The organism is Pelodictyon clathratiforme, assembly GCF_982375515.1.
Genome location: NZ_OZ455102.1, coordinates 738103 through 795238 on the forward strand (window position 1 = coordinate 738103; position 57136 = coordinate 795238).

Annotated in this window: 54 protein-coding genes (2 of these 54 running past the window's edge); 36 read left to right on the plus strand and 18 right to left on the minus strand. The window is 48.5% G+C overall.

Annotated elements, in window-relative coordinates; translation table 11 throughout:
• On the plus strand, positions 1-917 hold the 3' portion of the coding sequence (locus AC56AD_RS03545; protein WP_012507510.1) for a DUF4407 domain-containing protein. Its footprint begins 196 nt before the window's first position; 917 of the gene's 1113 nt are visible here — the last part of the coding sequence; its start codon lies off the left edge, out of view; the stop codon is at positions 915-917.
• Here AC56AD_RS03545 and AC56AD_RS03550 read toward each other — a convergent pair.
• Together AC56AD_RS03550 and glgP are read right to left on the minus strand one after the other, a co-directional pair.
• Positions 914-1837, minus strand: a complete 924-nt coding sequence (locus tag AC56AD_RS03550; protein ID WP_012507511.1) for a dihydroorotate dehydrogenase — start codon at positions 1835-1837, stop codon at positions 914-916. The genes AC56AD_RS03545 and AC56AD_RS03550 overlap by 4 nt on opposite strands.
• Positions 1838-1927: 90 nt before the next feature.
• Positions 1928-4048 (minus strand): alpha-glucan family phosphorylase, encoded by a 2121-nt coding sequence (gene glgP / locus AC56AD_RS03555; RefSeq protein ID WP_273278586.1) that lies wholly within the window; start codon positions 4046-4048, stop codon positions 1928-1930.
• A gap of 136 nt (positions 4049-4184) precedes the next feature.
• Between glgP and AC56AD_RS03560 the strand changes: the two genes are divergently transcribed.
• Entirely contained in the window at positions 4185-5060 is an 876-nt protein-coding gene (locus tag AC56AD_RS03560) for a metallophosphoesterase family protein (protein ID WP_012507513.1), read from the plus strand.
• A 36-nt stretch (positions 5061-5096) separates the two neighbouring features.
• Here the strand turns inward: AC56AD_RS03560 and AC56AD_RS03565 are convergent, their stop codons facing one another.
• Both AC56AD_RS03565 and carB read right to left on the minus strand, forming a co-directional pair.
• Positions 5097-5582: a hypothetical protein gene (locus tag AC56AD_RS03565; protein ID WP_012507514.1), complete on the minus strand. Its 486-nt coding sequence runs from the start codon at positions 5580-5582 to the stop codon at positions 5097-5099.
• A gap of 63 nt (positions 5583-5645) precedes the next feature.
• Complete coding sequence (carB, locus tag AC56AD_RS03570; protein ID WP_012507515.1) at positions 5646-7502, minus strand: carbamoyl-phosphate synthase large subunit; 1857 nt, start codon at positions 7500-7502, stop codon at positions 5646-5648.
• A 231-nt stretch (positions 7503-7733) separates the two neighbouring features.
• On the opposite strand from carB, the gene AC56AD_RS03575 reads away from it, so the two are divergent.
• Together AC56AD_RS03575 and glyA are read left to right on the plus strand one after the other, a co-directional pair.
• A complete protein-coding gene (locus tag AC56AD_RS03575) occupies positions 7734-8993 on the plus strand; it encodes a bifunctional 3,4-dihydroxy-2-butanone-4-phosphate synthase/GTP cyclohydrolase II (RefSeq protein ID WP_012507516.1) in 1260 nt (419 codons plus the stop codon).
• 29 nt (positions 8994-9022) lie between these two features.
• Complete coding sequence (gene glyA / locus AC56AD_RS03580; protein WP_012507517.1) at positions 9023-10339, plus strand: serine hydroxymethyltransferase; 1317 nt, start codon at positions 9023-9025, stop codon at positions 10337-10339.
• Between the two features lie 57 nt (positions 10340-10396).
• On the opposite strand, the gene dnaG is transcribed toward glyA, so the two are convergent.
• On the minus strand, positions 10397-12292 hold the full coding sequence (dnaG, locus tag AC56AD_RS03585; RefSeq protein WP_012507518.1) for a DNA primase: 1896 nt from the start codon (positions 12290-12292) through the stop codon (positions 10397-10399).
• A gap of 300 nt (positions 12293-12592) precedes the next feature.
• Between dnaG and AC56AD_RS03590 the strand changes: the two genes are divergently transcribed.
• Genes AC56AD_RS03590 through AC56AD_RS03605 form a run of 4 tightly spaced genes read left to right on the plus strand, consistent with a single transcriptional unit; the run spans position 12593 to position 15248 of the window.
• The gene (locus AC56AD_RS03590; RefSeq protein WP_012507519.1) at positions 12593-13339 is read left to right on the plus strand and encodes a MotA/TolQ/ExbB proton channel family protein; all 747 of its coding nucleotides are present in this window, start codon (positions 12593-12595) and stop codon (positions 13337-13339) included.
• Positions 13340-13345: 6 nt separating this feature from the next.
• Positions 13346-13879, plus strand: coding sequence for an ExbD/TolR family protein (locus AC56AD_RS03595; protein ID WP_012507520.1), 534 nt, complete (start codon positions 13346-13348; stop codon positions 13877-13879).
• A 2-nt stretch (positions 13880-13881) separates the two neighbouring features.
• Positions 13882-14406, plus strand: a complete 525-nt coding sequence (locus AC56AD_RS03600; protein WP_012507521.1) for an ExbD/TolR family protein — start codon at positions 13882-13884, stop codon at positions 14404-14406.
• Between the two features lie 35 nt (positions 14407-14441).
• Positions 14442-15248, plus strand: a complete 807-nt coding sequence (locus AC56AD_RS03605) for an energy transducer TonB (protein WP_012507522.1) — start codon at positions 14442-14444, stop codon at positions 15246-15248.
• Here AC56AD_RS03605 and AC56AD_RS03610 read toward each other — a convergent pair.
• Entirely contained in the window at positions 15236-15508 is a 273-nt protein-coding gene (locus tag AC56AD_RS03610; RefSeq protein WP_190274022.1) for a hypothetical protein, read from the minus strand. The genes AC56AD_RS03605 and AC56AD_RS03610 overlap by 13 nt on opposite strands.
• Complete coding sequence (locus AC56AD_RS03615) at positions 15462-16679, minus strand: aspartate aminotransferase family protein (RefSeq protein ID WP_012507524.1); 1218 nt, start codon at positions 16677-16679, stop codon at positions 15462-15464. Before AC56AD_RS03615 ends, AC56AD_RS03610 begins: the two co-directional genes overlap by 47 nt.
• 452 nt (positions 16680-17131) lie before the next feature.
• On the opposite strand from AC56AD_RS03615, the gene AC56AD_RS03620 reads away from it, so the two are divergent.
• Positions 17132-20737: an SUMF1/EgtB/PvdO family nonheme iron enzyme gene (locus tag AC56AD_RS03620; protein ID WP_012507525.1), complete on the plus strand. Its 3606-nt coding sequence runs from the start codon at positions 17132-17134 to the stop codon at positions 20735-20737.
• Between the two features lie 102 nt (positions 20738-20839).
• Here AC56AD_RS03620 and AC56AD_RS03625 read toward each other — a convergent pair whose 3' ends face one another.
• From AC56AD_RS03625 to purE, 4 genes are all read right to left on the minus strand, one after another.
• The gene (locus AC56AD_RS03625; protein WP_012507526.1) at positions 20840-21064 is read right to left on the minus strand and encodes a hypothetical protein; all 225 of its coding nucleotides are present in this window, start codon (positions 21062-21064) and stop codon (positions 20840-20842) included.
• Positions 21064-22368, minus strand: coding sequence for an NAD(P)/FAD-dependent oxidoreductase (locus AC56AD_RS03630; protein WP_012507527.1), 1305 nt, complete (start codon positions 22366-22368; stop codon positions 21064-21066). Before AC56AD_RS03630 ends, AC56AD_RS03625 begins: the two co-directional genes overlap by 1 nt.
• A 175-nt stretch (positions 22369-22543) precedes the next feature.
• Complete coding sequence (locus AC56AD_RS03635) at positions 22544-23044, minus strand: cupin domain-containing protein (protein ID WP_012507528.1); 501 nt, start codon at positions 23042-23044, stop codon at positions 22544-22546.
• Positions 23031-23558, minus strand: a complete 528-nt coding sequence (gene purE, locus AC56AD_RS03640; protein ID WP_012507529.1) for a 5-(carboxyamino)imidazole ribonucleotide mutase — start codon at positions 23556-23558, stop codon at positions 23031-23033. Before purE ends, AC56AD_RS03635 begins: the two co-directional genes overlap by 14 nt.
• Positions 23559-23823: 265 nt before the next feature.
• On the opposite strand from purE, the gene hemN reads away from it, so the two are divergent.
• Together hemN and AC56AD_RS03650 are read left to right on the plus strand one after the other, a co-directional pair.
• The gene (hemN, locus tag AC56AD_RS03645) at positions 23824-25242 is read left to right on the plus strand and encodes an oxygen-independent coproporphyrinogen III oxidase (protein WP_012507530.1); all 1419 of its coding nucleotides are present in this window, start codon (positions 23824-23826) and stop codon (positions 25240-25242) included.
• Positions 25243-25556: 314 nt separating this feature from the next.
• Positions 25557-26810, plus strand: a complete 1254-nt coding sequence (locus AC56AD_RS03650; protein WP_012507531.1) for an AAA family ATPase — start codon at positions 25557-25559, stop codon at positions 26808-26810.
• 50 nt (positions 26811-26860) lie between these two features.
• On the opposite strand, the gene AC56AD_RS03655 is transcribed toward AC56AD_RS03650, so the two are convergent.
• Positions 26861-27040: a hypothetical protein gene (locus AC56AD_RS03655; protein ID WP_150085584.1), complete on the minus strand. Its 180-nt coding sequence runs from the start codon at positions 27038-27040 to the stop codon at positions 26861-26863.
• Here AC56AD_RS03655 and AC56AD_RS03660 point away from each other — a divergent pair.
• From AC56AD_RS03660 to AC56AD_RS03695, 8 genes are all read left to right on the plus strand, one after another.
• The gene (locus tag AC56AD_RS03660; RefSeq protein WP_012507532.1) at positions 27039-30038 is read left to right on the plus strand and encodes a type I restriction endonuclease subunit R; all 3000 of its coding nucleotides are present in this window, start codon (positions 27039-27041) and stop codon (positions 30036-30038) included. The two genes, AC56AD_RS03655 and AC56AD_RS03660, sit on opposite strands and share 2 nt — an antisense overlap.
• The gene (locus AC56AD_RS03665) at positions 30028-30285 is read left to right on the plus strand and encodes a DUF1016 N-terminal domain-containing protein (protein WP_012507533.1); all 258 of its coding nucleotides are present in this window, start codon (positions 30028-30030) and stop codon (positions 30283-30285) included. Before AC56AD_RS03660 ends, AC56AD_RS03665 begins: the two co-directional genes overlap by 11 nt.
• A complete protein-coding gene (locus AC56AD_RS03670) occupies positions 30282-31517 on the plus strand; it encodes a restriction endonuclease subunit S (protein ID WP_012507534.1) in 1236 nt (411 codons plus the stop codon). Before AC56AD_RS03665 ends, AC56AD_RS03670 begins: the two co-directional genes overlap by 4 nt.
• Positions 31517-32035 (plus strand): ATPase, encoded by a 519-nt coding sequence (locus AC56AD_RS03675; RefSeq protein ID WP_012507535.1) that lies wholly within the window; start codon positions 31517-31519, stop codon positions 32033-32035. Before AC56AD_RS03670 ends, AC56AD_RS03675 begins: the two co-directional genes overlap by 1 nt.
• Positions 32032-32232, plus strand: a complete 201-nt coding sequence (locus tag AC56AD_RS03680) for a hypothetical protein (RefSeq protein ID WP_012507536.1) — start codon at positions 32032-32034, stop codon at positions 32230-32232. The genes AC56AD_RS03675 and AC56AD_RS03680 overlap by 4 nt, the downstream gene beginning before the upstream one ends.
• Positions 32233-32327: 95 nt before the next feature.
• The gene (locus AC56AD_RS03685) at positions 32328-32558 is read left to right on the plus strand and encodes a hypothetical protein (protein ID WP_012507537.1); all 231 of its coding nucleotides are present in this window, start codon (positions 32328-32330) and stop codon (positions 32556-32558) included.
• 185 nt (positions 32559-32743) lie between these two features.
• A complete protein-coding gene (locus tag AC56AD_RS03690; RefSeq protein WP_012507538.1) occupies positions 32744-33610 on the plus strand; it encodes an Rpn family recombination-promoting nuclease/putative transposase in 867 nt (288 codons plus the stop codon).
• A gap of 67 nt (positions 33611-33677) precedes the next feature.
• The gene (locus tag AC56AD_RS03695; protein WP_012507539.1) at positions 33678-35312 is read left to right on the plus strand and encodes a type I restriction-modification system subunit M; all 1635 of its coding nucleotides are present in this window, start codon (positions 33678-33680) and stop codon (positions 35310-35312) included.
• A gap of 6 nt (positions 35313-35318) precedes the next feature.
• On the opposite strand, the gene AC56AD_RS03700 is transcribed toward AC56AD_RS03695, so the two are convergent.
• Complete coding sequence (locus tag AC56AD_RS03700) at positions 35319-35618, minus strand: hypothetical protein (protein WP_041526414.1); 300 nt, start codon at positions 35616-35618, stop codon at positions 35319-35321.
• Positions 35619-35777: 159 nt separating this feature from the next.
• On the opposite strand from AC56AD_RS03700, the gene AC56AD_RS03705 reads away from it, so the two are divergent.
• From AC56AD_RS03705 to AC56AD_RS03720, 4 genes are all read left to right on the plus strand, one after another.
• Positions 35778-35912: an SEL1-like repeat protein gene (locus AC56AD_RS03705; protein ID WP_012507540.1), complete on the plus strand. Its 135-nt coding sequence runs from the start codon at positions 35778-35780 to the stop codon at positions 35910-35912.
• Positions 35913-36044: 132 nt separating this feature from the next.
• On the plus strand, positions 36045-36872 hold the full coding sequence (locus AC56AD_RS03710) for a DUF3800 domain-containing protein (RefSeq protein ID WP_012507541.1): 828 nt from the start codon (positions 36045-36047) through the stop codon (positions 36870-36872).
• 283 nt (positions 36873-37155) lie between these two features.
• Positions 37156-37317 (plus strand): N-6 DNA methylase, encoded by a 162-nt coding sequence (locus AC56AD_RS03715; protein ID WP_263053220.1) that lies wholly within the window; start codon positions 37156-37158, stop codon positions 37315-37317.
• A 530-nt stretch (positions 37318-37847) separates the two neighbouring features.
• Positions 37848-38090, plus strand: a complete 243-nt coding sequence (locus AC56AD_RS03720) for a type II toxin-antitoxin system Phd/YefM family antitoxin (RefSeq protein ID WP_012507542.1) — start codon at positions 37848-37850, stop codon at positions 38088-38090.
• A 597-nt stretch (positions 38091-38687) separates the two neighbouring features.
• Here AC56AD_RS03720 and AC56AD_RS03725 read toward each other — a convergent pair.
• Positions 38688-38891, minus strand: a complete 204-nt coding sequence (locus tag AC56AD_RS03725; protein ID WP_012507543.1) for a hypothetical protein — start codon at positions 38889-38891, stop codon at positions 38688-38690.
• Positions 38888-39328: a PIN domain-containing protein gene (locus AC56AD_RS03730; RefSeq protein WP_012507544.1), complete on the minus strand. Its 441-nt coding sequence runs from the start codon at positions 39326-39328 to the stop codon at positions 38888-38890. The genes AC56AD_RS03725 and AC56AD_RS03730 overlap by 4 nt, the downstream gene beginning before the upstream one ends.
• A gap of 416 nt (positions 39329-39744) precedes the next feature.
• Here AC56AD_RS03730 and AC56AD_RS03735 point away from each other — a divergent pair, with 416 nt between their 5' ends.
• The 3 genes from AC56AD_RS03735 (at position 39745) to AC56AD_RS03745 (ending at position 43459) form a co-directional block, all read left to right on the plus strand.
• A complete protein-coding gene (locus AC56AD_RS03735; protein WP_012507545.1) occupies positions 39745-40434 on the plus strand; it encodes a TetR/AcrR family transcriptional regulator in 690 nt (229 codons plus the stop codon).
• A gap of 2 nt (positions 40435-40436) precedes the next feature.
• The gene (locus tag AC56AD_RS03740; protein WP_273278560.1) at positions 40437-41747 is read left to right on the plus strand and encodes an NAD(P)H-dependent oxidoreductase; all 1311 of its coding nucleotides are present in this window, start codon (positions 40437-40439) and stop codon (positions 41745-41747) included.
• Positions 41748-41941: 194 nt separating this feature from the next.
• Complete coding sequence (locus tag AC56AD_RS03745) at positions 41942-43459, plus strand: ATP-binding protein (protein WP_041526673.1); 1518 nt, start codon at positions 41942-41944, stop codon at positions 43457-43459.
• 62 nt (positions 43460-43521) lie between these two features.
• On the opposite strand, the gene AC56AD_RS03750 is transcribed toward AC56AD_RS03745, so the two are convergent.
• On the minus strand, positions 43522-45411 hold the full coding sequence (locus tag AC56AD_RS03750) for an autotransporter domain-containing protein (protein WP_012507548.1): 1890 nt from the start codon (positions 45409-45411) through the stop codon (positions 43522-43524).
• Between the two features lie 500 nt (positions 45412-45911).
• Here AC56AD_RS03750 and AC56AD_RS03755 point away from each other — a divergent pair, with 500 nt between their 5' ends.
• Both AC56AD_RS03755 and sugE read left to right on the plus strand, forming a co-directional pair.
• Positions 45912-47048, plus strand: a complete 1137-nt coding sequence (locus tag AC56AD_RS03755; protein ID WP_012507549.1) for a Gfo/Idh/MocA family protein — start codon at positions 45912-45914, stop codon at positions 47046-47048.
• 5 nt (positions 47049-47053) lie between these two features.
• A complete protein-coding gene (gene sugE / locus AC56AD_RS03760; protein ID WP_012507550.1) occupies positions 47054-47386 on the plus strand; it encodes a quaternary ammonium compound efflux SMR transporter SugE in 333 nt (110 codons plus the stop codon).
• A 7-nt stretch (positions 47387-47393) separates the two neighbouring features.
• Here sugE and AC56AD_RS03765 read toward each other — a convergent pair whose 3' ends face one another.
• Positions 47394-49352: an ABC-F family ATP-binding cassette domain-containing protein gene (locus AC56AD_RS03765; RefSeq protein WP_012507551.1), complete on the minus strand. Its 1959-nt coding sequence runs from the start codon at positions 49350-49352 to the stop codon at positions 47394-47396.
• 374 nt (positions 49353-49726) lie between these two features.
• Here AC56AD_RS03765 and AC56AD_RS03770 point away from each other — a divergent pair, with 374 nt between their 5' ends.
• The 6 genes from AC56AD_RS03770 to AC56AD_RS03795 all read left to right on the plus strand — a co-directional run bounded on the left by AC56AD_RS03770 (position 49727) and on the right by AC56AD_RS03795 (position 55339).
• A complete protein-coding gene (locus tag AC56AD_RS03770; RefSeq protein WP_012507552.1) occupies positions 49727-49849 on the plus strand; it encodes a hypothetical protein in 123 nt (40 codons plus the stop codon).
• Positions 49850-49957: 108 nt separating this feature from the next.
• The gene (locus AC56AD_RS03775) at positions 49958-50668 is read left to right on the plus strand and encodes a YXWGXW repeat-containing protein (RefSeq protein WP_190274023.1); all 711 of its coding nucleotides are present in this window, start codon (positions 49958-49960) and stop codon (positions 50666-50668) included.
• A 71-nt stretch (positions 50669-50739) separates the two neighbouring features.
• Positions 50740-50907: a hypothetical protein gene (locus AC56AD_RS03780; RefSeq protein ID WP_012507554.1), complete on the plus strand. Its 168-nt coding sequence runs from the start codon at positions 50740-50742 to the stop codon at positions 50905-50907.
• 232 nt (positions 50908-51139) lie between these two features.
• Positions 51140-52411, plus strand: coding sequence for a TolC family protein (locus tag AC56AD_RS03785; RefSeq protein ID WP_012507555.1), 1272 nt, complete (start codon positions 51140-51142; stop codon positions 52409-52411).
• Positions 52404-53372, plus strand: coding sequence for an efflux RND transporter periplasmic adaptor subunit (locus AC56AD_RS03790; protein WP_012507556.1), 969 nt, complete (start codon positions 52404-52406; stop codon positions 53370-53372). The genes AC56AD_RS03785 and AC56AD_RS03790 overlap by 8 nt, the downstream gene beginning before the upstream one ends.
• Positions 53369-55339, plus strand: coding sequence for a MacB family efflux pump subunit (locus AC56AD_RS03795; protein ID WP_012507557.1), 1971 nt, complete (start codon positions 53369-53371; stop codon positions 55337-55339). Before AC56AD_RS03790 ends, AC56AD_RS03795 begins: the two co-directional genes overlap by 4 nt.
• Positions 55340-55473: 134 nt before the next feature.
• Here AC56AD_RS03795 and AC56AD_RS03800 read toward each other — a convergent pair whose 3' ends face one another.
• Positions 55474-55635 (minus strand): hypothetical protein, encoded by a 162-nt coding sequence (locus tag AC56AD_RS03800; protein WP_190274024.1) that lies wholly within the window; start codon positions 55633-55635, stop codon positions 55474-55476.
• 54 nt (positions 55636-55689) lie between these two features.
• On the opposite strand from AC56AD_RS03800, the gene AC56AD_RS03805 reads away from it, so the two are divergent.
• Positions 55690-56169 carry an Lcl C-terminal domain-containing protein gene (locus AC56AD_RS03805; RefSeq protein ID WP_012507558.1) on the plus strand — a complete coding sequence of 160 codons (480 nt, stop codon included), beginning with the start codon at positions 55690-55692 and terminating at the stop codon, positions 56167-56169.
• Positions 56170-56326: 157 nt separating this feature from the next.
• A protein-coding gene (locus AC56AD_RS03810; protein WP_012507559.1) for a class I SAM-dependent methyltransferase crosses the window boundary here: on the plus strand, positions 56327-57136 show its 5' portion. Its footprint extends 123 nt past the window's final position; the window shows 810 of its 933 coding nt (coding positions 1-810); it begins with the start codon at positions 56327-56329; its stop codon lies beyond the right edge, outside the window.

Consider the following 57136-nt stretch of genomic DNA (forward strand, 5'->3'; position numbering starts at 1 on the left):
GGTCTGTGCTGTTTGGACTTCTCTGGGGTCTGGCAATTTTCAATCTTGATCGCTATATCGTTTCAAGTATCAAAAAGAGTTCGAAAGGGCTGAAACAATTTTATCAGGCCTCCCCGAGGCTGGTTTTTGCGGTGCTTATTGCTCTTGTCATTGCTCGTCCACTGGAGTTGAAAATATTCGACAAGGAGATTCATGAACAGTTAAGGGCACGCTATCTTTCTGACCAGAAAGAGCGGATAGCCAAAGTACAGGACTCTTTTCGGCAGAAATATGCTCTTGAACTTGCCCAGATCAAAACGTACCAGGAGGAGTATGACGGGCTGAGCCATGAGGTAAATCGTCTGCGTGAGGAGCTGAAGGAGGAGGTGTTTGGTTCCCGAACCTCTACAACGTCCGGTGTTGAGGGATATGGCACCTATGCCAAAAACAAGGAGCAGGTTGTGATGGTTAAACAGGCACGCATTGAATTTCTTGCCAGTAAACTTGCCTCTCTTCAGGAGTTCATGAACCAGCAGAAAGCTGTAGAGGGGATCAATAATCAGATGATGCTGAGCGATGAACTGCTCGACAGGAAAGCCGCTCATGCCGGTTTTGCCGACCGAAACTGGGCGCTGGGCGAGCTTACCCATTCGTCGAACGATGTGAGTCGCTCTTCTGCCGACGCCATTTTTTTTATTACCCTGCTTTTTATTGCCTTCGAATGCGCACCGCTGATTGTCAAGCTGTTGTCTGACGTTGGGCCTTCGGATGTTGATATTCGGGAATCGGAATCCCGTATTATCGCACAGCTTGTCAATCCATCCCTCTTTTCCCGCAATCGCCTTAATCGGGAGTACCGACGCCCGACTTCAAAAATCACCGTACCGCGTACAAAGAGATATTTTTCGAATAAAAGGGGAGCTGGACGACAGGGTTAATCGACAAGAAGACTCCCGCTGTACTCTCTCAGAGAAGGGGCTCCCGGAGTTGAAAAGTACTGTTCAATAGCCGTGGCGATCTTTTCGCCGATGTCAGGGTAGACGAAATTCATGGTTCCAATCTGTATGGCCCTTGACCCTGCAAGAAGGAACTCCATGGCATCCTCAAAGCTTGCAATACCACCCATGCCAACAAGTGGAATGGTTACGGCGTTGTAAACCTCCCATACTTTTGCAAGGGCAATCGGTTTGATAGCCGGTCCTGAAAGTCCTCCGGTGATGTTTTTCAACAACGGCCTTCGGGTCTTAGAGTTGATTGCCATGCCAACTACCGTATTGATGAGAGAGAGGGAGTCTGCACCAGCCTCTTCTGCCGCAAGGGCGATCGAGCTAATAGAGGTGACGTTCGGCGTCAGTTTGATCATGAGATGCCGGTTGGTGATCCTGCGCAGTTCCGAGACAATCTCAAAGGTTGCATCCCGGCTTACCCCCATAATCATACACTCTCCCTTGACGTTCGGGCAGGAGAGGTTGATTTCATAGCCATTCAGCCCATCGACTTCGTCAAGTCGTGATACCACTTCGCAGTAATCGTCGATTGAACGCCCCGCAATATTGACGATTACGGCCGTCTTGAGCTGGCGGAGAAAGGGGACTTTTTCTGTTATGAACCTCTCTACCCCTACATTGGCCAATCCGATTGCATTGATCATGCCTGATGGCGTTTCAGCAATGCGCTGCGGGGGATTGCCCATTCTTGGTTCGAGGGAAATTGCTTTGGTTACGATACCACCGATTTTGGAAAGATCGCAGAGTTGACTGAGTTCTTCGCCGTATGAGACGGTGCCTGAGGCAAGAAGTACCGGTGATTGCAGATCAAGTCCTCTGCCGAGAGAGAGTGCAGTTTGGTGTTGGCTCATGGTATAGCGATGCTTGACCGGGATGGGAACAATTCTACTCCTGACCGGCGTTTGCCAGCCAGGAATAAAAAGGGGATGCAGATCTTCTTATCAGTTCTCTTTCTTGTTGAGATAGTACTTGGTTGCATAATCCCGTACCATTCTGTGTGTATTGTATTCCGGTGCGATTGTTGCAATGGCGCTCCGAATCTTGTTAATCCACTTTTCCGGTATGTTCTGCTCGTTGCGTTCGTAAAATGCCGGAATGAGCTGTTTTTCCAGAACAGTGTACATTTTCTCCGCATCAAAACTGTCCTGCTCCTCATTGTTTTCAAAGCATTCACCGTTGGCGATGGAAAAGCCGTTCTCGCCATTATAGGCTTCTGGCCACCAGCCATCAAGGACGCTGAAATTCAGTCCGCCATGCAGAACGGTCTTTTCGCCGGAGGTACCGCTTGCTTCCATCGGTCTTACCGGTGTGTTCAGCCATACGTCAACGCCCGAAACCATCCGCTTGGCAACACCGAGGTTATAGTTTTCAAGGAAGATAACCTTGCCGCTGAACTGTGGCCTGCGTGAGTGCTGGACGATCTGGCGGATATAGTCCTTTCCTGCATCATCGTGCGGATGAGCTTTTCCTGCAAAAACAATCTGCAGCGGCATGGTCGCATGATTGATGATTTTATCAAGGCGGTCAAGGTCTCTGAAAATAAGTGGTGCGCGCTTGTAGGTGGCAAACCTCCTTGCAAAGCCTATGGTCAGCACATCGGGAGAAAAGGTGTTTTGTGCTGATCTCAGGGTATCGTATTCGTTCTGGTACGAATTGATGTGCTGGTGAAAAAGCTGGTTTGCCAGATAGCGGTCAATGAAGTCGATAAGATTGCGTTTCAGGATGTAGCGCAGCGCCCAGAGCTCACTGTCGCTTACCTTCGCCAGAACAGCTTCAGCCGCTTCGCGTGAGAGAGACATTTCATCAACGCTGACTGCGAATTTCTTCCAGAAGCTGTCGGTATAACCGCATGTCCAGCTACTGGCGTGCACGCCGTTGGTGATATGGCCAATCGGCACCTCATCAACACTCTTACCGGGATAGAGATGTTGCCACATAACGCGTGAAACCTCTCCGTGCAATTTCGATACACCGTTTGCAGAGCGTGACAGATTCAGTGCGAGCACTGTCATGGTGAAGAGGCCATAGATATTGCCTTTGTCTTCAGAACCGAGCATCATCAGATCATCGAAATTAATTCCGATGGCAGAGAGGTATTTATCGAAAGTGTAGTGCATCATGTCTCTCGAAAAACGGTCATGACCTGCAGGAACCGGCGTGTGCGTGGTGAAGACGCAACGCGAGCGAACCGTTGCCATGGCCTCTTGCTGTGTCGAGCCCTTTGCAAGTTCCTTGGCGAGCAGTTCGAGCGTCAGAAATGCCGAGTGGCCTTCGTTCATGTGATAGACCGTTGGCGTGACGCCGAGTTTATCAAGCAGTTTAACGCCGCCGATACCGAGCAGGATTTCCTGATTGATACGCATATTCTGGTCGCCTCCATAAACCCTGCAACAGATATCACGATAGTGAGGCTCATTGGCAGCAATATTGGTATCAAGCAGGTAAAGTGTTGCCCTGCCTACCTTGAGGCGCCAAGCCTGTGCAAAAACTTCGCTTTGTGCTATATTGACCGAGATGATCAGATCTTCACCGTTAGCATCGGTGACTTTTTCGATCGGAAGGTTTTCGGCCGACTGCAGGGGATAGTCTTCCATCTGCCAGCCATCATGATTGAGGTACTGGCGGAAGTAGCCCTCTTTGTAAAACAGGGTTATGCCGATAAAGCTGATGCCGAGATCACTGGCAGATTTCAGGTGGTCTCCGGCAAGAACACCAAGACCGCCGGAATAAATTCTGACACTTTCATGGATACCAAACTCAGCGCTGAAGTAGGCAACCGGATCTTTGACCAGTTCAGGAGCGTTATTTGCTGCCCAGGTGTTCTTGTCGTTCAGGTAGGCAGTATAACGTGCATAGACCTGATCAATTTTGTCGCCGTATTCGAACTGGCAACGGGCCTGAAGTTCATCATTGGAGATGTGTCGCAGGAGTTCTACGGGATTGTGATTGTTTCTCTCCCAGAGCAGAGGAGAGAGCTCCTCAAAAAGCTGTTTTGCTTCTGTATCCCACGACCACCAGAGATTTCTTGAGAGTTTATTAAGCGAGGTTATTTTATTTTGCATAATTAACAGGAATGATAATTGCCATGCATAAGCAGGTTGAAGAAAGGCTGTATATTGTGGCATGTGAACTCATGCCACTTGGTAAATCTATGGCCAATTTACTGTTTTAGAATTAAAAACCGCAAGCCTAAAAAAATTGATTACAGAGCCCATAAAAATAGCGCATATATCGGACCTTCATATTTTGGGTAAACAGGATCGACGCCAGCTTGACGATCTTGATCGACTGTTTGCTCATTTCAATATTTCAGGATTCGATCATCTGGTCATTACCGGCGATCTAAGCAACAGTTCCAACCCGGAAGAGTGGCGTATTGTCAAGGAAAAACTGGAGAGCCATGGTTTGTATCACTGGGATAAGACGACAGTTATTGCCGGCAATCACGATTTGATCAATCTGGAAGAGGAGATGCGATTTTATAACGCATTGAACCCCCTTCCGCTGCTCAGAAAAAAGGCTTTTGATCGCAAGATGGCTGCGTTTTGCACTTTTTTTCAGGAGCTGATATCCGGTGAAGAGCATGGAGAGAGGGCATTTCCTTTTGTCAAAATCATCAACTACCCATCGGTAAGGATCGCTTTTGTTGCACTTAATTCCGTTTACCCCTGGTATCCTGCCGATAATCCGCTTGGAGCCAGAGGCGTCATCAGTGCAGGGCAGTTACGCGCCCTGAGTGCACAAAGTACTCTTGCCTCTCTGAAAGAGTGTTTCGTGATCGGGTTATGCCATCATGCTTACCGGGTATATGGAACGGATTCCCTGATCGACCAGGCTTTCGACTGGACCATGGAGCTGAAAAATCGGGAAGAGTTTCTTGCCCTTATGCAGACCATGCAGGCAAAACTGGTGCTCCATGGCCATTTTCACCGTTTTCAATCCTATGTGGTCAACGGAATAACTTTCATCAACGGAGGCAGTTTCCGTTACACTCCGCAGCGCTACAGTGAACTGCTTATTGCCGGGCAGGGAGAGTTCAGCCAGAAATTTATCAATTTTGGCCTCTCCGGATAAGCCGCCGCCCGGCTCTTGTACCTGTTTCTTGATGAGTTATTCGTTTCCCTCTGCAGCGATGTTGTTCTGCTTCATGTACTCAAGGATTCTTGCGGCATGATCGCAATCTTCCTGGTTGAGCTGCTTGAAGATGTTCGCAGCAGGTGAACTCGTGGGGCTGTCAAGAAATTGCTGGAAATGGGATTCTCCAGCCGCCAGTTCAAGATCATGCGCCGTATGCAATGCCATCTCTCTTGAGGGTGGCTGCTCTTTATAGCTGCTGATCAGTTTTGAAATTCTTGTGTTGGAGTCAACAAGAGATTGCAGGTCTTTGGCCAACAGGTTTTCAGGAAAGAACTCTTTTTGCTGGGGTTGCTTTTTCTCTTGCTGGAGCAGCGATGCGTGACCTCTCTCCTCCATTGCAAGATCCCACCAGAAATCCTCATCCTCCGCAAAAGAGTCATGAAAAAGGGTGTAGAGCGTTGCAAGGTTCAGTTCAAGTTTTATCGACTCGTCGAGATGTTTATGGAGTGTTTCGGGCATGGCGAATAGCTGTTTGGTGAACGCCTCGTTTGACGGAGGCGTATAATGCTCTTGAGGCTCCCTCTATTTGTTGCGGTAGGAGGCATACTCCTGAAGACTTTTGACCCCGAATTCCTGATGGCGTATGCAGTCGATTGCCTGTACCGACGCTTCTGCGGCTTCGATGGTGGTCACAAAGGGTACATTGTTCAGCACTGATGCGGCTCCAATGGCCTCTTCATCATGCAGCGCTTTTTCACCTCTCGGGGTATTGATGACAAAATTGATCTTGCCGTGTTTGATAATATCGAAGATGTTTGGCCTGCCCTCTTCGCCGACCTTGAAGACCTTTTTACATTCAATGCCGTTTTTGGTCAGGAAGCTGTGTGTTCCCTCTGTGGCAATCAGGTCGAAGTCCATGCGGTAAAGTGACTGGGCAATAGCAAGAATGCGCGGGTTTTTATCCTGGTCATTGACGCTGATGAAGACCGCTCCCGAAAGTGGCAGATGCATGTTTGCAGCCTGATATGCCTTGGCAAAGGCTTCCGGAAACTCGTCGGCAAGGCTCATGGCTTCACCGGTAGAGCGCATTTCAGGGCCCAGATAGACCCCTGACTTGACAAACTTGGAGAACGGGAAGACCGGTTCCTTGATTGCGAGGTGTTTCATTCCGAGCTCATCGCAATCTTTCAGATCATACTCCTGGCGCAGGTCGCTGAGCTTTTCTCCAAGCATGACGCGCGTAGCAATTTTAACAACAGGAATTGCAGTTGCCTTGCCGACAAACGGCACCGTTCTGCTTGCTCTTGGATTGACCTCAATGACATAGACGCTCTCATTCTGCACCGCATACTGAATGTTCATCAGTCCAACGACCTTAAGGTTTGCTGCCAATGTGCGGGTATAGGCCTTCATGGTGGCGATGGCCTTTGGACTGATATTGTAATAGGGCAGAATGGATGTTGAGTCGCCGCTGTGAATACCGGCAGCTTCAACGTGTTGCATGATGCCGCTGATGACGCAATCTGTGCTGTCGGCAATGGCATCAATATCGAACTCAACGGCAGTTTCAAGAAAGCGGTCGATCAGGAGGGGATATTTTTCGGTAATGAAAAGAGCCTGATCGATATACTCTTTCAGTGAGTCGTCACTGTAGACGATTTTCATCGCCCGCCCGCCGAGAACGTAACTTGGCCTGACAAGGGCAGGGTAGCCGATTCGCCGGGTAATCTCCTTGGCCTCTTCGAGATTTATGGCCGTTCCGTATTCGGGATGGGGGATAGCAAGTTCTTCAAGAAGGGCTCCGAATTTTTTGCGGTCTTCGGCCAGGTCAATCCCTTTTGAGGAGGTACCGAGAATGGTTACGCCAGCCTCATGCAGTTTTTCTGAAAGTTTCAGCGGTGTCTGGCCTCCAAAGCTTACAATAACGCCGAGCGGTTTTTCATGCTCAATAATGCGGATGGTGTCCTCAAAGGTGAGTGGCTCAAAGTAGAGTTTATCGGCTATATCGTAATCGGTAGAAACGGTTTCAGGGTTGCAGTTAACCATAATGGTTTCGTAGCCAGCCTCCCTCAGGGCAAAGACCGCCTGCACACAACAGTAGTCAAACTCAATGCCCTGTCCGATCCGGTTAGGGCCACCGCCAAGGATAATCACCTTTTTCCGGTCAGAGGAGACCGACTCATTCTCCTCCTCATAGGTCGAATAGTGGTAAGGGGTTTTTGCATCGAATTCTGCTGCGCAGGTGTCGACAGTCTTGAAGACAGATTCAACACCGTAATGTTTTCTGAGCGCTCGTATGGAGGGTTCGGGAGTATTGAAAATGGTGGCAAGCTGAAAATCGGAAAACCCGTTCTGCTTGGCTTTCAGAAGCCACTCTTTCGGGAATTTCCTGGAAAGGTCAATAACCTCCTGTGTCAGGACGGAAGCTTGAATGGTCATGCAATCTTGATCAGGTTTAAGATGCCTCAGCACAGAGCTGGATAAAGGTAACAATTTGCCTCTTGGGAATAGAAAAGCCGATGCATTATACAAAAATGCTCATGCTTCTCAAAGTACCCGATTGCGCCTCTCTCTTCTTCTTTTTTTGCCCAATGAAAATGGTTAGGGATTTTTTTACATTGCTGATTCTTCCTCTCTTATTCGTTTTGAAAAAAGGTGTAATAAAGAAGCATGGATAAAAAGAATTTCGATACTATTGATGCCGCTCTTGAAGATATTCGTCAGGGAAAACTGGTCATTGTTATTGATGATGAGGATCGTGAGGATGAGGGCGATTTTATTGGCGCTGCCGACAAGGTGACCAATGAAATGGTAAATTTTATCACGAGGGAGGCGCGGGGGCTGCTCTGCGTTGCTGTCACCATGGATCGCGCCAAAGAGCTGCAGCTTGATCCGATGGTTCAGAGAAATACCTCCCAGCATGAGACCAATTTTACGGTCTCCGTTGATGCGATTGCCGAGGGGGTAACTACTGGTATTTCCGTTTATGACAGGGCAATGACCATCAAAATGCTTGGCGATCTCTCTTCGACGGCGGATGATTTTTCCCGTCCTGGCCACATATTTCCGCTTCGGGCGATGGATGGGGGTGTTCTTCGGCGTGTGGGGCATACGGAAGCCGCAGTCGATCTTGCCCGTCTGGCGGGTTGCAGTCCGACAGGATTGCTCTGCGAAATTCTGAACGATGACGGCAGTATGGCCCGGCTTCCACAACTGATCAAGCTGAAGGCGAAATTTGGTTTGAAGCTGATCACCATCAAGGAGCTGGTTGCCTATCAGATGCAACGGAATAAACTGGTGCAACGGGCAGTCGAATCAAGATTGCCGACTATATACGGGGAGTTCAGACTGATTGCCTATGAATCGTTTACTGACCAGCATAACCATATGGCTTTTGTGAAGGGTGATGTAACCACTGACGAGCCGGTTCTTGTCAGGGTTCACTCGCAGTGTGCTACCGGCGATACCTTTGCCTCACTTCGCTGTGATTGTGGCAACCAGCTTGCTTCTGCGCTCACCATGATAGAAAAAGAGGGGCGCGGGGTGTTGATCTACCTCATGCAGGAGGGTCGTGGTATTGGACTGATCAATAAACTGAAAGCCTATAATCTTCAGGATCAAGGGTATGATACGGTTGAGGCCAATGAAAAGCTTGGTTTCAAAGCCGATCTGCGTGATTATGGTATTGGTGCACAGATTCTCAAGGATCTTGGTGTCCGCAAAATGAAGCTGATGACCAACAATCCAAAAAAAGTGGTTGGTCTTGAAGGGTACGGTCTGGAAATCGTTGAGCGCGTCCCGCTTGAGATGGCCTCAAACCCGATGAATCAGTTCTATCTGGACACAAAACGTGACAAGTTGGGCCACATGATCGGCTGTTCCTTCGGCCCCGAAAATTTTCATATAGAAAAAACAGCAACGAAACCGTAAACTTCCGTCAGGAAAAGGAATAAGAGACGATGGATACCGACATCCTTCAAAAACAGGATAGTGAGCTTTTTGAGGCAATTGCCAAAGAGACCGGCCGTCAGACAGAGACGCTTGAACTGATTGCTTCCGAAAATTTCACCAGTCGTGCGGTCATGCAGGCTTGTGGTTCAGTGATGACCAATAAATATGCAGAAGGCTATCCCGGCAAACGCTATTATGGCGGTTGTGAATTTGTTGATATAGCCGAAAACCTTGCGCGTGACCGGGCGAAAAAGCTTTTTGGCTGTGATTATGTCAATGTGCAGCCTCATTCAGGCTCAAGCGCCAATATGGCGGTTCTTTTTTCGGTACTGAAACCCGGTGACCGCATCATGGGACTTGATTTGTCACACGGAGGCCACCTGACTCATGGCAGTTCTGTCAATTTTTCCGGACAGATGTACGAGGCACACTCCTATGGTGTCGATCGCGAGACAGGCTGTATTGATATGAACAAGGTTGAAGAACTTGCCCTGCAGGTTCGTCCGAAACTGATTATCTGTGGTGCAAGCGCCTATTCACAGGGCTTTGATGTAAAGGCCTTCAGGGTAATTGCCGATAAGGTCGGAGCCTTTTTGATGGCTGATATCGCTCATCCTGCAGGGCTCATTGCTGCCGGTTTACTGGGCAACCCTTTACCACATTGTCATTTTGTGACCACCACGACCCACAAGACTCTTCGTGGACCTCGTGGAGGCATGATCATGATGGGTTCCGACTTCGAAAACCCGATGGGCATTACCATCAAGACGAAAACGGGTTCACGGCTGAAAATGATGTCTGAGGTTATGGATGCTGAAGTGATGCCGGGTATTCAGGGAGGTCCGCTGATGCATATTATTGCCGGCAAAGCCGTTGCTTTCGGCGAGGCACTGCAGCCTGCATTCCGTGACTATGCTGCCCAGGTCATAAAAAATGCTGCAGCAATGGCTGAAAAATTTACAGAGCTTGGTTACAAAATTGTCAGTGGCGGAACCAAAAACCATCTTATGCTGCTTGACTTGCGCAGCAAGAACGTTACCGGCAAGGTTGCCGAAAACCTGCTGCATTCGGCTGGCATAACCGTCAACAAGAACATGGTGCCTTTTGACGATAAGTCGCCCTTTGTCACGAGCGGTATCCGCGTCGGTACCCCTGCCATGACAACAAGAGGCATGAATGAAGCCGACAGCGTCCTTATTGCCGAGCTTATCGACAGGGTCATCACCTCTGCCGAAAAGCCTGATGTTGCCGACCTCTGTCGCAGTGTCCGGGAGGAGATCAAGGCGCTTTGCCTGCGTAACCCCATTGACGGATACACGGTATAGTCATTTTCCTGACCCACCCTGCATCTGCAATGGTGCAGGGTGAAACGGGCAAAGGGTTCAGCTCTCTTCCAGAATGGCAGTGATCATTTTTTTGAGGTCAAGGGAGGTTTTCCGGATTTTCTTATCAAGAATGATTTTTTCCCTCAAGAGCTCTATTTCACGATCGGTATCGCTTTCAAGACGGATATCCTCAGTCAATCTGTTTTTTTGACAGAGCAGCGGTTCAAGAATAAGATTTTTGAACGCATCAAGGAACATCGCAAGGCATCGTTTTGCGTTATCAGCGTGTACATTGGATTGTTCGAGCCACTTCTTGCTGATCGGTTGTTCAATCAGTAATTCCGAAGCGAGATCCCGTGACTCAGGAGTTCCGAACGAACTTATTTCAGACGCAATGTTAATCCGTTCGTCAGGACGATCGGCGATGTCGTGGTAGCGCCGGATGAGATGGATAAAAATCTCCTGAGCTTCATGGTGTGGCAGCTCCAGCATCTCTTCGTGCGAGGCTGCAAATTCAAGCACCGCATTTCCATAGCCGGTACTTTCAAGCAGCGCTTTCAAAAAGGTTTTTTCAAGTACCGAGATCTTTGGCGCCGGTTTGCCTGGAGGTGGAAGTTCCTGACGGTTTTCGGACGACAACCTCTTGTTTTCTGTTGCACCCTCCTCTTTTTCGAGCAACTCCTGAAGAGCTGAGAGAGTCAGACCAAGCTTTTTCGACAGCTCCTGAAGGTAGAGTTCGCGCCGGATTCGGTCGGGGATCTGCGCAATCGTGTGTGTCATCACCTTGATCGCTCTTGATTTCAGGTCAGGTTCTGCAAAGTCTCCCGATTCCCGGAAAAAACGGATCTGAAAATCCTGAAACGAAAGCATCTTCTCTTCTGTAAACCGCAGAAATTTTTCTCTCCCTTCACGGCTGACAAAACTGTCGGGATCGTCACCTTCGGGAAGTATGATGACAAAAGGGGTGAGGTTCTCTGCCAACAGGATGTCGATACCGCTCATCATTGACTTTTGGCCGGCACGGTCAGCATCATACATGAAAAGAACCCTGCTGGTGTAACGTCGGAGGATTTTTGCCTGGTAACGTGTCAGTGAGGTGCCGCATGAGGCTACTGCATTGGTCATGCCCGCCTGGTGCAGGGCCAGAACGTCCATATATCCTTCAACGAGCAGGGCGTTCTCCATGCGCCGAATCTCATTTTTTGCAGCGTGAAGTCCATAAAGAAGTTTTGATTTTTCAAAGAGCTTGCTCTCCTGCGAATTAAGGTATTTCGGTGCCTTGGGGTCACTCTCAAGGGTGCGTCCACCAAAACCGACGACCTGGCCACCGACTGAAAAAATAGGAAAGATCACTCGATGGCGGAAGGTATCGAACCATGAGTTGCCCTGTTTGTTTGCCGATATAAGTCCGAGATCAAGCAGGTGCTTCTGTGGTATGCCAGCCCGTTTTGCCGCAGTGAAGAGGTGATCCCATGCATCGGGCGCATAACCGAGGCCGAATGTTTTAATCGTTTTTTCCGACAAGCCCCGCTTTTCTGCAAGATAGATCGAGCCCAACTTTCCTGCATCACTTTCCAGCGTTCCGCGAAAAAATTTTGCAGCCCAGCGGAGCGTTTCAGTCAGGCTCTCTTCATGCGCCGATTTCTGCTCTTTTTTTTCGGTAAATCGGCTGATGTCCATGCCCGATCGGCGGGCAACCAGTTCAACCGCCTCCGGAAAGGAGAGCTTTTCCACCTCCATGACAAAGTTGAAAACGTTCCCCCCCTTTCCACTTGAAAAGCATTTGAAGAGCTGCTTGTCGGGTGAAACAACAAACGACGGTGTTTTCTCCCTCGTAAAGGGAGAGAGGGCCTTATAGTTATGTCCTGCAGGCTGCAGCGTGAGGTAATCAGAGATAATCTCAACAATATCAGCCGCCTGTCGGACCTCATCAACGATTGCCGGAGGGATCATGCGCCTCTTCTTTGTCTGTAATATTGTTGCAGGAACACGTACCTTTTTTTCTTTTGATGATCGATTACTGTTGAAAAATCATCAGCTTATTTACTAAATTCAACACTGATACCGTTGTCGTTTCAACTGAGCCTCTCTTTTTCAGCTTTCTGTGCATGACAAGAGTACTGTTTTTTATCGTATTCCCTTTGCAGACGATGGTTTCTGCAGCTTCTCAATCGGTACTGCAGTATAGCAAATTGCAGAGTGGTTCATAACGCTTCGTTTACTTTCAGGATAGTCAAAAATAAATAAGAGTCTATGAAACAGGGTTTTTTTACTGCTGCGCTCATTGTTGTAACCTATGTGGTTTCTCTGGGCTTCTATGTATGGATGGGTACTACGCCTCCGGAATCAATATTCCATGCCATATGGAAAGGCGGCCCGGTTGTCTCGGTGCTGATGGCGCTCATCCTGATGCTGATAGCCTATATTGTCGAGCGTATCATCGCTCTCAACAAGGCTTCCGGAAAAGGCAATATTCCGGAATTTGTGCGCAGCCTTAAACAGGATATTGATAACGGCTCTATTGACCAGGCCATTGCAAAATGTGACGATCATCAAAGCTCTCTTGCCGCCGTCCTTCGTACAGTGCTTGACCGATACAAGAAACTCGTTCAGCATAACGTGACTGATCGTGAAAAAAAGATCAGTGAGATGGAAAAGGCTGTTGAAGAGGCAACAATTATGGAGATGCCGCTCCTCGAAAAAAACCTTGTAGCAATTTCCACCATTGCCTCGATATCGACCATGGTCGGTCTTCTTGGAACAACGCTTGGCATGATCCGTGCCTTTGCCGCCATGGCCACCAGTGGCGCCCCTGATGCCGTGCAGCTTTCGCTTGGTATCTCTGAAGCGCTCTTCAATACGGCAATCGGTATTCTTGGAGGTATTATGGGTATTGTGACCTATAACGTCTTCACCAGCAGGGTTGACCGTTTCAGTTACATGATTGATGAAGCGGCCTTCTATATTATACAGACTCTTGGAACCGGTAAACCGGAATAATTGCTGATGTCGAGAATCAAGGCTAAACGGATCGGGTTCAGGATTGATATGACTCCCATGGTGGATGTCGCGTTTCTTCTGTTGACCTTTTTCATGCTCACCACGAAGTTCCGGCCTCCTGAGGTTGTCAAGATCGATCTCCCCTCATCTCATTCGGAGTTGAAACTTCCCGAATCAGATGTTCTGACGGTGACCGTTGGTGGTGACAATACCTTTTTCATGGGGGTCTCCTCACAGCAGTCGAGGGTGAAAATATTCAATGCTGTCGTCAAACCGAAGCTTCAGGCGGCGGGATTATCTTCGGTTGCAGTAGCGGATTCACTGAAAAAATTCAAACTTGCTGAAAATTTCCGGGTAGGGCGCGATGAACTCGACAAATTTGTTGTTATGGCTCGCTTTGCCGATCAGAAACTTCGTCCGGTAATCCGTGCTGATGCCGATGCGGGATTTGATGCCGTCAACCACGTTATCAAGGTCTACAAAAAGGCAAACCTGCTTACCTTCAACCTCATTACCGTTCTTGAAAGGGAGGCACGCTGACCATGGGTATTGTTGACTCTCCAAATGGACGCCGGAGCAATAAAAAAGGGAGAAAGCACTCAAAAAGGATCGGCTTTCATCTCGATATGACACCGATGGTTGATGTCGCATTTCTTCTGCTCACCTTTTTTATGCTGACAACGACCTTTTCAAAAGCCAACACGATGGAGATCAATATTCCACCGGACAAGGCTGAGGTAAAGGTTGTCGAGTCGAACGTTATGACACTCAGGATTGCCGATAACGTTATGGCCTATTGTTCACTGGGCGATGAAGCGCCCCGCAGGATTCCACTGTACGATCCCCTCGATACCCACCAGTTGGCATTGAGCGGGGAGCTGCGTCAGCTTCTCAGGCAGCAGACAGCGGCGAATACGAAACTGGTCATTGTGGTCAAGATCAGTGAAAAGGCAAAGTATAAACACCTGGTCGATATTATTGACGAGCTGAACCTCATGAAAATCGACCGGTTCAGTCTCGATGACTATACGGAGCAGGATGCAGTCGAAATACAGAGGGCTATTTAATTCAGGGAGAGGAATCAGAAAAGGAGTTTGTACAGGTGTCTTCAAAACTCGATAACATGCATGAGGAAGCTCGCAAAAAGGCCCTTTCATGGTCTTTTCAGGAGGAGTTTCTTGATACCGACCGCTTGCGACAGTTGTCGTACGGTAATCTTGTTCTCCGCCGTCAGGCACATCTTTTTCTCAGCCACGGCGTTATTACCGCAATTGTGCTGCTTGGCTGTTTCTGGCTCGTTACGGCCAACTGGCAGACTCTTGTCTCCTTGACAGGATTGTTCAAAAAAGATGAACCCATGGTTGAGTGCTATGAAGTTGTGACCAGTGTGACACAGCTTCCGCCACCTCCACCGCTTGATATCCCGGAACCTGTTCCGGTGACCCCCTCATCTCCGGCAGTTGCGGCCCCGCCCAATGTCGGCAAAATCAAACAGGTCAGCCAGGAGGAGGTTCCTCTTCAGCAGACCCTTGCCACGCAAAAGGAGTTGAAACAGGCGATACAGACACAGGGCACCGGTTCAGGAAGCGGCAGCGCCTCTTCGGGCGATGAGGTGCCGATGTTTGTTCCCTGCGAAAAAATGCCCGGTTTTCTCGATCAGAAAAAGCCAGCCTATCCCGAGATGGCAAGAACCGCCGGTATAACGGGAAAGGTCTTTGTCAGCGTTCTTATCGGTGAAGATGGCAGGCCCATCAAGGCAAAGGTCATGAAACGTATTCCTGCCGATTGTGACGTGTTTGATGCTGTCGCCCTGAAGTCCGTCATGGAGTCGAAATACTATCCCGGCATACAGAACGGCAGCCCGATCAAGGTCTGGTTTACCGTTCCGATACGCTTTCAGCTCGACTGAGCTGGTCGCTTTTTTGCAGCTTTTGGGCGATAGAGCACGCCAAAGGCAACCCAGAGATAAGCCCCGATCAGCGCCACGGGGCTTATAAAGAGGGCGAAAATGCCGTCAACCTCCTTTTCAAGATACATTCCCCAGTAACTTGCGGCGATCACCAGAGCCCCGAGAGCAATCATGATGTAGTTGATGGCTCCCAGAGGCATGGTTACGGCTTTTTCAGCAGCTTTGTTCTGCAGTGGCTGCTTCTTCGGTAAAGATTTCATCAAGTACAGTGATACAGTGTTGAGCCTCTTCACGGCTGATGGTCAGTGGTGGCAGAAGCCTGATAACATTAACGCTGGTGGCATTGAGAATAACATGCTTCTCCAGCGCTTTGACGACATACGGTTTTGCCTCCTTGTCGACCGTGATACCCACCATCAGGCCATACTGCCGGATCTCAAGAATCTGCAGATGTTTTGCGGCAAGTTTTTGTACCTCATCATTGATAAAGGAGCCAATTTCCAGAGCGTGCTCCATAAGGTTATCCTCCTCGATAGCCTTGATCATGGCAACTCCTGCGGCACATGCAACCGGATTGCCGCCGAAGGTTGTTCCGTGGTTGCCGTAGGTCAAAACATTGGCAACCTTTTCACTGCCTATAACCGCCGATAACGGCAGGCCGCCTCCCAGCGGTTTGGCAAGGCAGACCAGATCGGGGTCAGCATTCACCTGCGTATAGCTGAAAAACGTGCCGGTTCTTCCGCATCCAGCCTGAATGTCATCAGCGACAATCAGGAAGTTATATTGCTCTCTCAGCTCTTTAAGCCGGTCAATAAAGGGTTGCGAAATGTGGTGAATCCCACCCTCGCCCTGAACCACCTCAATAAAAACAGCCGCAGTTTTCCCGGAGACCTTTGCTTCAAGGTCTGCAATATCGTTAAAGGCAATCATGCCTGTGCCGGGAAGGAGCGGATCGAAACCGTCGCTGTATTTTGCTTTTGCTGTCAGCGACAGGGCACCGTACGTTCTTCCATGAAAACAGTTGCTCAGTGAGAGCACCTCTTTTTTCTCCTCATCGCCCCCTTGAGCAGCCCATTTCCGTGCAATCTTGATGGCCGCCTCAATGGCTTCCGTGCCGCTGTTGGCAAAAAAGACCTTTGAGAGTCCGGAGAGTGAGAGCAGCTTTGCAGCAAGCTCAAACTGCGGCTCCATCATAAAAAGGTTCGACACATGGATAAGCTTCGCTGCCTGGGAGCTGATGGCATCCACCAGACGCTTGTCGCCGTAGCCAAGCGCATTGACGCCAATGCCCGCAATCATGTCGAGATAACGCGTTCCGTCATCGCTGACAAGCCATCCCCCTTCGCCATGCGTTACGGCAATGGGAAGCCGGGCATAATTGTGAAAAAAAAGCTCTTTTTCGGTTTCCTGGTTTACGGCTACTCTTTTCATGCTGTTTTCTTCTTTATAACAAAGTATACTATAGTCTAATCCGTTTTAAGTGAGTATAAGAAAAATGCCTTATAAGTTGCTATACATCTTTTTGCCAGCACTCTCTCTGGTACTGATAACAACGTTCCCTCTTCCCATAATTCTTCCTGACTTGTATTTTGTGAGCATGATTATTGGTCGTGCAACAAGAAAGGCTGAGCTTAACCTGAAAAGCAATCATGAGGCACTATCATGCGGGCATGATACCGTTGCCAACGGTTTATAACTCAACGTCGTGCAATCTGTTGACAGGTGATATTGTCTTGATTTTATTGTTATTGCCGTAGAACAGCGTTATCTTTTGGTGATCTGTTGCTGGTTTCAAGATTTTTCCTGAAAGCCGGAAAAAAGAGCTTTTTTTCTTCAGGCTGTTGTGTTTGGTGTCGGTTTTTTTAACAACGAAAGATGCTCTTATGACCGTTACCTGGTTACATATCTCTGATTTCCATATTGGCAGTGGTGACGGGTATGATACGGATGTTGTTCTGAAGGCATTGATCCGCTCAGTCAAAAGATTTTACGATACCGGGCGTAAGCCTGACCTGATATTTGCGACAGGAGATATTGCCAAATCAGGAAAAAAGGGTGAATATGAGCGAGCCACCGTTTTCTTTAATGACCTCCTCGAAGCTGCGGATTTACAGCGGCACCAGCTCTTTATTGTGCCCGGTAACCATGATGTTGATCCTGTCAATGATAGAGGCCTTCTTCCAACGCTGGAAACTGAGCAAAAATCTTTTGAATATTTTATACCGGGTGAGCAAAGCCTGCACATTGTCAAAAAATTAGGCGCTTTTCGTGACTGGTATAACGGCTACTTTGATGGAATCAGGGTAATGCCGGATGATACGACCTGCGGTTATGTGGAAGTTGCCGAGGTCAGGGGTGTGTGTCTGGCGATTTTGCCACTGAACTCGGCACTTTTTACCAAGGGAGGTACTGGAGACTATCAGAAACTCATTATTGGCCGGCGTTGCCTTCAGCCCGCAATAGAGAGGATGAAGGTACTCAAGGCCGATTTGAAGATTGGTATCATCCACCATCCTCTCGACTGGCTTGCCTATTTCGAGGAGGAGAATATCAGGGCCACTCTGCATGGCACACTTGACATTCTGCTTCGTGGCCATCTTCACAAAACGGTAGCCGAACAGGTTCTTTCCGGCTCCGGCGAGCTTTTGCATGTTGCTGCAGGAGCCTCATACAATGAACGCAAATGGCCAAATCGTGCTATTTACTCCACCTTTCATGACGGGCAGCTCACTCTTTTCCCGATTCGGTATGAGGATAGCCCTGAAGAGATATGGACGGTTGACCCTTCTGTATATCCTCATGACTTCGGTTATGAACGTGCTTTTCGGATTTCCCGGTTTTTTCCGGAGTCAACAATACCCCATTCTCTCGTACTCAAGGAAAAGCTTTTTCTGCAGGAGGAAGAAAAATACCATAACCAGCTTTATCAGGAACTGCACACCATATCCCTGCTCGGATCATCCGTTATCCAACCCTTCCCGCTTCAACTGAAAGATATTTTTATTCCACTTGAACTCTATGACGGTGCCCACAGCAACCAGGCAATGGAGAGGCAGATGGTTGGCCGTGGTGCCGAGGATGTTTTATCTCATTCGTCCCCAGCTTATGTGATGAGCGAGTGTTTCAGAAAATGCACAACACTTCTCGTTATTGGTGATCCCGGTTCAGGGAAAACAACCCTCATGAAATTTTATGCACTGACTTGCCTTGGCAAGAATCTTCCTCTCTCAAGTACTGACCTTGGTTTTCAGGAGCCCACTTTTGTCTTTTATCTGCCGCTTCGTGACCTTGAACGGGGAAAGAGCGGCTATCCACCCCTTTCATCCAGCCTGGCTGGGTGGGCGAAGCGCCACTCTCTTCCAATCAGCAGCAGGGTGTTTCGGGAATGGCTTGAAAGCAGAACCTCCCTTGTGCTGCTTGACGGGCTCGATGAGGTGAGCGAACCCGAAAGACGCAAAGAGATATGCCGCTGGATCAAAGATATGGTCGGCTTGTTCAGCAAAGCCCGCTTTGTGGTGACTTCAAGACCGACAGGCTACAGGCAGGCGGAGGGTATTGCTCTTGATTTTCAGCATCAGCGTGTTGCTGTCAAAGACTTTTCGCCATCGCAGCAGGTTACCTTTTTGAAAAAATGGTACGGGGCGGCATTCATGCATGATATCCGACCTGAAATGACGCATGAAGATGAGTGGCAAAAGCAGCAGCAAGAGAAGGCGACGGAACTCGCCAACACCATGGTTGTCTACCTGCAGAAGCCTGAAAACAAGGGAGTCTGCGAGCTTGCCGCGATTCCGATGCTTTTGCAGATCATGGCTATTCTCTGGAAAGAGCGGAAGTTTTTTCCCGGAAGAAGGATGGAACTCTACAGTGCAGCACTTGATTACCTTCTCGATTATCGCGACAGGGAGCGTAAGATGGAACCGCTTGTTTGTGCAGCAGATGCGAGGCGTCTGCTTGCACCGGTTGCACTCTGGATGCAGAGAGAGCTGAAAACAGATGAAGCCGATCAGCGTGCGCTGCACCTGAAAATGGAGCAGAAGCTTGAAAGGCTGGGTCAAGCCCGAAGCGTATCAGATATTTGCACGAATCTTGTCAATCGGACAGGTGTGCTGGTTGCTTATGGAAACCGGTATATTTTTCGGCATAAAACCTTCCGAGAATACCTTGCAGCAGTTCAGCTCAAAGAGGAGTTGTTCGATTCCACTTGTATTCCTTTGCTTGTCAAGCAGTTTGGTGAGGAGAGCGGCTGGTGGGATGAGGTGATCAAATTTTTTATGGCGCAGTCCAATGAGCGTATATTCGATGCCTTTATGAAAAAGCTTTTCGCTTCTCCGGTCAGCCTTGATTTTTCACCAAAACAGAAGGCTCTTCTGACGGCTGTTCTGGAAGAAGCGCCTGAAAAAACCGTCGATGCCCTCGTTGCGGCACTTTGCAGCCGAAAGAAGACGTCTCCCTACCGGCAGCGTTCCATTCTGCAATGTCTGAAAGCCGTTCGTCAGCCGAAAGCGCTTGACGCCCTTCGTCGCTTCAGGGAGCAAGATCTGGCGTTGAATCAGGAGATTGCAGGGATGGCTGAAGATGTCATCCGTTCTCTCGACAAATCTGACGGTTTCCTGTCCCTTCCTTTTCAGGCGGAAGCAGCAGAACCGATAACACCGGCGCATCGTCCGTCATCATTCCGCAACCCCTTTGAGCATGATGCCCACTATATCCTGATTCCCGGAGGAAGATATCTCTTCTCTGTGACGGGGAGTAAGGTCACGATTCCTGACCTCTATGTTGCAAAATATCCGGTGACCAACCTGCAGTACCGCACCTTTATCAATTTTCTTGATGCGAGAGCGCCGGAGTTTGACGCGACACTCTCCCTCAACTCTTTTCAGGAGGCTTTGTATGAAATGGCTCGTCTGCAAGACAAAGGTATTCCCGGGCTTCAGGACTATCTGAACGAGAAAAAATCGCTTGTTGCCCGGTTCAGATCGGAAGAGGATGCCAACAGAAAGTTCAACAGGGATGAGCAGCCGGTTGTGGGGGTGAGCTGGTATGCTGCCCGGGCCTACTGCCTCTGGCTCTCGATGCTTGCAGGTGATCCTGAGTCGTATAATCTTCCTGCGGAGCAAGAGTGGGAGTGGGCAGCCGGTGGGCAGCGTCATAAACCGCAGGAGGTGTTGGAGGTGAGCCCTTATCCCTGGGGCGAAGAGCTGCCAACACCCAAACATGCGAATTACGGTTTAAACGAGGATGCAACGACTCCTGTCGGCAATTACCCTGATGGTAAAACTCCAGAAGGGTTGTTCGATATGGCTGGAAATGTGTGGGAGTGGATGGATAATAAATACAAAAAAAATACATCTGCCCGTGCGTTGCGCGGCGGTTCCTGGAACAATAATCCCGACTTTCTGCGTTGCTCTGCCCGGTACCTCAGTCATCCGGCGCTCAGGGTCGGCTATTTTGGCTTTCGGGTTGTCCGTTCCAGTCCCTCTTCCTGAAATTCTGACATTCTGATTTCTGGAACTCTGGATACGTTTTTTATCAGGTACCTCGAAACTGGTGTACAGTCGCTGGACTCAAACCGCCGAAAGGGGCTGTGGTCACTCATCCTGATCGTTATACGGTTCTTCTCCAGCTCTCCACACCAGCCAGACGCGGATAAGGCGCCAGATACCGTAAGCGCCGGTCAGCAGGGCATAAAGGCGGAGATCCTCTTTCATCCCGGCAGGGGAGATGTCCGGGAAAAAGAGGAGATAGAGGGCTATCCCGATAAAAGTACCTCCCAGAAGCAGCCCCATGACCATTCCGGCAGCGCTTTTCTGCATCACTCCTTTTTCGCTTTTTCTTTCCGAAGTGCACAGGAATCGGCATCAGGATAGAAGCGCCACTCCCGGTTGACAATCAGACGGGCGCCATAGCTGAAGGTAAAGTACGACCATCCCCACTGCAAAAGCACAAAGACCCGGTGACGGAAGCTGGTCAGGAAGTAGATATGCACCAGAAGCCAGGTGAACCAGGCAAAAATTCCGTCAAATTTCAGACCACCAAACTCAACGATAGCCTTGTTTTTTCCGATGGTGGCCATCTGTCCTTTGTCGCGGTATCGGAATACCTTTCTTGCCTTTGTTTTCAGGTCAAGTAAAATGTTTTTGCCGATAGCCCGACCCTGCTGTAACGCTACGGGAGCAAGTCCCGGCAAAGGGTTTCCGTTCTCTGAAACAAAGTGCGCAAGGTCGCCGCCTACAAATATCTCCGGATGGCCCGGAATGCTGAGATCTTCGCTGACCACGATGCGCCCGATACGGTCGGTTTCCACTCCCTCCATTGTTTTGCCGATCTCAATGGCAGTCACGCCAGCCGCCCAGAGCACGGTTGCCGCTTCGATACGCTCATTACCGATTTGTACCCCGTCGGCGTCAACCTCGCTGACCATACTGTTGGTCCAGACCTGCACACCAAGCTTCTCAAGCGACCGGGTCGCCTTGCTTGCAAGATCAGGAGAAAAAGAGCCAAGAATGCGCGGAGCAGCCTCAACAATAAAGATGCGGGTAAGCTTGGGGTCAATGTTCCGGTAAAACTTGGAGAGGGTATAGCGGCTCATTTCACCGATAGAACCAGCAAGCTCAACCCCGGTTGGCCCGCCGCCGACAATGACAAAGGTGAGCAGTTTTTTGCGCTCGACAAAATCAGTTGTCCGCTCAGCCCGTTCATAAGCCTCCATCACCCGCCGCCGTATCTCTTTGGCCTGTGCAAGGGTTTTCAGCCCTGGGGCAAACTCTTCCCACTCGTTGTGGCCGAAATAGTGGTGCTGTACACCGCAGGCAAGAACCAGATAATCGTAGGGAATATTGTGGAAATCGGTTACTACGGTTTTGTTCTCCATATCAATGTGCTCGACAATACCCTTGAAAACGGTTACGTTCCGGTAGTTTGCCAGCATATTTCTCAGCGGGGCGGCAATATCTCCCTCACCAAGAGCTGCCATCGCAACCTGGTACAGGAGTGGCTGGAAGAGGTGATAGTTCTTCCTGTCGATAAGGGTAATTTCGATATCCTCTTTATTGCCGAGCACTCTGGCCGTATTCAGCCCTGCGAATCCTCCGCCTATAATTACAACCCTCTTTTTCATGTCACTGTTATTTCCTTTTCCGGGAAAAGGGTGGATGTATACATTTCTTTTGCATGCCTGAGCGATGCATTCAGCTTTATGACGCTATTTAACAGTTTTTCATGCAATACCGTTTGTTTGGCAGCATTTTTTTCAATTTTGCAACTTGCAGTGTTCTCTGGCGTGCGCTCTCTTTTCAGGTGAGACGCATGATGAGTTCAGCATGTCGGGGGTATTTTTTTTGTAACATCTCCCTGTCGGCGAAAGCAAAGTCGCGAAAATCAAAACCGGGCGCGACGACGCAACTGACCAGCGCATAGCTCTCTTCACCCGGATTTTCACAACAGGCGCCAAACCAGCTCTCTTTGGGGGCGACTCCCTGCAGAACCTGCCCCATACCCGGCGAGAGGCCGAGCGTAAAGCTTGACGGATCACCATCCTGAGGGAAAAAATGCACGGTGAGGGGATCGCCTGCATGGAAAAACCAGAGTTCGTCGGAATGAATGCGGTGTAGTTTTGAGCGATCCGTGCTTTTGAGTAGGTAGTAAATGGCCGTTGCATAAGAGCGTGGGCCATTGAAGGGAGATGCATCCGGGAAGGAATAGCCGCCTTCGCTCCTCCAGGTTTCCCGGTAGTATCCCCCTTCCGGATGCGCCACAAGTTGAAGGCTCTCAATCCAGAACTCAGCTTTTTGCATGGAGCTTTTCACGGATTTTCGCAGTTTTCTGACGGGATGCGTCGGCAAGTTTTTTGCGGAACTCAAGCAGTGCTGCCATCAGCGCTTCATCAGAGAGGGCAAGAATCTGGACGGCAAGCAGAGCGGCATTCCGGGCATTGTCGATACCTACTGTCGCCACAGGAATGCCCGCAGGCATCTGCACGATGGAGTAGAGCGAGTCCTGACCGTTAAGTTTTTTGCTGAAAATCGGCACGCCGATAACCGGCAGCACCGTCATGGCTGCAGTAACACCCGGCAGATGCGCCGCGCCGCCAGCTCCGGCAATAATAACTTTCAGGCCACGTTCAATGGCCGAAGTGGCGTATGCTTCGAGGTCGTGCGGTGTGCGGTGAGCAGAAATAACCGAAATCTCTGAGGCAATACCGAACTCATCACAAACCAGTACCGCCTCCTTCATAATGTCGAAATCAGAGTCAGAACCCATGATGATGCCGACAGTCGGTCGGTTAGTATCTGTTTTTTTTTGAGTCATATAAAGGTATTATTTATTGGTTTGTCCGTAAATGGCTTGCGTAGCGAACTCCTTGGAGAAGGCATCCTCGTTTCTGGTTGTTATCTCTTCGGGAGCCGGATTTGGTGAACACTGTTGGGAAAGCATATTGGCAGAGCGGAACAGAAGCCTTGAAAAACAGGGATTCCGGGCCTGTTAATAGGCTAATGATTTATGAAATTGCCGAGTTTTATGTATTTTCACGAGAGTTAATTTAAAAAAATAATACTTGTAGAGGAAGATAACAATGGCAACTAATCTCGCAGTAAAATACAGCAATCCCGGCCCCCGTTACACCAGTTATCCCACCATTCCCTCATGGAGCACCGACGGTGTTACCCAGGAGCAGTGGAAAGAGGCGATGGTCAAAGGTTTTAACGACAGCAACGAAACCACCGGAATCAGCCTGTACATCCACATTCCCTACTGTGAGAACCACTGTTACTTCTGCGGCTGTAACGCTCACCGTACACAGGATCACTCCTATGAAGCGCCCTATCTTGAGGCTCTGCTCAAAGAGTGGCAGATGTACACCGATGTTTTTCCCGGACGCCTCAATGTCAAGGAGCTGCACATCGGCGGCGGAACCCCAACCTTCTTCAGTCCGGAAAACCTTGTCACCCTCATTGACGGGATCTGCAAAAATGTCAACAAGATGGACAACTACATGTTCAGCTTTGAGACCAATCCCCGCTCAACCTCCAAAGAGCACCTCGAAGCGCTCTACAGTGTCGGCTTCCGTCGTATGAGTTTTGGAATCCAGGATTTCGACCCGATTGTGCAGGAGGAGATCAACCGCCTTCAGTCATTCGAACTGGTCAAGGAAAAGGTTGATATTGCCCGCCAGATCGGTTTTACCTCCATCAATTTTGATCTCGTTTATGGCCTGCCCAAGCAGACGATGGCCACCATTACCGACACCATCCAGAAGGTCATGGAGCTCAAGCCCGATCGCCTTGCCTTCTATGCCTATGGCCACAATCCGCACATGTACGAAGGACAGCGGAAGTTCAAGGAGTCGGACTTGCCGGTTGGCGATGCCAAGCAGGAGCTTTATGACAAAGGCAGCGCCATGCTTGAATCCATCGGCTACCACGAAATCGGCATGGATCATTTCGCCATCGAAGGTGACGCTCTCTATATCGCAGCGAAAAATGGAACCCTGCATCGCAATTTCATGGGCTATACCGAAAATACCACGCAGATGATGCTTGCCCTCGGCTCATCCTCCATCAGTGACACCTGGTATGCATTTGCACAGAACGAACGTAACGATATTGAATATATCAAAGTGGTGAACGAAGGGCGTTTCCCGCTCCATCGCGGCCACCTGCTGACCGACGAAGATCTTGTGCTTCGCCGTCACATCCTCAACCTGATGTGCAAGCAGGAGACCTCATGGGAAGATCCCAAGCTCTACACTGATGAACTCGATATCGCCCTCTACCGTCTTGAAGATATGCAGAACGACGGCATCGTTGTTCTGGGAGACAAAAGTGTTCGCGTAACCGAAGCGGGCATACCCTTTCTCCGCAATATCTGCATGGCCTTCGATGCAAGGCTCTGGAGCTCCGACAGCCTCTCAAAGGCATACAACGTATCGCGTGATATCCAGAAAACCTACATTGAAAAAGCCCGCCTCGCAAAGGCACAAAAAGTCGGTTGAACACTCCGGTTCAGCACAATTTGAAAAGGGTGATTTTGGTCACCCTTTTTTTTTTGTCCATGTGATGAAATTCAGGGAAGATCCCGTTTGCTTCAATTGTTGTCCGATTTCAGGATTGGTTGGTGTTGCCCTGCAGCGGTAGCTGAGCACGAGAGATTATTTTGTGCAAGGTCAGTTGACCACTTTCGCGTAATGATATCACAGAATGCTGCTATCTGAAGCAAAAACATTGAACAAAATAGTGTATAGTATAAATATTATTTGATTTTTTGCGCTTTTTGTGCGAATATCAAATAAATATTAATAGGTAAACTATGCTTGTAGAATTTCGTGTTTCAAATTTTCGCTCAATCAGAGAAGAGCTTCGCCTGAGCCTTGTTGCAAATACTGATAACGAGCATTCGGAGACTCATTTAATTTGCAGCGGATCGAAGTCCACTCCCTCACTGCTAAAGTCTGCGGTCATCTATGGTGCCAATGCGAGTGGTAAATCAAATATTATAAATGCGTTGGCATTTATGAAAGGGGTTGTCGCCGAGTCTGCTACGCAAATCAAGGAGGGGCAAAAATTTCATTTCCAGCCCTTCAAGCTTGATGGCATCTCATCATCCAAGCCAAGTGAGTTTGAAGTCACCTTTATTATAGATGGAATCCGATATCAATATGGATTTTCACTGCTTTCTGAAAGAATTACTTCCGAGTGGCTGTTAGTTTACAAAACATCCAAGCCACAAATTTGGTTTGATCGACGTTACAATTCCAAGATAAAGGAGGATGAGTATACGTTCAGTACGTTCCTGGTGGGTGAAAAAAAACTGTGGCAAAAATCGACCCGCTCAAACGCATTGTTTCTCTCCAAAGCCGTCGATCTTAACAGCAGTGCTTTACGGCCTGTCTTTCTCTGGATTGTGCAGCAACTCAATATTATAGGCGCGGGAGAACAGCCAATGATAGAGTTTTCAACAGTTCTTGCTCAGCAGCCTGAAGGCAATAAAAAGTTGCTTGATTTTTTAAATGCTGCTGATTTCAGCATTTCAGAATTATCACTGGAGATGCGTAAAACAAGAGAGTTGTCGCTTAAGATTGAGGGCGAAAAACCTCCTGTTCATCAAGTTCTTGATTCCGAAGCACTGATGCCTGTTTTTTTGCATAAAGGTGCAGAAGGAGCTGCAAAATTCGAAATTCACGATGAGTCAACAGGAACTCAGCGCATGTTCGCCTTTGCCGGACCAATTCTTGATGTGTTGCAGAACGGGAGTGTCTTGATCGTTGATGAGTTGGATGGGAGTTTACATACCAAAATTGTTCGGTTCCTCCTGAACGTAATCAATTCATCCATCTCTAACACGAATGGGGCTCAGCTTATTTTTACAACACATGATACCTCCATCATGGACGTGAAATTATTTCGCAGAGATCAGATCTGGTTTGTTGAAAAGGATCAATCTCACGCAACACACCTTTACCCTCTTACAGATTTCAGGCCAAGAAAAAACGAAGCTCTTGAAAAAGGCTATCTTGTCGGACGATATGGAGCGATTCCTTTCATCAATGATGTGATGTTTTGAGGAATAATATGGCCAGAGAGCACCATCAGAAGAGCCGGGAAAAAACCAGTTTACTGCGGAAGAAGCCGTTTTCCAGGGGTTGCGACCGTATCCTGATTATTACTGAGGGTGAAAAAACGGAGCTTCATTATTTTGATAGAGATGATCAAGGGATGGGATTCCAAGTGCTCAACAAACCGAATCGGGCTGATGGCAATAATCTTGGCAAAGTATTCATAAGATATCTGCATGACAACTGAAAACCAGACCGAGCTGAGCCTGATCGATAAACTCCAGGATCTCAAATACAGCTACCGCCCCGACATTCGCGACCGGGACGCACTCGAAAAAAACTTCCGCGAAAAGTTCGAAGCCCTCAACCAGATTCATCTCACCGACGCCGAGTTTGCCCGGCTGCTCGATCAAATCGTCACCCCGGACGTTTTCGCCGCCTCTCGTCATCTGCGCGAACGCAACAGCTTCGAGCGCGACGACGGCACACCACTCTTCTACACTCTGGTCAACATCCGGGAGTGGTGCAAAAACAGCTTCGAGGTCGTCAACCAGCTCCGCATCAACACCAACAACAGCCATCACCGCTACGATGTGTTGCTCCTCATCAACGGTGTGCCGGTGGTTCAGATCGAGCTGAAGACCCTCGCCATCAGCCCGCGCCGCGCCATGCAGCAGATTGTCGAGTACAAAAACGACCCCGGCAACGGCTACAGCAAAACCCTGCTCTGCTTTTTGCAACTCTTCATCGTCAGCAACCGCACCGACACCTGGTACTTCGCCAACAATAACAGTCGCCACTTCAGCTTTAACGCCGACGAGCGTTTTCTGCCGTTCTACCAGTTCGCCGGAGAAGACAACAAAAAAATCACCCATCTCGACAGCTTCGCCGAAAAGTTCCTCGCCAAATGCACCCTCGGCGAAATGATCAGCCGCTACATGGTGCTGGTGACGAGCGAGCAAAAGCTGATGATGATGCGCCCCTACCAGATCTATGCCGTCAAGGCTATCGTGGAGTGCATTCACCAGAACTGCGGTAACGGCTACATCTGGCACACCACCGGCAGCGGCAAAACCCTCACCTCCTTCAAGGCATCAACCCTGCTCAAGGATAACCCGGATATCGACAAATGCCTTTTCGTCGTTGACCGCAAAGACCTCGACCGGCAGACGCGGGAGGAGTTCAACCGCTTTCAGGAGAAGTGCGTCGAAGAGAACACCAACACCGAAACCCTGGTGCAGCGGTTGCTCTCCGATGACTATGCCAATAAAGTGATCGTCACCACCATCCAGAAGCTCGGCCTTGCCCTCGACGGCAGCAACAAACGCAACTACAAGGAGCGGCTCGAACTGCTCCGCAAAAAGCGCATGGTTTTCATCTTTGACGAATGCCACCGCTCCCAGTTCGGCGAAAACCACAAGGCGATCAAAGAGTTTTTCCCCAACGCCCAGCTCTTCGGCTTCACCGGCACACCAATTTTCCCCGAAAACGCCAGCTACCAGCAGATTGAAGGGGAGCAGGCCACCTGGAAAACCACGGAAGAGATCTTCCAGCAGCAACTGCATGCCTACACCATTACCCACGCCATCGAAGACCGCAACGTCCTGCGCTTCCACATCGACTATTTCAAGCCCGAAGGTAAGAACACGCCCAAGCCCGGCGAAACGCTGGCAAAAAAAGCCATCGTTGAAGCCATCCTTCAAAAACACGATACCGCCACCTACGGGCGCAAGTTTAACGCCCTTCTGGCCACCGCATCTATCAACGACGCCATAGCTTATCACGAGCTGTTCAAGAGCATTCAGGAGGAAAAGCAGGCCAAAGATGAAAATTTCCAGCCACTCAACATCGCCTGCGTCTTTTCCCCGCCTGCCCAGGCCATTGCTGGTGATGCTGGGAATCGAAACGAAAAGAATGTGGCAGACATCAAGCAGCTTCAGGAAGATCTGCCACAGGAAAAGGCCGATAACGAGGAAGACCCGGACAAAAAAAAGGCGGCCCTCAAAGCCATCATTGCCGACTACAACGACCGTTACAAAACCAACCACCGCATCGACGAATTCGACCTCTACTACCAAGATGTGCAAAAGCGTATCAAAGATCAGCAATACCCCAACCAGGACTTGCCGCACGCGCAGAAGATCGACCTGATAATCGTGGTCGACATGCTGCTCACCGGCTTCGACTCCAAATTCCTGAACACCCTCTACGTCGACAAAAACCTCAAGTACCACGGGCTCATTCAGGCCTTCTCACGCACCAACCGCGTACTGAACGGCACCAAGCCCTACGGCACCATTCTCGACTTCCGCCAGCAGCAAAGCGCCGTCGATGAAGCCATCAAACTATTCTCTGGCGAACAAGCCGACCGCGCCACCGAAATCTGGCTGGTCGATTCCGCACCGGTGGTCATCAACAAACTCGAAATTGCGGTTAAAAAGCTGGACGAATTCATGCGCTCTCAGGGGCTGGAAAGCGCCCCTCAAGAGGTGGCGAACCTCAAGGGCGACGCCGCACGAGGCCAGTTCATCAACCTCTTCAAGGAGGTGCAGCGCCTCAAGACCCAGCTCGACCAATACACCGACCTGACGCCGGAAAATGCCGCCAGCATCAGCCGGGTCATCCCACAAGAGCAATTGCAGGGCTTCCGTGGCGTCTATCTCGAAACCGCCCAGCGCATGAAAGAAAAACAGAAAAAAGGCAGCGACGGCCCGGAAACAGAGCAGCTCGACTTTGAATTCGTGCTCTTTGCCTCAGCCATGATTGATTACGATTACATCATGACCCTGATTACAAGCTACTCGCAGCAACTGCCCGGCAAACAAAAGATGACCCGCACCGAGCTTATCGGTCTCATCGACTCCGAGGCCAACCTCCTTGAAGTTCGCGAAGACATTGCCGACTATATTGGCACCCTCAAGTCAGGCGAAGGGTTGAAAGAGAGCGACATCCGTCAGGGTTACGAAACCTTCAAGGCCGAAAAGAGCGCCCAACAACTGGCCGAAATTGCCGAAAAGCACGGACTGGAAACCTCCGTGCTCCAGGCCTTTGTCGATGGCATCATGCAGCGCATGATCTTCGACGGCGAACACCTGACCGATCTGCTCGCCCCGCTCGGCCTCAACTGGAAACAGAGAAGGCAAAACGAGCTGGCCCTGATGGAAGAGCTGATTCCCGTGCTGCACAAACTTGCGCAAGGACGCGAAATTTCAGGGCTGGAGGCGTATGAGCAATAATGAACCACAAGTAAAAGTGGTGAACACACTCGATACACAACAAGAGTTTGGTGATAAAAACCAGTGGCGCATGAAGCAATGTTATGAAATCTGCCAGGCAGATGAAAAACACTCATCACTGGCGAGAGAATTGTCCTGGAGGCACAACACCCTCATTTTTTCGCGATGCAAGAGCAATAAACTGAATGAGTTGTATGCTAATGAAGGTGCTTTGAATCGGGAAACACCACAAGGGGGTGAATTATGAATGTACCCAAGCTGCGCTTTCCGGAGTTTCGGGATGCGGGGGAGTGGGATAGAGATGTGCTGGGAAAGGTTTCAGTCTTTGTCAACGAAAGAATGCCTTTAGAGCAACTCTCACTCTCTAACTATGTAAGCACAGTAAACATTTTGCCTGATTATGAAGGAATGGTAACAGCACCTAAATTACCACCGTCAGGCTCTGCAACCCGGTTTAAAATAAATGATATTCTCATATCGAATATACGCCCTTACTTAAAAAAGGTTTGGTTTGCAAGTAAAGAGGGCGGCGCTTCAAATGATGTGATTGTTATTCGTGCGAAAGAAAAAGTTGGTGATCGATATTTATCCTTTATGCTCAAAAATGATGTATTCATCGAATATGTCATGAAGGGGGCTAAAGGTGTGAAAATGCCAAGAGGAGATATCTTTTTAATGCAAGAGTATCCACTTGCATATCCGTCAAAGCCAGAACAACAAAAAATCGCCGACTGCCTTTCATCCATCGACGACCTGATCACTGCCCAAACCCAAAAGCTCGACACGCTCAAGACCCACAAAAAAGGGCTGATGCAACATCTCTTCCCGGCAGAAGGCGAAACCCTCCCCAAGCTGCGCTTTCCCGAGTTTCAGGATGCGGGGGAGTGGGAAGAGAAGCATCTGGGAAAGATATGCGAAATAAAAGGCGGAAAGAGAATCCCTAAAGGTTTTTCATTGACCAATGAAAAAACAGACTACCCCTACGTTAGGGTAAGTGATATGTACATGGGCGGAATAGATACATCTTCTGTGTTATACATCCCAAGCGAGATTGAGAAGCAAATAAGAAGTTACAAAATTTCAAAAAACGATTTGTTTATAACTGTTGCTGGGACGATCGGAATTGTAGGAGAAGTGCCCGAAGAGTTGGATAATGCCAATCTCACTGAAAATGCCAATAAGATTATAGTGAAAAGTATAGCAAAGAAATATTTGTTGCACTATTTAACTGGAGAGTCTGCACAACAGCTTATTTCTTCTTCTGTTACCAATAATGCTCAGCCGAAGTTAGCTCTGGAGCGGATAAGGCTTTTTCCAATACCAGTTCCATCCCCGGAAGAACAACAAAAAATCGCCGACTGCCTTTCATCCATAGACGACCTGATCATCGCACAAACCCAAAAGCTCGCCACGCTTAAAACCCATAAAAAAGCACTGATGCAGCAGCTTTTCCCGGCAATGGAGGAGGTATCAAGCTGATGGACAAAAAAATCATCATTATCGCCGGACCCAATGGCGCAGGAAAAACCTCCTTTGCCCGCTCGTTTCTGCCAAAAGAAGCTCAATGCCTGCGCTTCATCAATGCCGATCTCATTGCCGCCGGGCTGTCACCCTTTGCCCCTGAGGTGGCTGCCATCAAAGCCGGACGAGTCATGTTGGAAGAGATTGCCGCTTGTGTGCGACGTGAAGAAAGTTTCGCATTTGAAACCACCCTATCCGGACAGGGTTATTTGATGCATATCCAGCAATGGCGTGCTCAAGGCTATTTGGTTAGCCTCTATTTTCTGGCGTTACCCAATGTCGAAGCGGCCATTGCACGTGTAGCGGAGCGCGTACGCCAGGGAGGGCATAATATTCCTGAACCAGTAATCCGCCGCCGTTTTATAGCGGGATTGCGTAACTTTGAGCAACACTACAAAGCTGAGGTAGATGCTTGGGCTAAATACGACAACACTGGTGATACACCGGTCTTATTAGAATGGGGAGAAAACCTGTGAACGCAAAAGATATTTCAACGGCTAAAGACCCAGCTATGCGTGCTTCAATGGCCGCCATGAAACGCGCCGCCGCATTAGCTCGTGAAACCGCTATTCAAACGAATACCAATATCGTGACTGTGGAAAATGGAAAAGTGGTGCGGATTTCAGCCGAAGAGCTGCGCCGCCAAGCATCCGAGGGAGCAAAAAAATCATGACCGAAAAAAATTAAAAGCTCGACACGATCAAGATTCATAAAAAAGCACTGATGCGAGTAGTCGCCATGTACAATGAGCGTTTAGAGTAAATCACTATGTCAATCAACGACCTTTTGCCCTCCGTAGCCACCCTGTCACATGCCGATAAATTCAGGTTAGTGCAAATTCTTCTCGAACAATTGACAAAGGAAGAGGGTATCTCTGCCCGGCAAACACCAGCACCGGCGGAGACCTTTAACCCGCGCAGTTATTATGGAGTAGCTCATCAATCCCGACAAATGATTGACGAGTATATCGCAAGCAGCCGGGACCAGTATCGTGATTGAGAAAGATGGAAAATTGGTGTGGATTTCAGCCGAAGAGCTGCGCCGCCAGGCATCCGAGGCAAAAGAATCTATCAATCCCGAGCCTCCCGACTTGGTATTGTGATTCATTGCAGGATACCCCTGAGTTCCTATATTAACAGACAACAGTGGACTCATTGAAATTCAGTTCAGCAGGGGACTGCACTATGCTTTTAAAAGACCGTTACATAAATCCCTTTACCGACTTTGGTTTCAAGAAAATCTTCGGCTCCGAGGTAAACAAGGATCTGCTGATAGCGTTTCTGAACACGCTCTTGCCTGCCGAGGCGGGGACCGTTTCTGACCTTTCCTTTTTGCCCAATGAGCAGGTCGGGCGGAGCGAGTACGACCGCAGAGCAATTTTTGACCTTTATTGTGAAAATGAAAAGGGTGAAAAATTTATTGTAGAGATGCAACGGGCAAAGCAGAACTACTTCAAGGATCGATCGATATTTTATGCCACCTTTCCTGTTCAACAGCAGGCGCAGAGTGGATCGTGGAATTTCTGCCTGAAGTCGGTCTACATGGTTGGTATTCTTGATTTCGTCTTTGATGAGGATAAAGCCGATAATGAGGTCGTTCACCATGAAGTAAAGCTGGTTGACCGTTCAACGGGCGCAGTTTTCTCCGACAAGCTCACCTTTATTTACCTCGAACTTCCCAAGTTCACCAAAACGATTGAAGAGCTTGTTACTGACTTCGACAAATGGTGTTTTCTTCTCCGCCACCTCCCTGAGCTTACTGATCGCCCGGCTCCTCTTCAGGAGAGGGTCTTCCTCAAGGTATTTGAACTGGCAGAAATCGCAAAGTATTCGAGTGTTGAAGCGGCAGCTTATGAAGAGAGCCTCAAGATATATCGTGACCTGAAGAATGTTGTCGATACCGCTTATGATGAGGGCAAGGCTGAGGGGATAGTAGAGGGGAGCCAGCAAAAGGCCATGGAAGTTGCAAAAAGGCTTAAAGAGTCAGGTCTTAATATCGAAACGATTTCACGTTGTACCGGTCTGCCGATTACTCTTGTGGAAGGGCTATAGTCAGGGTTTGCGCTTTTCCCCTTGGACCGATCAGCAGAAAAGCAATGGAGCACACTAAAAATCAGTCATGACCGAACAAAACCAGAAACAAATGGGCACTACCCTCTGGGGCATTGCCGACCAACTGCGCGGAGCCATGAACGCCGACGATTTCCGCGACTACATGCTCTCCTTCCTCTTCCTGCGCTACCTCTCCGACAACTACGAAGCCGCTGCCAAAAAAGAGCTGGGCACGGACTTCCCGGATAGCCGGGAGCAGCCCGGCACCACGCCGCTGCAACTCTGGTATAACAACAATCCCGGTGATAGTGCTGAATTTGAAAAACAGATGCGCCTCAAGGTGCACTATGTCATCCAGCCGCAATACCTCTGGGGCAGCATTGCCGAAATGGCCCGCACGCAGGACGGGGAGTTACTGCATACCCTGCAAAAAGCCTTTGATTACATTGAGAACGAATCCTTTGCCAGCACCTTTCAGGGCCTCTTTTCGGAAATCAACCTCAGCTCGGAAAAACTGGGCAAGCACTATACCGATCGCAACGCCAAACTCTGCACCATCATCACCAAAATCGCAGAGGGGCTGGCCGGGTTTTCAACAGACAGCGATACCCTTGGCGATGCCTACGAATACCTGATCGGTCAGTTTGCCGCCGGTTCCGGCAAAAAAGCGGGCGAGTTCTACACCCCGCAGCAGATCTCCAGCATTCTCTCCGCCATTGTCACCCTCGACAGTCAGGAACCATCCAGTGGCAAGAAAAAGTATCTGATCAGTGTGCTCGATTTTGCCTGCGGTTCCGGCTCACTGCTGCTCAATGTGCGCAAGAAAATGGGGCAGTATGGCATTGGAAAAATCTACGGGCAAGAGTCCAACATCACCACCTACAACCTGGCACGCATGAACATGCTGCTGCACGGTGTGAAAGATTCCGAATTCGAAATTTTCCACGGCGACACCCTCCTCAACGACTGGGAGATGCTGCGCGAAGCCAACCCCGCCAAAAAGAAGCACTTTGATGCGGTGGTGGCCAATCCACCCTTCAGCTACCGCTGGGAACTCACCGACGCCTTGGGCGACGACGTCCGCTTCAAGAACTACGGCCTCGCCCCCAAATCCGCCGCCGACTTCGCCTTTCTCCTCCACGGCTTCCAATACCTCGCCAAAGAGGGCACCATGGCCATCATCCTCCCTCACGGCGTCCTCTTCCGAGGCGGCGTAGAAGAGCGCATCCGCACCAAACTGCTCAAAGACGGCCACATCGACACCGTCATCGGTCTGCCTGCCAACCTCTTTTTCTCCACCGGTATCCCGGTCTGCATTCTCGTGCTCAAAAAATGCAAAAAGCCCGACGACGTGCTCTTCATCAACGCCAGCGAACACTTCGAAAAAGGCAAGCGCCAGAACCGCCTCCGGCAGGATGATATCGATAAAATTGTTGAGACCTACCAATTCCGCACAGAAGAAGAGCGCTACTCCCGCCGGGTCTCAATGGATGAAATTGAATCCAACGGCTATAACCTGAACATCTCTCGCTACATCAGCACCGCCACAGCAGAAGAAGAGATCGACCTCACGGCAGTACACGCTGATTTGGTTAACCTCGAAGAGCGAATTGTCCACGCTACCAACAAACACAACCAATTTCTTCAAGAGCTTGGGTTGAATCTTTTACCGGTTGGCAAGCAGGGAGCAGCTACTGATTGATGGCTCTCACATGGTTATAACAACAATGATCATTAACCCACTGGCCGCCACTTCGCGCTTTTGCAGCTTGCAGCCCACACCGCAAAGCCTGCTTCTGCTGCACACCGCTAACCAGCCACACAAAACCCCGCCCTTCGCATTCCAATATTTTACGTTATCTTTCCACTTTAAACGCGCTACTTCAAGCTCGTTGCGATGTGTGGTAAATGACTGGTTTGCGAAGAGGCTGTGATGCGTTCCAGAAACTGAGGAAGAGGGATCTTGAATACCTATGTCTGTTAACTCCTGATAGCGAACATTGGGCAAAGAACATCAAAATGTGGTTTTGAACATAATTGATAACCTAAACCATCTCAAATAAAGCGCTACATCATCGGTTTACTTGCAGCAATCCTTTTACTGTAACCATGCAAGGGGTTAACCGAAACGCCTTCACAGGAGCAAATAACCCAATGGCGCAGTGCAATGCTCGGTAAAATGTATTTTTTTGGCCAAGGTGTGGCCAAGAATTACATCGAAGCGATGCAGTGGTATCGCAAAGCAGCAGAGCAAAAGCTGCCAGAAGCTCAGAAGGCATTAACAAGATTAGAGAAAGGCTGATATCAAGAACGCCAACCCAAACCATGAACATTTGCCTCAGCGAAGACCGTGAAATCGATAAATGATGCAGAATCAAGTAATAGTTGTTGGTAAATACCGGGAAGCTATGGTAATGGTAATAACAGAAAAGTTATGTCTGAGGTAACGAGTACAGATAAGGACCCATGTATCCATCACCGCTTTCTGGATGAAGCTGGCGATACCACTTTTTACGGCAAAGGGAAGATTTCAGTTATTGGCAATGAAGGTTCATCGCACTGTTTTATTCTTGGAATGCTGAAAATCAATGAGCCACTTGATACGGTAAGAAAAAAAGTTATTGAACTGCAGCAAGCTATTGCCGAAGACTCCTACTTTCACGGTGTTCCAAGCATTGAAAAAATGAAAGCCTCTTGCGGCTATTTTCTTCATGCAAAAAATGATCTCCCTGAAGTAAAAAAAATGGCTTTTGACTTGATCAAAACTATTGACTGCAGTTTTGAAGTCGTCGTTGGCAGAAAAATACCAACTCTTTACGAAAGCAAACACAACGGCAAAGAGGCCGAATTTTATGCTGACCTGCTTTCTCATTTACTGAAAAACAAACTCAATGCATACAGTAAACTGGTTTTAAACATATCGCATCGAAGCAAGTGTACAACGCATACGAACCTTCAAAAAGGACTGAGCAAAGCTGTCACCAGGGCACAATCGAAAGCACCTGATAAAGCAAACGATTGCAGCGTTGTCTTCAACGTCCAACAGCCCACAGCAGAACCATTACTGAATATTGCGGATTATTTTTGCTGGGCGATTCAGCGTGTTTTTGAACGCGGTGAAACCAGATATTACGATTATATCAGCGACCAGGTTGCTATGGTGCAGGATCTCTACGACTTCGAAAAGTGGAAAAGTCGAGGTAATTATTACAACCGGCAAAAAAAGTTATCGAGCGATAACTGCCTGAAAAACAACAAATAAAAAAAGCCCATCATTGCACTAAGAAGGATACCCTTCAACGGCTTGGAGCCGACCTTCATGCAACACAGGCTGAGATTAATATACAAGAAATAAAATAAAAAATAATAGGGGATCTTGATTGCGTACCGCAAACCGGCAAGAAAGCGGGCGAGTTCTACACGCCGCAGCAGATCTCCAGCATTCTCTCCGCCATTGTCACGCTCGATAGTCAGGAGCCATCCAGTGGCAAGAAAAAATACCGGTATGCATTCTGGTACTCAAAAAATGTAAGAAGCCCGACGATGTGCTCTTCATCAACGCCAGCGAACACTTCGAAAAAGGCAAACGCCGGAACCGCCTGAGGCAGGATGATATCGACAAAATTGTTGAGACCTACCAATTCCGCAAAGATGAAGAGCGCTACTCCCGCCGGGCCTCAATGGATGAAATTGAATCGAGGTGGTGAGCTGGTGGGCAAGGTAGTAAGATGCTTGATAGGTTATTTATTAAAATTCAGTTTTCACGGCAAAACTGAGATGAGTTTGTCAGATACTGTTCCGGCCCAAAACTCTATTGTTGACCGGTAAAAGTCTTGTTCTGTGGTTACGTACCATACCGTTTCCTGTTAAGCAGCAGTGTGAAAACTACGCAACAAATCAAGCGATACTTAAAATTCCTGTGTATATTCTTCTTCGGCGTACCCTGTAAGCGATGCGGTAATCAGCATATATTATGCCAGCCTGTACAATATGCGGAAATACAATTGAAAAAATGTGTTAACTGTATACTAAATATAAGATTAGCAGTATTCCTGGTCATGAGCTTCTGCTCGTTTGGTGTGGGTTGTAATTCAACAATCTGCAGATTAGGGCAGATCAATCTGATTGTTATTAGATTGACCTTTTCGGTCGAGGATGCGAAACACAGACGTTCTCCCTGAAATCTGACCTTTCCTGAAACGTTGACAATTATTTTTTGTAAATCTATGCTACAGATATGAAAACACTACCTGTGGGTGAAGTAAAAGCCCAACTCTCTGAGATCCTTGAGAAAGTGAAGCAGGGAGAGTCTTTTGGTATCCTTTACGGCAAGAAAAAGAGACCAATTGCCATGATCGTTCCTTATCTCGATTCTGAAAAGAAAAAAGAGCGGAAAATCGGGATTCTTGACGGAAAAGTTAAAATCACATTTGCTGATAATTTCAAAATGACTGAGGAAGAGTTTCTTGGACTGAAATGAACTATTTACTGGATACCCATACATTCATTTGGTCTATCTATATCCAGAAAATACACAGTGATCAGCAAAGAATCCGAATTTGCAAAATTTGTTCCACATGGATTAAAGTTATTGTGGAAATAAGCTCTCGGCCAAAAGTCATTCGGTAATCATTACCAAAGCCGTCCAAGCTTAAGAACACTTCCTCCTTTCAGGTTCTTTCTGGCGTAATAAGCCTTCAAGACTTCTGGAAAAAATTCAACTAACCTCATCAAATAAATATAATGGAGCGAATTGTAAACGCTACCAACAAACACAACGAGTTTCTTCATGAGCTTGGGTTGGCTCCCTTACCCCTCGTCAACCAGAGAATTGATACTTGATGGCCCTAACGGTTAATGTACCGACGCCAAAATAGAATCCAGACAATGCGCCCTCAGCATGTTCAGTCATGCTTTTTTCAGCGCTATGTGAAAGCGGAAAGTTCATGATCTTGCTGTGGGGCAGGAGAGAGGCAAGAGGCGGAATCAGCGTAGCAACAACATCTATGGATAAACAATGAAACAGTAGTTGCCTGTCAGGGGGAGTCCGCTTAACCGGCTGGTTGGGCTTTTTCACTTATTTTTTTAATGTTTTTTGAAATTCCATAGCTTTTTCACTTATCTCATCTCCACTCAATCCCTCAAAAAGATTTTTTCTCCATTTTGTATAATCGAATTTTTCTCTCTGAATAAGAGCGATAAATTTTTCACTTTCAACCATCCCAAGGTTATGATTTAATACCTCAAAACCCGCCAGCTTTATTTCAGAATCAGTTCTCATTGTTTAGTATCCCATTCAATAATAAAATTTACAGGATTTATTATCTTTATCTCCGGGTATTCTTTTGTTTTCTTTAAAAGCCCTTTATCTACCGTTAAAAAATATTGGCATTGTAATGAACAAGCACATGCAACATGTAAAGCATCAAGAGATTTTAATCCGATAGCTGTCAGCTCATTCATTTTCTGCAGAATCTCCTCTGTTTCATTAACAAATAAATCAGCCACATCTTTCCATCGTTGAATTTCAATCCTTTTTTCAGGGAAAGGATTAGCATTATTTTCAAAATCAAGAATGTAAGACCACCCCAACGAAAAACGTCCTGATTTTATTTGCTCCTGAATACCTAACTTTGCTTCTGTTTCCAGTCGTACGCTTAACAATGACTGGTCATCAAAGGGTCTGTTGAAACAGCAATTATCAAGATATACTCTCACTTTATTTTGCTTTTGTTAACAAACTCATATTTGGAAATCCAGTGTGTCAAGCTGCCAAGCGCTAATAATAAAACCAACGCTACGCATAACATAAGAAATAATACAGTTTTCTGACAATATTTCCGTGAACACGGAGTGTCGTCTTCGCTCTCACCAGTCGTTCTGAACTTGCAACCGATCGCGCCCGGAGTAGCGGCGCACGATGCTTTTGCCTGGCTTTGCAGCTCATCATCATAAAGCGAGAAGGCAAAAGAGGTGGTGAGTCAGTAATCAAGCCCCTCGCTCATCAAGCAAATCAAGCTCCGGAGCCAAAAAATCCTGCCAATTCAAAAATCCTGAAAAACAAGGATCACCCCTCTTGCATGAATTAATTTTACATTGTATATTTACACTGTAAAATTAATCAGATTATCACCATGGCAAGACCAGTTAAAAAAGAGCAGATTCCACATCTTCAGGAGGCAATAAAAGAGAGCGCGTGGCGGCTGATTGCGGAGTTTGGTGCGCCAGCCCTTTCGTTGCGTGCTATTGCCCGTGCTTTGAGCATTACGGCACCGGCTATTTACAACTACTTCCCGGATCGTGATGCATTGGTGACTGCGCTCACCATTGATGCTTTTACCTCATTTGGTGATGTGCAGCTCAAGGCACGCGACAGCTTTCCGCCAGAGCAGCTCCTTGAACGTTTCCGGGCGATTGGTCTCGCTTATCGTGATTGGGCTCTGCGTTATCCCCAGCGCTACCAGCTTATTTTTGGCACTCCTATTCCCGGTTACGAACAGCAACAGCAGGAGATTATACCATCAGCAATACGCTCCATCAGTGCACTGGTCAGTGTGATTGAGGATTTTCGTGTTGCTGGCAAGCTGAAGAGCGAAGACTTTCCGGCAATACCGCCTGGGTATGAGGCGCAGCTTTCGGCCATGAAAACCTGTACCAGCAGGTATCATTTTCTCTCGCATGGTGTTGCCCTGATTGTCTGGAGTCGTGTCCATGGGCTGGTGTCGCTTGAAATTGGCGGTCGCCTTCCACCATTCGGGGTTGACGGAGAGGGGCTTTATCACTTTGAATTACAATCTATTGCCAAACAATTTATAGAGGAGTAACGATGAAAACCTTGATTCTTGACGGGTCGCTGGCAGGCGACAGGGTTGGCACTTATTCGGCTGCAACTTTGCAATCAGCCGCTGTTGCCCGAGGCTGGGCTGCAGAAGTGGTTGTGCTGCGCGACAAAAAAATCGGCAACTGCATGGGTGATTTTTTCTGCTGGCTGAAAAGCCCCGGCAAGTGCCATGTGGCTGATGAGCATCAGGAGATATCGAGAAAGTACCTTGAAAGTGACCTTGTTATTTTTCTTTCACCGATTACGTTTGGTGGTTACTCCTCGACGCTCAAGAAAATGGTGGATCATCAGATACAGAACACCTTGCCATTTTTTACCACTATTGACGGGGAGATTCATCACCAGAAACGGTATGACAACTATCCGGATATTCTTATCATTGGCTGGCTGGAGGAACCGGATGCAGAGGCCGAATCTGTTTTCCGGAATCTGGCCTGGCGAAACTCCATCAACTTCTACGCAAAGTCGCATGTGTGCGGTATCCTCTACGGGACTCAATCGGAGCGTGTGACCAAAGAGCAGCTTGATCGTTTGTTTGAAAAGGTGGTTCGTCGGGAGTCGGATAGAGATGCAACGCTGCCGACGATCACCTGTTCATTAGCTCCCGCAACTCCGGTTCAGCGGGCGCTTCTGCTGGTTGGTAGTCCGCGCCTGGAGAAGAGCAGCTCTTCATCACTGGGCTCCTATCTTTTTGAGCAGTTGCAGCAGCAGGGTGTTGAAACCGAAACGATCTATCTTTACAAGGCTATCAATACCGCCGCTCGCATGGATGCGCTTCGGGATGCCATTGATCGTGTGGATCTGATTGTTCTTGCCTTTCCGCTCTATGTGGATACTCTTCCGGCGCCGGTTATTTCGGTTTTCGAACATGTTGTGACGCATTGCAGGAAAAAATTGAAGACAACACGTTTTACTGCGATTGTCAATTGTGGTTTTCCCGAGGCCTCCCAGAATGCCAATGCCATTGCAGTTTGTGCTGAGTTTGCCCGATCTGCCGGATTTGAGTGGATGGGGGGGCTGCCACTTGGAGCAGGCGAGGGGATGGTTCACGCTCAGCCACTTCAGCAACTTGGTGGACAGGGCAGATCACTCCGGCAGGCACTGGAGAGAGCAGCAGGGGAGCTGGCCGATGGTCAACCGGTTTCTGACAAGAGTCGTGAGTTGCTGGCCAAGCCAGTGATACCAGTATGGATGTACAAGTTAGGTGGAACTATTGGCTGGACGATGAAGGCAAGAAAAAATGGGACGCAAAAGCTGCTGAAGGCAAGACCGTATCAGAAAGTGACGCCGGGATGAGTATGCAGGTCGGTTTCGATAACTGGCGAGAGGCTCTGTGGCTGAACCGAGAGAGAGCGCTGTTCGCTACCCCCGGTGTAACAGCCCGTTTTTCGGTCAAAAAGCTTTATCTTTCTTCTCGTTGTAAAAAAAGTGTGGAGTTGCATTGGGGAGGATACCTGATATGGGCTAATGTTATAATATATATGTTGATGATGAAAAAGCTGCCAGTAGGGATACAGACCTTCAGTGAAATTATTCATGAGGATTATCTCTATATCGATAAGACAGAGATTGCCCGTAACCTGATTGAGAGCTTTAAATATGTCTTTCTGTCGCGGCCCCGGCGTTTCGGCAAAAGCCTCTTTCTTGATACGCTGAAAAATATTTTTGAGGGGAAACGGGAGCTTTTTCGGGGGCTGCTGATTGAGGAGCAATGGAACTGGGAGGTGACATATCCAGTCATCAAAATCAGCTTCAGTGGTGGAGTATACAGCCGGGAAACCCTTCGCAAAAACCTCTTCTATATCCTGAATGATAATCAGGAGAGGCTTGATATTACTTGCGCGGAAAAAGAGGATCCCAACCAGTGTTTTGCAGAGCTTATCAAAAAGGCCTCTCAAAAGTATCATCAAAAGGTGGTCATCCTGATTGATGAGTATGATAAACCGATTCTGGACAATATTGAGAACATTCCAGAAGCTCTGGTCATTCGGGATGGGATGCGTGATTTTTACACAAAAATCAAGGAGAGCGACGAGTATCTGCGCTTCGCATTTCTCACGGGGGTGAGCAAATTCTCCAAAGTGTCGCTCTTCAGTGGGCTGAACAATCTTGAAGATATCAGCCTGAACCCTGATTATGGCAATGTTTGCGGGTACACCCAGCTTGATCTGGAGAGCTCTTTTGCGCCATATCTTGAGGGGGTGGATATGGAGCAGGTCAAACGGTGGTACAATGGTTATAACTTTTTGGGTGACAGGGTCTATAATCCTTTCGATATCCTGCTCTTCATCAAAAACCATTATGTGTTCGACAATTACTGGTTTGAAACCGGTACGCCGCGTTTTTTGGTTGAGCTGATTAAAAAGAACAGCTATTTTCTCCCTGGTTTTTTAAACATCAACGTTAACAAGCGGCTGGTCAACAGCTTTGATATTGAAAATCTTGATCTTGAGACCATTCTGTTTCAGACTGGCTACTTGACCATCAAGCGGCTGATACCATCGGGCATGGGAGTTCGATACGAGTTGGGGTTTCCCAACAAGGAGGTGCAGATCAGTTTCAACGAGTATATTTTGCAATCGATGACCAGCGGTTCACAAAAAGAGCTGATCCGTAGTGAGCTGCTTGATCTTATTGAGGCCGGAGAGGTTGAACGTTTGGAGCCAGTTATCAAGCGCCTTTTTGCCAGTATTGCCTACAATAATTTCACCAACAATGACATTGAGCGTTATGAGGGCTTTTATGCCAGTGTGCTCTATGCCTGTTTTGCCAGTATCGGGGTGGAGATTATCGCCGAGGACGTCAGTAACAAAGGCAGAATTGATCTGACCTTGAAGGCCGGGGGGAGAACCTTTCTCTTTGAATTCAAGGTGACCGACGGGGAGCCGCTTGAGCAGATCAAGAGGATGAAGTATTACGATAAATATAGTGGTGAACGGTATTTGATTGGCATCGTCTTTGACCCGAAGGCAAGAAATATCAGCCGGTTTGAGTGGGAGAAGTTGTAAAGCTTGCAAAAAATATTTTTACAATCTCGCAACCTGGCAGCCAGGTTGCGAAAAAGATCAGGTCAGAATGAGTATTTCAGGCCAGCCGTGTAGAAAAAGTCATTTCCTCCCGGTTGCCCGATTGTCTGCGACAGGTTCAGCATGACGGAGATGGCGCTTGTCAGATCGGCATCGGCGCCAGCAGAGAGGCGGACGAAAGCGTGGTTCGATGCGCCTGTCGTTGTCCATGAATTGACGATCAGCGGCGCAGAGGTGGCGCTGTATTGGATGATACGGTCTGAGCCTTCGAAATTGTTTTCAACGGTGACGTTCAGATAGGAGTCGAGCTTCGTGCTTCCCAGGTCGAAAGCACAGCGAGCCTGTGCACCTACACTACCGAGTACGGTTTTGGCAGTTTGTTCGTACAGATTGAGCGTGAGAGCTGGATCGCCATTTTCGCTATAACCGTCAATATGTGCCTGAACATAGGTGAGTCCTGCAATTGGGCCGAGCCGCAATGACGGGGCGACGTCAAAAAGATAGCCACCTTTCAATGCCGCAGCGAACGTTTCACCGTCCGGCTTGGCGGTGATGGTACTGACAACGCCGGAACGGCTGTTGGAATAATTCAGCCAACCGTAAGCGAGCAGGCTCTGAAGGAAGAGGTTTTTCTGTGTATAGGTACCATAGAGTCCAAGCTGGTTGACCTCTGCGCTGGTGGTTCCGTCATTCTGGCTCAGGTTCAGAGAGGGATTTGCAAAACGATAGGCCGTGGCAACCATGGTCTCGGAGGTCGGGCGATACTCTATGCCGAGCGTTGTGCCGAGGTCATCCGAATGATACCCTTGCGAATTGTCGCTGGAGGAACGATTGGATACAACGCCATTGCCCTGCACGAAGAGGGACCATGAGTTTGACCCGATTCCTGGGGTGGCGGAGTTTTTCGCGGTCGTAACGTTGAACAGATCAAGTTGGCCGAACATGGTGTCGACAAAGGCGTCCGCTGCACTCAACCCAAGCTCGCAGGTTGCGGGGAATGTCTCAGGGGCGTTGAGGCGATTGGCAATGTATTCTGCCACAATGGTAAAGCCGGCCGAAGTCAGATGCACCTTATCGAGGTAGAAAAAATATTGGTTTATCAGGGCTGGATCACCCATGTTGGATGTCGGAGCAGCCGTTGCGTATTGCAGTCCGTAAAGCGACGGATTGGCCACAACGTTCGATTCGATCATGGCAAGGTCGACATATTCGACCCGAACGCCTGAGGCTGCCACTATCGACAGATGTTGCTGCATCAGGTTATTATAGGTCTGGCTGTAGGCCGACCCAACGGCGACCGCCGAACCGGGGTGGGTTGCTGCCTCGGGGAGGCCAGAGACATCGCCAGCGGTGAAAACAAGCGTTTTTGCGCCCGCTCCGACAAGTGCGTTGATTCCGGTTATCGCGTTGTCTGCCGAAGCAGTAGCGGCAGATGGGACGCCTGCCATTGAGCCGTCGTTTTTATAATAAACGCGTGCGTCATTGCCACCGATGTTGAGAGTCACCAACGCATTCGGCTCAATGACATCACCGGAAGCCAGAAAACCTTGCCACTCACTGGTGAAGCCCGGCAGACCAGGAAATTCATTAGTTGTTCCGGTCTGCGCACCACCGAGGGCATAATTGTCCTGAGCAATGCCATAAAGGCTTACCAATGTGTCGATATAATTGGTTCCACCGCTGAACCTTCCTGTCGGATAGATCGTGTTGATATAAGCGAGTTCACTTGCGTAGGCAGGGATCGTCGCCATGATATTCTGAATGTTGCCTTTATCGGCATAGCTATCGCCGAAAGCAACAATCGAGGAAAATGGCCGGGCATCAGCGCAAGCCAAAGGTGCGGCGCTCAGGGCGAGTGCGGTCATCAAGGCGTATCGAAGCTTCCCTGGCAAAAAATGGCGGCGGAAAAGCGTGACGAAATTTCGATGGCTCATGCCTTTCTTGAAAAATTTCGCCGAATGTTCCAAAAGGAACTCTGGATTGTTCCGTTGAGCTGACTTCATTTTCATGTTTGATTTTTTTGTTCCGAATGAGCCTTTTTCAAGTACTTCCAATTTATCGAAAATGGGGAAAGAAACGTATCGTTTACAAGTGAATTTTTATGGTACATGTTTAGGGGTGTGCTCATATTTTAGCCCAATCTGCCTGGCCTTGCAGCTTTCTCCGGTATAAGTTGAATCAACCGTCAATATGCAGAAGGGCATTTTTTAAGAGGAGATAAAATATTCGCCTTATACCAGAGAAGTGCAATACTTTCCTTACCTTAATTTTTAAGAGCGGCTCCGGAGCGGGCAAGCTGCGTCGATGTTGGTAGTGTTCGAAAGTCTCGCTTCTGTCACGGGTGGAATTTTTTTTGATTCGTGAAGTGATTTTTTTTTACTCAAAGCCCTTTTTTTTATAAAAGCTTATAATGATATAAAGAGAGTCGGATGTAATGGCGCAAGATATTATAAAAATAGGTTTTATTGGAAGTGGTTGGGCTCGGGTAGCGCAAGCTCCTGCGTTTTCACTGATGGAGAATGTGGAACTCTCGGCTGTGGCAAGTCCGACTGCAGAGCATCGCCAGAAGTTCATGAAGATGTTCGATATCAGTAAGGGTTTCGCCGATTGGCAGGAGATGTTGCACTGCAATCTTGATCTGGTCTGCGTTACGACGCCGACTTATCTGCACAGGGAGATGGTGACCGGAGTACTCCAGAGTGGCAAAAGTGTGCTCTGTGAAAAACCCTTTGCGCTCAATTTTGCTGATGCTGCCGATATGGTGGATGTTGCCTCCAAAGCTCCCGGTTTTGCGCTCATTGATCATCAGCTCCGCTTTCATCCTGCAGTTCGCTGCATGAAACAGATGATTGATGGTGGCGAAATTGGCAAAGTGTACGAGGTGCGTGCGGTCGTGAATCTTGCTTCCCGTAATCGGCCTGATATGCCCTGGTCTTGGTGGTGTGATGCTGAAAAGGGCGGGGGAGCCCTTGGCGCTATCGGCTCTCATCTCATTGACATGAACCGATTCCTCATTGGCGAAATTTCGAAGGTTTCGTGCACTCTTGCAACGAGTATTCCTTTTCGGCCCGACAAGGCGGGGAAGCCATGTGCGGTCACATCGGATGACCATTTTGCCATGATGATGAAGTTTGGACCCTCATCGGTTGCCCTCGGAAGCTCCTCTTTGATGCACGTTACCACTGTAGGAGCTTATACCTGGTTTTCGTTTGAAGTGGTCGGTAGTCTTAAAACGATCAGACTTGATGGAGCTGGACGGTTGTGGGAAGTTGCCAATGATGAAGCAAAAGTGGGGCGCAGCCTTATTGATGCTCCCCGATGGAAGCTGATTGAACCGATGTTGTCGTGGGATGAGCTTGTTTTGCAGGAAAAAATCCGGCAATCATCACTCGCTGTTCATGGTATTTTCGCTGTTGGTTTTGCCTTTCTTGCCCACCGGATAGTCAAGGCGCTTAAAAACAAGGAGAAGGGGCCGCATGATGCTGCGGGTTTTCCTGATGGCCTTATGATTCAGAAAGTGCTGCAGGCAGCCAGGAAATCCGATAAGCTTCAACGCTGGATTAAAATTTAACTCCGATGTCGATCTCCTGGATATTCCTGATTATTGCCGGTTGTCTTGAGTGCGGCTGGGCTGTGGGTATAAAATATACCGAAGGTTTTTCCCGCCCTATACCCTCACTTCTGACGGCTTCGGCCATGATAGCAAGTTTCTGGTTGCTCTCTCTTGCCATGAAAACGATTCCGGTCGGTACGGCCTATGCTGTCTGGACCGGAATTGGCGCCACCGGAGTTGCAATTGTTGGTATGCTTTTTCTTGACGAACCCCGGGATATCGCCCGCATTCTCTGTCTGCTGCTGATTCTCAGCGGTGTTATAGGGCTGAAGATATTTTCCGGTGGCATGAAGTGAATGCTTCTTACGACCCGGCCTCCCATTCGGCAAAAAGGGTGTTCAGCTCTTTGCAGAGTGCATGGTAGCCTTCAAGAGTTTTGTTGGTCTCTTCCTGACTTTTTTTATAGAAGTCTTCGTTTGCCATGAGGGTTTCAATCGACTCTTTCTTTTGCTCCAGACGATTGATTTTCTGTTCGACCTCGTCCATTCTTTTTTTGTCTTTTTTGGCGGCTGCGCTCTTTTTCGCCTGCTCGTTCTCCTTTTCGGTTGCTTTTGCTGGCGCGGCCTGGCTTTTTTGCTTCTGTGCGGCCTCCTGTTTGCGCTCGGCTTCGATCACTTTTTCAGCGGTTTCAAGGTATTCGGCATAGGTGCCGAGGTGGAGCTGCAGCGAACCGTTTTTTATTTCAACGACCTTGTTGACCAAGCTGTCGAGGAAGTAGCGGTCGTGGCTGACAATGAGGAGGGTGCCATCATAGTATTCAAGCGAGTCGATCAGCATCTCTTTTGATCGCATGTCGAGATGGTTGGTTGGTTCATCCATGATCAGCAGGTTGGAGGCCTGAAGCAGGATTTTTGCCAGAGCCACCCTCGATTTTTCTCCTCCCGAGAGTACCCGGATTTTTTTATTGACCGCGTCTCCGCTGAAAAGAAAACAGCCGAGAATGTCGCGCACTCTTTTCTGTGCTTCGGATGAGGGGGCGGAGTCCATCATCTCCATATAGACGCTTTTATCCTGCGAGAGGTTTTCGGTCTGGTGCTGGGCAAAGTAGTTGAGGGTAACGTTGTGCCCCATGGTCAGTTTGCCTTCGAAGTCGATCTCTCCCGCAAGGATTTTGCAGAAGGTGGTTTTTCCTGCTCCGTTTGAGCCGACAATGGCAATCCGGTCGCCGCGCATCACTTCCAGATCGATGCTGTTGAGTACCTGTTTTTTTGTGCCATCAGGCAGCAGGTATGCTTTTTTGACTCCCTGGAGCCGCATGACTTCGCGTCCTGAAGGGTTGGCTTTCGGAAATCGGAAGGAGATGCGTGCGTTATCCTCTTCAGGGGTGAACATGTTTTTCTCCATCTTCTCCATCTGCTTGAGGCGGCTCTGTGCCTGGCGTGCTTTTGTGGCCTTGTAGCGGAAGCGGTCAACAAAGGCCTTCAGCTCCGCCATTTTTTTCAGGTCATTGGTGTATTGGCCCATCATCAGCTCATAGCGCTCAGCCTTCTCCTTTTCGTAGTAGGAATAGTTTCCCTTGTATTCGTTGATGCGCTCAAAGGCGATTTCAAGGGTTTTGGTGGTCAGTTTGTCGAGGAAGAAACGGTCGTGCGAGACGATGATATAACTGTGCTCGTAGTTGAGGAGATAATTTTCAAGCCATCGGAGTGAGTCGATGTCGAGGTGGTTGGTCGGCTCATCAAGCAGCAGCAGGGTCGGGTTCTGCAGCAGCAGTTTGGTGAGGTGCAGGCGCATCTGCCATCCGCCGGAAAAAGCCTTTACTTTTTTGTGAAAATCTATTTCGCTGAATCCGAGACCGGCGAGCACCTTTTCGGCATTGGACTGCATGGTGTAGCCGCCGAGATGGTCAAATTCGTGCATGGCATCGGAAAAGCGCTCGATAAGCTGGTGGTATGACTCGCTTTCGTAATCCTGTTCGGGCAGGGCAAGCTCGTGCTCCATGCGGGTTATTTTATTGGCCAGTTCAGCGAGCCTTGCGTTGGCCTGAAGGGCATATTGCAGTGCGGTTTTTTCCAGATCGGCATCGAAGGAGATCTCCTGTGGAAGATAACCGATGGTGGTATCAGCCGATTTCATGAAATGGCCGGTGGTGATGAGGGCTGAATCGATTGATGGTCCGCTGATAAGGCGCAAAAGGGTGGTTTTTCCTGTTCCGTTAAGACCGACAAGACTGACATGGTCTTTGTCGCCAATGCGGAATGACGTATCGGTCAGGAGCTCTTTGGTTCCGACGCTGAGAGAGAGGTTACGGGCTTCAAGCATGATAAAAAGGCCTTGATATAAGTAATCGACATCATTGAAATAATTCTGTAGCACGGTGGAAAAGATACAATTTTTATCGGGATACTCTGCTTCCCGTATGCAAAAAGCTAATTGTTTTAATTATTGATAGTTAAAGATATATTTCTCTTCGCTTTTACACTGAAACAGATTGAAACGACTGCATATGCCGAGCTGTGCAACGCATTGGCGATATAAAAAATCACGGCTCGTTTCTGAAGGAGGAATCAGCTCTTTATGGGCTTTGAAACGATTCATGTACCGGGTATTCTTTATCCGGATCTTGCACAGAGAGTATTCTTCTCTATTTCATACTGAACTTTTTGATTGGGTACTTTGTTTTTTAGAGTACTTGCATGGGTAAAGGGGAGAAGGTGAACTGCAGCAGTGGTGTCCGGTTTCGTAAAAAAGGGAGCGGCGGTATGTTTGAGGTCATTGCAATGCTGTTCGGCGGAACTCTGGGTTACAGGGGCTTGTGAGTCACTTGGTAAAATCCGGAAACAACAGGGTGAGATCGGAATTATTCCAGAATGCAGCGGCGTGATGCTCTGGTCATCACCAAACAACATGTTAACAGGAAAAAGATAATGAAAAAACAAATCTGGTTGGCTGCGGGCATCGCAGGCATGCTTCTTGGAACTCCTGCTGCCGATGCCAAGGCGGCGCTGAGTGTTCAGATTAGTACGGGGATCCATCCCTCATTTGTGATTAATTCTGCGCCGAATTTTATCTATCTGCGATCACAGGGGTTTTCGGTTTCTATAGGCAACCCTTATGATATCGTCTATTACGGGAGCTTTTACTACATCTATAGCAACAACCGCTGGTATCGTGCTACGAATTATCGTGGGCCATGGGTGCTCATTCTGAACAACAGGCTTCCATATCAAATCAGAAGGCACCGTTGGGAGGATATCAGACGGTACCGCGATATCGAGTATCGCAGATCCGACCATAACAGTAACCGGTATCAGCGCATTGACGACAACAAGAGGAGAATACTCAATCAGCGTAATGAGTCGAGCAACCGGCGTATCCAGGAGCAGAAGAACAGGGCTCAGGAGAATCGCAGAATCGAGGAGCAGCACAACAGGGCTCAGGAGAATCGCCGGGTTCAGGAACAGCACAATGGGGTTCAGGAGCATCGCCGAATCCAGAAACAGCCGAAGCGGGCTCCCGAGAATCATCGGGTTCAGGAACAGCACAAAATGGGTGATGAAAACAAGCGAACTCAGGAGGGGCATGGCAAGGATGGCAGGAACAGTGAGAGAGAGGATAATGGTGGAAAGAGACATTGAGTGATTTTCTGCCCGTGACAAGGCATGAAGGTGAGTAAATAATTTTTTCAATAACAAAAGGGGAGTCTATTATGAAAATCTATGCATTGGTAATTATGGCCATGGTGGCTATGGCAGGTTGTTCTACATCGTACAAAGGCAGTATACAGGGAAGCAACAGTCCGGATGCGTCAAAAAACAGCAGCTATGTCGTGAGTCAGGCAGGAACGAGCCAGTCTGGTGTCGAGGCAGGCAAATAGTCAACTTATTGCATTTTGTGAAGCTCCGTGCGGTTTGTCGGGGCTTCTTTGCTTTTCATTTTAGAGAAGAGGCATTTTGCTGTTTTTGCATGGGCAACAACCAGGAGGTTCTCAATTTTAGTAATATTATTGTCAAATCAAACACAAGATTTCAGCGCAAAGATCGTCAAAGGGGAGGTAGGTGTTGTTCAGGGCGATTGATTATCAAAAGTATAGACAGTTTATTTGAACCATGAGATTAAAAATATATCGGGTTCTGCTTCTGCTGTTTTTTCTTCCCTTTTTGGCTTTGCCGTTGCAGGGGGAGGAGGTGCTGACCTGGCAGCAATGTGTCAGCGAAGCGCGGGATGCACATCCTGATCTCTATTCAGCTTTGGCGATTCTGCAGCAGGCTGAAGCAGATAAGCAAATTGCGGGGGGTTCACTTCTCCCACAGGTCGCTTTTGGTGTGAGCTCACAGGGGAGTGGCACGACGGCAAAGGGGGGAAGTTTCTCTTCATCATACTCTTATTTCTTGTCGGCGCAGCAGCTTCTTTATGACGGGCATAAAAGCTCAAACCAGGTTTCCCAGACCAAAGAGGTGATCAAAGGCGCCCAATACAACTATCGTGTGGTCTCCGCCGATCTTCGTTTTGCCCTCCGTTCAGCCTTTACGCAGTTACTGAAAGCCCAGGAACTTGTCGGCCTTGCCGGTGAAATCGCCGCGAGGCGTCAGAACAATGTCCGTCTGATCAATCTTCGCTATCAGGGTGGTCGTGAGCACATCGGTTCACTTCGCCAGGCTGAAGCCGATCTTGCCCAGGCGCAATTCGAAGTCTCCCAAGCCAGACGGGGATTGGTGTTTGCACAGACAACCCTGGCTTCAGCGCTTGGTCGTGACAACCATCAACCGCTCAAGGTTCATGGCGCATTCCAGGCAACTGATTTTTCAGCCGCCAAACCTGATCTTGCCCTTCTTGCCAAAAATAACCCCTTCTTCCAGCAGCTCGATACCAAAAGCAAAGCAGCTCGATATGATCTTGCTGTCGCAAAAAGTGCTTTTTTGCCGCAACTTTACCTGACTTCATCGATAGGAAGTGGTTCCGTTGACCGATTGCCTTTTGATGCCGTGGACTGGAATGCAGGAGTGACGGTTTCCGTGCCTATCTATGAGGGCGGTAGTGGACAGGCTAAGGTAGCAAAAGCCATGGCGGTGGTGAGCCAACACAACGCCGAAGAAAAAAGTGGCTATCTGCAACTCTATGACTACCTTGAACAGAGCTGGAAAAGTTTTCTTGATGCACGCCAGATGGTTGTGGTGAAGAAAAAGTTTCTTGATGCCGCCATGGAACGCTCAACCATTGCCAACGCACAATATTCGAATGGCCTTCTGATGTTTAACGAGTGGGTGATTATTGAAAACAACCTGGTGAATGCAAAAAAAGAGTTTCTTAACGCCGGAGCAGATCTGCTGATCGCCGAGGCTCAATGGATTCAGGCAAAAGGAGAAGGACTGGATGGTTAGCCGCAACAAACTGGTATGGGGCATTGTGGTTGCCCTCATGATGCTCGGAGCCACCGGGTTCTGGTATTTCACAAGCAACAGGAGTGAGAAAAAAAACTTCGAAGAAGTTCGTCCTTCACGAGGAGCCATCAGTTCATCAGTATCAACAACCGGTGCCGTTGAGCCACAAACCCGAGTTAAAATCCAGTCCTCAGTTGGCGGGAGAATCGAAGCAATACTTGTAGAAGAGGGGCAGCTCGTAAAGAAGGGAGAGGTACTTGCCATGCTCAGTTCAACCGAGCGGGCTGCGCTGCTTGATGCTGCCAAATTGCAGGGAAAAAGTGAGCAGAGCTACTGGCAGAAAGTCTATAAAGAGACTGCGGTGATTGCGCCGATGACAGGGCAGGTGATTGTGCGCAGCGTTGACCCCGGCCAGACGGTTACAACCAATGATTCGCTTTTCGTTCTTTCAGATCGGCTTCTTGTCAAGGCTTACGTTGATGAGACCGATATTGGACGGGTAAAAGTTGGGCAACGGGCGGTCATCGGGCTTGATGCCTATCCTGAAATCCGGGTAAATGGGGTTGTTCATCATATCTATTACGAGTCGCATCTGCAGAATAATGTGAATATCTATAATGTCGACGTTGTTCCTGACCGGATTCCTGATGTGTTTCGTTCCGGAATGAGTGCCAATGTCAGGATTATTGTGCAGGAAAAAAGCAATGCATTGCTCCTTCCGCTCGGAGCTGTACAGAGCAGGAATGGTAAAACGGTTGTGCTGCAGCGGAGCCGTCGAAAGGAAGGTGAGGTGCGCTACAAAGCTGTTCAGACAGGGATGCAGGATGAGAGCAAGATTGAGATTCTGGATGGTCTCTCCGACGGTTCTGTTGTGCTGCTGCCCGATACATCCTTTGTGCTTCCCGGAAAAAAAGGAGGCTCAAATCCTTTTATGCCTCAGCGCACCAGGATGGGAAGATGAAACCAATGCTTGAACTTGTTGATGTTTACCGCACCTACCAGATCGGCGAAAGTACCGTTCAGGCGTTACGTGGTGTTTCAGTAACTATTGAAAGGGGTGAGTTTGTTGCCATTATGGGCGCTTCGGGATCAGGCAAATCATCGCTTCTTCAAATTCTCGGACTCCTCGATAACCCCGACAAGGGGGATTCTCTGATTTTCGGAAAAAATGTCAACACGCTCTCTGAAGATGATCAGGCTGGTGTGCGCAATAATGTTGCCGGGTTTGTCTTTCAGCAGTTTCACCTGCTTAAGCGGATGAGCATTCTGGAGAATGTACGTCTACCCCACATTTACAGCGGACTTAAAGGAGATTTTCATCAGGAAGCGATAGAGAGGCTCAGGCAGGTTGGACTTGAAGAGAGAGTTGATCATACGCCGAACCAGCTTTCAGGCGGAGAGCAGCAGCGCGTTGCGATAGCCAGGGCGCTGATTCGCGATCCGCTGATCATTTTTGCTGACGAGCCTACCGGAAACCTTGATTCAAAAAACTCTGCCGAAATCATGAAGATTTTTAAAGCTCTTCATGAACAGGGTAAAACCGTCATCATGGTTACGCATGAAAATGATATTGCGGCCTATGCAGGTCGAGTTATTACCATGAAGGATGGGCTCATTATCAGCGATGAACGTAAGGCAGGATTTAAGCCATCAGAAGCATCTTCCGGAGAGGCCGGGTTTGAGCTGCATGACTCCAAGGTTTCCCTATGGCAGGATGGCCGGTTCAGCGGGTTTATGGCGCAGGCATTTCAGTCCATTCTTGCCAATAAGATGCGCTCTTTTCTCTCCGTGCTCGGTATTCTGGTTGGGGTTGCCTCGGTGATCGCTATGATGGCGCTCGGTGAAGGCGCAAAAGCTGCCATGCAGGAGCAGTTGAAATCCATGGGTTCGAACATGCTTTCGATCAGAGGAGGATCGGCCAAGATCCGTGGTGCTGCACAGGGGGCTGGTGCCGTTGCGCGGTTTACCGCTGTCGATGTAACTGACATCTCTTCACTCCACACACTGGTTAAAAATGCTGCAGGAGTTGTCAATGGCAGCGCCCGGATAGTTTACGGCAACAAAAACTGGAGTTCAACCCTTACCGGGGTTGGCTTCGATTATGGTACCATGCGTGCCGCGATACCTGTTCTCGGCAGGTGGTTTACTCCTGAAGAGATGCAAAAACGTGAAAAATCTGCTATTATTGGCGTGACGGTGGTAAAGGAGCTTTTTGGTAACAGTAATCCGTTGGGCAAAACGATCAAGATCAACCGTATTAATTTCAAGGTTATCGGTATTGCTCCGCCAAAAGGGTTTTCAGGACCACAGGATGAAGATGATGTGGTGATCATACCGGTAACAACTGCCATGTATCGTGTGCTTGGAAAGGATTATTTCAGCGGCATCTTTGTTGAGGTTGCTTCACCCACCCTGATTGAACAGGCCAAAACGGCTGTCAGTCAGCAGATTCGAAAAAGGCATCGGCTGAAAGCGGACGATGATTCATTCAATATCAGGGATATGACAGAAATACAGAAGATGCTTACCAGCACAACGCAGACCATGAGTCTCCTGCTCGGTTCTATTGCGGCGATTTCGCTTCTTGTGGGAGGTATCGGGATTATGAATATTATGCTTGTTTCCGTAACCGAACGAACCAGAGAGATTGGTCTGCGTAAAGCTATTGGGGCGAGAAAAAAAGATATCATGATGCAGTTTCTGGTCGAATCGGTTGGTTTGACCATCAGCGGAGGCTTTATAGGGGTTCTTGCCGGTGTTGGTATATCACTTCTTCTCTCCCTCTTTGCTGGCTGGGCGGTAAAAACATCCCTGATATCGGTGCTGCTTGCAACGACTTTTTCTGCAGTTATCGGTATGTTTTTTGGTCTTTGGCCTGCCAGAAAAGCTGCAGAACTTAAACCGCTTGAAGCTCTTCGCTATGAATAGTGTGTTGCATAAAAAAAAAGATTTTTTTTGTGCAAGGTTTTACCGGAAAGCTCGTCGAAGCTAATGGACGACAACTGGCTGAGTCTTTCGTGTGTGATGCGTGATGATTGATAGGTTAAGGCTGGGCTGGTTGTTTACTTTGGACAGCGAAGGGATGCCACTCCATCTTCGCTGTCCTTTTTTTTGATGAATTTTGCCTGATCTCCCCAAGGTTTTCTGATTGGTTGAGCCTCTGGATAGTTGCTATTGCCATAAAACAGCACTATCTTTTCCTGCTGCTGCGTTTTATTTCCCATCAGCCATTTTCTTTTTCTGAAAAAGTTCTTCATCAGTGATTTAATAAAACCATCATGATTCGTATTGCAAAAAACAGCCTGATCTATCCATGGATGATGTTCCTGCTTGTCAGCTTCAGTCTGGTTACCCTTACGGCGGTAGCTTCTTCGGCCACTCTGAAGATTGGTGACAGTTACGGTGGTGGAGTTGTTCTTTATATCGACGCTACCGGTCAGCATGGTCTTATTGCGGCAAAATCAGATGTTACGTCACAATCTTCCGGTAAGGAGGCAGGTTTTTTTTCCTGGTATGACGCAAAAATTGCAGCCAATGCTTTTGTGGATGGTTATTGTGACTGGTTTTTACCGAACAAGGAGCAGTTGAACCAGCTTTATCTCAATAGAACGGTTGTTGGTGGTACTGCAGGTACCTATTACTGGAGTTCCTCTGAAAGCGATGCCAATAGCGGATGGGGTCAGGACTTTACCAATGGGGAGCAGCTTGTTGGCCGGAAGACGAACGGCAGTCATGTTCGTGCCGTGCGCGCTTTCTGACAGGTGACGCCATTGTCTGCTGCAGGTTTATGGACGGAGGTTATTACAGGAAAGATATCTGCTAAAAAAAGGAGAGTGAACTGAAGGTTGATTGATAAATAAGGTAACTTGATCACTCCTTCTTCTCTGGTGATAATCTGTTTTTGGTGATATCGCGATGCTTCAATTGAAAAAAGCCGGCCTGAAAGCTCTTGACAACCTGCGTTCTGCGGGTCTTTTTCCCTCCTCCTGGCAGAGTATGGAAGAACTTGAGGCTAAAACCGATTATTTTTTATCGCTGTTTCTTGATGAACGATTCCGGGTATCGAGGGAGCTAAGTGGAGTTTCTTTTCTGACGGAACTGCTCGACAGGGTTATGCGTACCTCTGAGAGTGAACACATGGATGACAGAAAGCTCTCCGAGAGAGAAAAGCTGGAGCTTGTGCGGGCACTTGACCGTCAGAACCAGATGTTGCGTCTCTATCCCAGATACGTCGAGATGCTTCTTTCGATTATTGAAGAAACGGATCAAGGAAAACAACAGGAGATCAGGATTCTTGAACTGGCAAGCGGATCGGGTGGGCTGTCGTTGGCATTGGCTGAGGAGGCTCGGCGAAAAAATCTGCCACTCTCAATTGTCGCTTCTGATATTGTGCCAATATTTATTGAGGAGGGCAACCGTCAGGCTGAAGAAAAAAAGCTACCCGTCACGTTTCGGCTTATCAATGCATTTGAGATGCCGGAGTTCTCTTCTGGCTCATTTGATCTTATGGTGCTCTCACAGAGCATTCATCATTTTACTCCCGGCCAACTTGCCATCATGATAGCACAGTCGGCAAAACAGACGAAAACAGCTTTTGTTGGCATTGACGGGTATCGCAGTATGTTGCTTGCAGGTGGTGTTCCCCTGATGGCCACCATGCAGGGGATTGCTTCGTTCACCCTTGACGGGTTTATTTCAGCGCGAAAATTTTACAGCGAACTGGAA

Excerpts from the sequence above, each read along its gene's own strand:
- AC56AD_RS03575 (WP_012507516.1), top strand. The coding sequence starts at position 7,734 with ATGGATAAAAAGAATTTCGATACTATTGATGCCGCTCTTGAAGATATT.
- AC56AD_RS03735 (WP_012507545.1), top strand. The coding sequence starts at position 39,745 with ATGGCAAGACCAGTTAAAAAAGAGCAGATTCCACATCTTCAGGAGGCA.
- AC56AD_RS03675 (WP_012507535.1), top strand. The coding sequence starts at position 31,517 with ATGGACAAAAAAATCATCATTATCGCCGGACCCAATGGCGCAGGAAAA.
- AC56AD_RS03635 (WP_012507528.1), bottom strand. The coding sequence starts at position 23,044 with ATGCAAAAAGCTGAGTTCTGGATTGAGAGCCTTCAACTTGTGGCGCAT.
- AC56AD_RS03670 (WP_012507534.1), top strand. The coding sequence starts at position 30,282 with ATGAATGTACCCAAGCTGCGCTTTCCGGAGTTTCGGGATGCGGGGGAG.
- dnaG (WP_012507518.1), bottom strand. The coding sequence starts at position 12,292 with ATGATCCCTCCGGCAATCGTTGATGAGGTCCGACAGGCGGCTGATATT.
- sugE (WP_012507550.1), top strand. The coding sequence starts at position 47,054 with ATGTCGATCTCCTGGATATTCCTGATTATTGCCGGTTGTCTTGAGTGC.
- AC56AD_RS03805 (WP_012507558.1), top strand. The coding sequence starts at position 55,690 with ATGATTCGTATTGCAAAAAACAGCCTGATCTATCCATGGATGATGTTC.
- AC56AD_RS03775 (WP_190274023.1), top strand. The coding sequence starts at position 49,958 with ATGAAAAAACAAATCTGGTTGGCTGCGGGCATCGCAGGCATGCTTCTT.
- AC56AD_RS03740 (WP_273278560.1), top strand. The coding sequence starts at position 40,437 with ATGAAAACCTTGATTCTTGACGGGTCGCTGGCAGGCGACAGGGTTGGC.
- AC56AD_RS03795 (WP_012507557.1), top strand. The coding sequence starts at position 53,369 with ATGAAACCAATGCTTGAACTTGTTGATGTTTACCGCACCTACCAGATC.
- AC56AD_RS03565 (WP_012507514.1), bottom strand. The coding sequence starts at position 5,582 with ATGCCCGAAACACTCCATAAACATCTCGACGAGTCGATAAAACTTGAA.
- AC56AD_RS03615 (WP_012507524.1), bottom strand. The coding sequence starts at position 16,679 with ATGAAAAGAGTAGCCGTAAACCAGGAAACCGAAAAAGAGCTTTTTTTT.
- AC56AD_RS03790 (WP_012507556.1), top strand. The coding sequence starts at position 52,404 with ATGGTTAGCCGCAACAAACTGGTATGGGGCATTGTGGTTGCCCTCATG.
- AC56AD_RS03665 (WP_012507533.1), top strand. The coding sequence starts at position 30,028 with ATGAGCAATAATGAACCACAAGTAAAAGTGGTGAACACACTCGATACA.
- AC56AD_RS03710 (WP_012507541.1), top strand. The coding sequence starts at position 36,045 with ATGTCTGAGGTAACGAGTACAGATAAGGACCCATGTATCCATCACCGC.
- AC56AD_RS03650 (WP_012507531.1), top strand. The coding sequence starts at position 25,557 with ATGCTTGTAGAATTTCGTGTTTCAAATTTTCGCTCAATCAGAGAAGAG.
- AC56AD_RS03610 (WP_190274022.1), bottom strand. The coding sequence starts at position 15,508 with ATGAAATCTTTACCGAAGAAGCAGCCACTGCAGAACAAAGCTGCTGAA.
- AC56AD_RS03755 (WP_012507549.1), top strand. The coding sequence starts at position 45,912 with ATGGCGCAAGATATTATAAAAATAGGTTTTATTGGAAGTGGTTGGGCT.
- AC56AD_RS03590 (WP_012507519.1), top strand. The coding sequence starts at position 12,593 with ATGAAACAGGGTTTTTTTACTGCTGCGCTCATTGTTGTAACCTATGTG.
- AC56AD_RS03550 (WP_012507511.1), bottom strand. The coding sequence starts at position 1,837 with ATGAGCCAACACCAAACTGCACTCTCTCTCGGCAGAGGACTTGATCTG.
- AC56AD_RS03725 (WP_012507543.1), bottom strand. The coding sequence starts at position 38,891 with ATGAGAACTGATTCTGAAATAAAGCTGGCGGGTTTTGAGGTATTAAAT.
- AC56AD_RS03720 (WP_012507542.1), top strand. The coding sequence starts at position 37,848 with ATGAAAACACTACCTGTGGGTGAAGTAAAAGCCCAACTCTCTGAGATC.
- AC56AD_RS03655 (WP_150085584.1), bottom strand. The coding sequence starts at position 27,040 with ATGCAGATATCTTATGAATACTTTGCCAAGATTATTGCCATCAGCCCG.
- AC56AD_RS03660 (WP_012507532.1), top strand. The coding sequence starts at position 27,039 with ATGACAACTGAAAACCAGACCGAGCTGAGCCTGATCGATAAACTCCAG.
- hemN (WP_012507530.1), top strand. The coding sequence starts at position 23,824 with ATGGCAACTAATCTCGCAGTAAAATACAGCAATCCCGGCCCCCGTTAC.
- AC56AD_RS03685 (WP_012507537.1), top strand. The coding sequence starts at position 32,328 with ATGTCAATCAACGACCTTTTGCCCTCCGTAGCCACCCTGTCACATGCC.
- purE (WP_012507529.1), bottom strand. The coding sequence starts at position 23,558 with ATGACTCAAAAAAAAACAGATACTAACCGACCGACTGTCGGCATCATC.
- AC56AD_RS03595 (WP_012507520.1), top strand. The coding sequence starts at position 13,346 with ATGTCGAGAATCAAGGCTAAACGGATCGGGTTCAGGATTGATATGACT.
- AC56AD_RS03745 (WP_041526673.1), top strand. The coding sequence starts at position 41,942 with ATGAAAAAGCTGCCAGTAGGGATACAGACCTTCAGTGAAATTATTCAT.
- AC56AD_RS03800 (WP_190274024.1), bottom strand. The coding sequence starts at position 55,635 with ATGGGAAATAAAACGCAGCAGCAGGAAAAGATAGTGCTGTTTTATGGC.
- AC56AD_RS03620 (WP_012507525.1), top strand. The coding sequence starts at position 17,132 with ATGACCGTTACCTGGTTACATATCTCTGATTTCCATATTGGCAGTGGT.
- AC56AD_RS03625 (WP_012507526.1), bottom strand. The coding sequence starts at position 21,064 with ATGCAGAAAAGCGCTGCCGGAATGGTCATGGGGCTGCTTCTGGGAGGT.
- AC56AD_RS03600 (WP_012507521.1), top strand. The coding sequence starts at position 13,882 with ATGGGTATTGTTGACTCTCCAAATGGACGCCGGAGCAATAAAAAAGGG.
- AC56AD_RS03690 (WP_012507538.1), top strand. The coding sequence starts at position 32,744 with ATGCTTTTAAAAGACCGTTACATAAATCCCTTTACCGACTTTGGTTTC.
- glgP (WP_273278586.1), bottom strand. The coding sequence starts at position 4,048 with ATGCAAAATAAAATAACCTCGCTTAATAAACTCTCAAGAAATCTCTGG.
- AC56AD_RS03705 (WP_012507540.1), top strand. The coding sequence starts at position 35,778 with ATGCTCGGTAAAATGTATTTTTTTGGCCAAGGTGTGGCCAAGAATTAC.
- AC56AD_RS03770 (WP_012507552.1), top strand. The coding sequence starts at position 49,727 with ATGGGTAAAGGGGAGAAGGTGAACTGCAGCAGTGGTGTCCGGTTTCGT.
- AC56AD_RS03780 (WP_012507554.1), top strand. The coding sequence starts at position 50,740 with ATGAAAATCTATGCATTGGTAATTATGGCCATGGTGGCTATGGCAGGT.
- AC56AD_RS03695 (WP_012507539.1), top strand. The coding sequence starts at position 33,678 with ATGACCGAACAAAACCAGAAACAAATGGGCACTACCCTCTGGGGCATT.
- AC56AD_RS03630 (WP_012507527.1), bottom strand. The coding sequence starts at position 22,368 with ATGAAAAAGAGGGTTGTAATTATAGGCGGAGGATTCGCAGGGCTGAAT.
- carB (WP_012507515.1), bottom strand. The coding sequence starts at position 7,502 with ATGACCATTCAAGCTTCCGTCCTGACACAGGAGGTTATTGACCTTTCC.
- glyA (WP_012507517.1), top strand. The coding sequence starts at position 9,023 with ATGGATACCGACATCCTTCAAAAACAGGATAGTGAGCTTTTTGAGGCA.
- AC56AD_RS03750 (WP_012507548.1), bottom strand. The coding sequence starts at position 45,411 with ATGAGCCATCGAAATTTCGTCACGCTTTTCCGCCGCCATTTTTTGCCA.
- AC56AD_RS03765 (WP_012507551.1), bottom strand. The coding sequence starts at position 49,352 with ATGCTTGAAGCCCGTAACCTCTCTCTCAGCGTCGGAACCAAAGAGCTC.
- AC56AD_RS03785 (WP_012507555.1), top strand. The coding sequence starts at position 51,140 with ATGAGATTAAAAATATATCGGGTTCTGCTTCTGCTGTTTTTTCTTCCC.